Consider the following 55,293-nt stretch of genomic DNA (forward strand, 5'->3'; position numbering starts at 1 on the left):
TCGTCCGGCACGTTGAAGCGCTGCAACCATGCCTCTGTTGCCACGCGTGTATTCAGCAGGGGCGCAGTGCTATCTACTGTTCCGCCTTGCAGGATATCGGACGATTCCGCCACGATAGATCGCAGCGCGTGATTCAGCAGCACATACGCGGCAGGCGACGCGGGCGGTATGCCTTTCCCCATCGGAACGCCGGCAACCGGTTCAACACCGGCCTGAATGATCAGGCCGCCATCGCCGAGCGGCGACTTTCGGTACCAGTCCGGCGGCAGCATCAGGCTGTCAACGCCGCCCGTCCGCTGAACCAGGTCAGCGTCCAGCGCCACAAGCCAATCAACGGTCTTGATCTTGCCCATTAGGTCACGAATGGACGTGCTAGTGGGTTGTCCGACGTCGATACCGGGGCCGTATCGCCGACTCCAAAAATACTCGCTCGCCTCATTCGCCTCCGCATCCAGCGGGGGAAGGTTCACGCCGAATCCGCCGTGTCCCCAAATGGTGGGTACCGTTGCGGCAAACTCCGCAAACATCGCCTCGAATGCGCCGGGGCAGATCTGCAGGAAGCGTCGCGGAACAGTGAACGCCATGACGTCGACGCCGCGGGTTCCCATCTCGGCTTGCCAATCCTCAAGGCAGAACACGGAAAACTCGTAGAAGCCTGTTGCGAGCTTGTGGTCAGCGCTTGTTGTCACCGACACAAGCATTTCGCTGCTCTGCAATTCTGTTGCCAGGCGCGCGAAGCCGCGAGCCTTGTCGAATGCCACCGGGCTCTTGCCTTCTTCGTAAAACCAGCGCATCGGCCCGGCCTTCGGTGGTTCGAGCCCTTCGGCTTTGGCAAGCGCCAGTTCGTAGTCAGCGATGACCTTCAAGTAACGGTCGTAGCAATGCACAAGCGCCTGCCGAACGGCCGGGGTGTGGCCGCCCTTGAAGTACAGCGCGCCGCGCACAACCAGCGCAGCACCTACGATCGCCTTTTGATGCGCAGGCTCGTATAGCCCGAACGGGAGGGTGTCTTGTCGTCGTGGATCGTTGGCCCACGCTACCAGCTCGTCATGCGTCATGATCTTTAGGGAGGGAAGGCAACGCCAGGGTTTCCGGGGCCTTGCGGTGGTAACGGCAGGCCTGACGGCCCCATGCTGCTATGGCTTCCCGCATCGGTCCCAAACACGTCATCGGTTGCAGTATGGCTTTGCGTTGATCGGGTCGGTTGTGTGTCGGACTGCTTGTCTGAGCACCCGCAGGAGGCCCGATCCAGCGGCGCGTACTTGCTTCTGCTGCCAGCGATACGAATGTACGCATCTTTCTGGCCCTGCCCGAAACTGTCATCGAATTTCATCTCAACCACGTTCTTGATGTTCGATTGTACGGGCGGTTGAGAAGGATCGTTCACGATCACAACGTCGGGACGGCGAACGCCGGGGCCGCCTGCCCGCTTGTCCCTGCGGTAGCCCCCCATCTTTCCCGGCCATTTATCCCGAATCCAGTCCAGCAGGTTGTCGTGAGGTATCAGCGGATCGTCGTCCAACATGATCGGGGCGGGTGGTTCCTGCCGCATGTCATATGAGACTTCAGGCAAGTATTCCGTCGTCTTGCCGTTCATCATGCGCGAAGTTTCGTTCGCGAAATCTAAGCGCTGCGCGACGCAGGCCTGTCTCAGCACGCGGCTGCCGCCGCGAGTTGCGACGCCGATCGCGCTGCATTTGCATAAGGCTTCGCACAGTACTTTCTTGTCACCGGGCGAAAGGCCCTGCGTAGCGCCTACGACGGTCGTTCGCCCTTCGCCGCCGTCCGATCCACCGACAGCCGAGCCGCCAGAATATCCGCTGCTCATGCTTCGCTCGTACTCGCCGGCCCGGACGTTCCCTGGTGGCTGAACGATAACGACGATGACTGATGGCTGCTGAGCCAATCCGTATGACCGCTCGCGTCGGTCGTGCCTTGGATTGTCTTGCCGTCCGCCGACGTGACGGTGTAGGGGTGATTCGCGAGGGGCGTGCGCGTTTGGTCGTCGACGAGCTGGAAGCGACCGCGATAGGCGCCGTCGTCTTGTGCGGCGGTCTGGGCGAGCACGCTTTTCCCCGCGCCTACCGAGGCGCCTGCGCCGGACGTCGGCTCGACCGTTGCCATGCCTTGCGATGCGATCAGCCGCGCGCCGCAGGCAGTCCTGTCACCATCGGTCGCCACGGCGCGGCCGCCGAACGTCATGCTTCGAACCCGTACGCCTACGATGGGATAGACGCCGCCGCACTTCGGGCACGACACCATGTCGCCTTCGAGCGCGAGCGGCTTGCCGAAGACAATGTTGGTCGATGTACAGGCGAGTACGCGGCCGCCATGGTCGGTCGTGTCGCCTTCACGAATAAATGCAGAACCCATGCCGAATCCTCACAGGAAAATCTGCGGGCGAATGTAACACGTCGTTCAGGGTGGTCATCCTGACAACGTCGACAGGTATTTCGCTCGACATGGAGCATGCGTCCGGTGCGTAGGATGAACAGGCAGCGGGCGCGCTCGCCCGTGGCGAAAACCATGCGTATGGCAGCGGATTCGCGTGGATGACAGCGGATCATGGCAGTCGCTGGCATCTGGCGCCCCTTTCATCTGGCGGACGGAAGCCTTGGGTACGTGATCTCCATGATCACCGACAACGCCAACGACTATCCGGTCATGTCGCGCATGCAGAAGCCGTTCGACGAGAAGCGACCGGACGTAATGCTGCGGTCGGACGACTGGGAAGCGTGGTTGACGACGTCAAATGTCGAGGCAGCTCGCGCGATGCTGCAGCTTTATCCTGTCGATGAGATGGTGTCCGAGCCGAGGTGATTCGGCGTTACGCTAACTTAGGCGGGCAGGCCTGTCGCATAAGGCAAGGATAGGGGAGGGCTGGCCCCCAACAGCGATCGATCTGCAATCCAACTCACTAGACATCCGTGTCTCCTTTGCAGAAAGCCCCAGTGAGACTAATCCATAGATTACACTACGGATCTTCTCAGCGACATCGAGGCGCGCGATACACTCATGAAAAAAATAGCGATCTTCAACCATAAAGGCGGCGTCAGCAAATCAACGACGACTTTTAATTTGGGTTGGGCCCTTGCCGAGACTGGTAAGCGCGTCCTGCTCGTTGATTGCGATCCCCAATGTAACTTGACTGGAATGGTTCTGGCGCTCAAGGGATTGGACGATCTCGGCGATTTTTACGAGGCTCACCCGAATTCGAATCTCTATGCGGCGGCGAGAAGGGCATTTGAAGGTTCACCGGAGAAAATTGAAGCGGCGGAAATAGTAGCTACGAGTCAGTCGAATCTTTTCCTGTTGCCTGGGCATATTGACACCGGCTTATTTGAACCAGACTTGGCAATGGCGCACAAGCTTTTGGGCGCGATGTCTATTTTGCAGAATTTACCGGGCGCGCTGGGATATCTTTTGGATGAAACGGCAAAAAAAAATAAAATAGATTATGTGTTTCTGGATATGAGTCCGAGTGTTGGTGCACTTAATCAAAATCTTTTGGTTTCGTGCGATTATTTTATTGTGCCGGTGGCTCCGGATTATTTTAGCTACCTGGCAATCGATTCGCTTTCAAAGACGTTGCCCCGGTGGGCTTCGAATGCCAATGAATTGCGCGCTCGCTCCGGGGCGCTGACTTATAAATTGCCCGCTTCGAGTCCGAAGTTTTTGGGCATTGTTTCGCAAAGATTTAATGTTCGATCGGGCAAGGTAACCAATCCGTATCAAAAATGGATTGATAAAATTGTGGATCGGTGTCAGGAGTTGTTGATACCGTCGCTGCAAGAGGCGGGAATGCTTCTGCCTGAAAATGATTACGATAAAGCACTTGGCGAAGGTTGGGAAATCGCTCAAGTTCCAGACTTCCATGGTCTCTTGGGGAAGTCTCAGGAACACTCAAAAGCAGTTTTTGCTCTTACTGATGAAGAGCTTGATATGTCGGGAAAGGTGGAGAAAACGTACATTGCTTCTCGCAATAAATTCAAAGAAATATTTAAGACGTTTTCCGAAAAAGTCATTGAGTTGGCAAAATGACGGGCATCGCGCAAGATCACATTATTAAAGCGGGCCTCTATTGGCCCATACGTGCGGGCTTGGAGTCGGGAACCTTCAACTTGCGTCATCGGGGGAAATCATTTTCGTTAACTATATCTCAGCCTCAATTCATCGATATTGGTGTGCCAGGCGTCAGCGTTCCGGCATATTCGTTCACTCTTGTCGAAATTACTTGGGAGAAGCCGCATCAACTGAATGGCGCCCCGTTGCTCGAATGGGCAAAATCTGCGAAGTCTAAATTGCTGGAGGAGGCTGAGGGGCTGCAGAATCATTTTATTGATCTACTTTTTACGAGTACGATTCGACATAACCATAATCTCGATCACGTGCGACATTTTGGTATTTCTGATTGGGCGGCCAGCTACGTTAATGTCGATGGAATGGCTGTCGGAGTTGATCTGTCGCCGCAAGCTATGTCCCTAGTATCAGAGAATCGAGTCGCTATTCCCGTCGAAGATCTCGCTGCGGAGAGTGTTAGCTTTTTGCAGAAAACGTTGCAGAGATCATATCGGATTGCGAATTCAGGATATCCGACGGAAAGTCTGCTCTTGTCAGCCGCCGTAATCGATGCGACGACTCAGCAATTCTTGGAAAAATCTATGCAGAAGCGTGGGCTTGCCGAGGAGTCCGCGAAAGAATTGCTGAGAAACACGACGACAAAGCGCCTCAAGACTTATCTCGATCCGGTACTTAAGCTGGTTGCAAATCGCTCGTTGAGCGATGAGCAACCTGCTTTGTATACTCGAATGGTTCGTTTGAATGAATTGAGAAATGATGCAATCCATAATGGCCGTGAAACGTCGCGCTCGGAAGCTATTGAGGGATGCAAGACTGCCTTTGAGATATTGAAATTTTTATATTCCGTGGATTGCGAATGCACTGAAGAGCCGGTCACTCCGTTCGTTTGACGCGGCTCAGTGTGCTTGCGTACAGCGGAATCAGCCTTCAAACCTGGTATAAGCCTAGTCGAACTTGTATCGGGCGCGGTGGCGTGCCAGGAAGGCTTTGTTGCCCTTCGTAATTTTTCGCAGCGATGTATATCGGTCGAGCGCGAGGAGTTGTTGGTCGCGCTCTGACAGCTTCGGCCCAACCAGTAATCCGCCATCCTGGCCAAATGAAATCAACCCTTTGTCGAAGAGCCGGTCAATATGCGGGGCGAGCAATAATCCATTGTCAGGGTCGATCCGCTCATCGTTTGTGCTTAGGCTCCAAGCATGGATGTGCGAGGCGACGAGAAGGTCAGTGTTTGACAGGCCAGTGAGCGAACATTGATTGTTCCATCTTTTGAGCAAATCTGCTCGAAATTTCCCCTGGCCGACGCGGGCTTTAACGATCGCATCGCGCGTCGTCTTCGATACCTTTTTTCCGTTCCCGCCGCTGGCTATTAGCGTGTCTTCGAAGTGCTCGATCGTCTGCGATGCTTCGAGTAGATAGCCGCCGGCATCTTGCGGCAAGTGCGCCATGTATATCTGCTTGAGGGTTCCCGCACTTGTAAAGAGGGATGGAGTTGCGTCGTCGTCGAATCGGGAGATGAACTCATGTGCGATCTCGTCGCGGAACAGGGGAGTCTTCAGTTCTACCAAATCGACATCGACACGATTCCCACCTGCATTCCATTCGGAGAAGGAGCGGCTCGGAGGCCTCGGAGCTGAGTACGAATCCGCGGTCGCTTTGGCGATATGCGAAATGCGTTGGCTATGGCAGCAGAAGATCAAGTCCCCGGCCTTGACCTTGGCGACGTTGTCCCAGTGCTCCAGGTGCTGGACTTTTCCCGACTGCGTGACCGTATGTTCCGGCGCCCAAAGAAAATTACCGCTGAGAACTTCGCTGATGGTCAGCCCGACGTTTACCCAGTAGAACTCCATTGCCCCGTGACCCAGATTGTTGTGATCGTGAAACGTTACCTCTCTTTGTTCATGAGTGGAAGGGGGCGGATTGGATAGAGAGAGTACGACGGAGTCTGCCTGCCGTTCGGGGACAATCTCGGGGACAACTGCGGGGGGCGAGGGGGAGTTGATCGACATCGAAATTCGAAAACCATCGAAAAATCAAAGGTATACGCCCCCGGTAGCCCCCTCCACACCCCACCTAATTGGGTTCGAGTCCCATCAGCCACCCCAAAGAATTCAAGCAAAAAGCCCAGTTCGTCGAACTGGGCTTTTTGCTTTCTGGCGTCCGTATAACCATCGTGTAGCCGGTTTTCGTCAAAGCATCTTCGACGAGGGGTATATGTCGTATATCCAATGCACCGTTTGCAAAGACGGAGTCGAATCCCCCAGTCGATACGACTTCGACACTTCGTATGACACCTCGGACGAGGCGAAGTCAGGCGTCGAGATTGGGCGCGCCATCGTGCGCGGTATCAACCGATAGCGCCGCAGCCTTTTCGACTAAGGTTCGCGCACACCGTGCCGTTATCTTCCCAGGACAGTCCTCGTGCCTCGAATGCTGATCCGCTTTCCTGCCTGCTCGCGTTCCGCGTGAGCAGGCTTTTTTCGTTTACGGCGGTTCGTCGCAGCCGATTGGCGGAATAGGGCAGGGATTTGGCGCGAGCCGACAAAGCGTCACAGTCTTACATTGATGTAATGTATCGACTTCCTCGTGCCCTTATGCTTTGCAGGGCCGTTCGATCCCGGCGACCGATGACGGTGTCGGGATTTTTTTTGTCTGCGTCCCGCTGCTCTGGCGACGCGCCACTGCGGAACGCAATTTCGTCGCGGAGTTGGACAGAGGTGCGTTGATGCGATGGCGCCACCCGCTACGTCGCGCTACGACATCGGCCCCGTGGCGCGCTTCGCATATCGCAAAGAACGGTATATTTTGCGACGAGACATTCCGATCGAGAGAACAAACAGAAGGAGTCGCAAACCCATGCCGGAAACCCAGGCCACGCTTCGTGCCGCGACAACGCACGACGCGAACCTCATCGCTCGCCTGCACACCCTGAGCTGGCAAACCGCATACAGCCAAATCCTTCCGGCGGCCTATCTATCCGACGAGGTGCCGACGGAACACGCGGTCCGGTGGCGGAAATATCTCGATCGCAATGAAAAGGAGTGGGGCCTCGTGCTGATCGCCGAGTCGGATAGCGAACCCGTCGGCTTCGTCAGTGCCGAACGCCCGGTCGATCCGGCGCGCGGCGTGCTGCTCGACTGCCTGCACGTCCATCCATCGCATCACGGCAGCGGTACAGGCAAGCGCATGATCGAAGCCGTTCGCGCGTGGGCCCGAACGCTCGGCGTGGACAAGGTCCATCTGCAGGTGCTGGACGGCAATGTGCGCGCGATCGGTTTCTATGAGCACAACGGCTGGCAATTGGCAGCTATCGAAACGAACCGCATCGGCCAGACAGAGGTCACCGATCGGATCTACGAGATACCGGCCTAGAGGCTTGCCGGCATCCGAACGTACTCCGCCATTACTCGCCGCAATACCGCACGAGCAAATCGGCCTCCGTCTCATGCACCTCGACAGGCAAGGCCGTCGCGCCTGCAAAGGCAAGATAGCGTGCGCGATGCTGGCCGTTGCGGAACGACGCGACGCCGACTTTCGACAGACCGGGGATGCCGAGCAGCATTCGCGTTCTCGTCTCGCGAAACGTGATGAACGGCATGTCCGGAATCCTGTCCTGGTCCGGATCGAGGAACTCGCGAATACCCGCGGCTTTTCCAGGGGCCCAGTACTGTACCGACGGCAGCACATAGTCCGTCGTGTCGCGGTCGGCACATGCCAGCAGTTTCTTCAGGTCGATCGTCACGACCCGATGGCGCGAGTCGTCGGACGAGAATACCCGCTTGAGGTGCGTATAGGCATAGGGGGCGTGCCCGGGAAGCGGGATAATCCAGATATCTACGCCGTTCTGTTGTGCGCGGGCGAGTGCCATTATTTCCTCTGGTGGCGCAAGCGGTCGTTGTGGCCGGAGTTTAGCAGCGCGATTGCGACAGCGGGGCAGGTCGATACCCGGAATAGGAAAACGGAGCGACTCGCAGCGGAACCTGAGCCGGGAGCGAAAGCGCAGAAAGAACGGTTGGCAAAGCGGAAGCGGTCATGCGTCGGTAGTCGATATCGACGGGTCGCGAGAATATCGCGATACTGCCAGCGGAAATGACACGCTGCGCGGAATTTACGCAAGATTCACGCAGCGTCGTGCAGCGCGGCAGGCGCGGATCATCACAAGAACAGCGCGGGCAGATTGACCGGAGAAAACCATGACGTCGAAACTTGAGATCGAGTATCTCGATTACTGTTTCACAGCGACGCTCGAAATCAGGGAATCCGGCCGAACAGGCGTTGTCGACTGGCAGCTCGAATCCGATGCGCGAAGCAAGACGCTCGCGTGGATCGTGTTCGACCGCTTTCTCGCGCGGAATGATTTTGCCGATGAAGAAGATGCGTGTGCAAATATCGTCGACTGGCTGGAGCGGCTTGCCGACCCGAGGTCCGGCGCGTCTATCGAAATTGCGAAGTCGAGCGCGGTTGTTTCCGGGGTGGTGGCGACAGACACATCGACTGCCGAAATCGTCGGCGAAACCGTCATTGAAATCGTCAGCGATCTCGACTGGATCGATATGGTCGCCGACTGGTTTTCCAGTGGCCCGCTTTAATGGCGAAACGCGGTTTCGCGAAATTCGGCACAGGGAAATGAAGCCGGAATCACGTCACTCGAAAAAATAGAATAATCCTGCTTTTACAATACCTGCGACTTACCGGAAACTCAGCCCGGGTCTGAAAACGTCCGCTTGAATTAAAACAAAATCGAATTCCAAACATGAAAAGAACAACGCGGCCGACGGCGTGATGATGGTCGGGGCGGTGGTGCTGTTGCCCGTCATCGTGGTGATGCTTGCGCCGGCCGCAGGTCTCGCGCTCGGACCGTGACGCTACCCGCGCGGCACGCGAGCCTGCCGGTTGCCGCGACCTTGTCACCAGAGGGTGAGTTGCCACACAGACGGTTGCGTGACCTGCGATCACAATCTGGCCGGTTGACCGTTCTTCCCCGGCCCGGTCAACTGTTTCCCCGCTCGCTCGCGCAGGAGCGGGGCTTTTTGCCCGCCCGACGCCGGAACGCTGCGTCGGCGGAACCGGACAGGCGTTCGGCAGGCTGCGCAATCGCACCCCGGTATCCGTTCGCCTGATCCGCACGAATCGCTTTCCTCGTGCCTGAGCGAACCCTCAGGCCCATTGCCGGTTTCGGCCGGCGATGCCTTGGTCCCGGCGGCGCGCAACAGCGCTGCCGGGATGTTTTTTGCGCCGCATGCGTTGCATCACGTCGTGCGCAGCGGGTATGTCGACCCGCTCAGCCAGCCTGTTCGACGCTGGTTTCCCATCCGTCGTATTCACCTCCGAGCGAGCGCACCTCGCGATTGATCGCGATCGTATGGCGCGTGATGTCGGCCAGTGCCATGGTTCCTTCGTGCGAAAACCGTACGGCCGACTTGCCGTCTTCGGTCGGTGCGACCGATTCGACCGGATAGCCTTTCGCTTCGGCCCAGTCCGCGAACTGGTGTGCGTCGCTCGGGTCGGGGAAGTACGCCCAGTGCATCACGCGCCGGCTCACGTCGCTGGCGTCGCCTTTCTGTCGCAGCGCATCCAGCACACGCATGTCGCGCATGATCTGCCAGTCGTCGTCGGTCGGGTAAAGGGTCTGCCAGTACGCTTCCCTGTCCGGATCGTCCTGGTGGGCGTACTGAAGCGCGTAGGTTGTCTGTTCGGTCAGCGAGTCGACGATCTCCGCCGCTGCCTCTGCGTCGAACGGCACGTAGAAAAGGAAATCCCGATTTCCGTCGACGGTGATGCGGCCGACTTGCACGCCGCCTTTCGCGGTGATCGTGGCGTCCAGCAGATCCTCGATCTTCGCGAGGTCGGCGAATTCGTCGCCGGTCGGCAGGCCCTCGGGCGTCGGATGCGCAAAGGGGACGCGCACGCTGAGCAGCGACGTGCGCGGATCGCCTTCCGCGATTTCCGCAAAGCTCTGGTTGACGCTGATGAAAGCCTGATGGTCGCCCATTCTGGCAGGGAAGGTTCCCCAGGCGTCGGTCATGTGTTTCTCCCGTGCACGATTGTCTGTTGACGGTTGTAAAGCGTCCCAATGTATCATCGAAAATCGCGTTCGCTGGAGAAGCGCGCATGATGGCGGACCCTGCGGGAACGTATGCGAAATCCGGGGCTGCCCGTGCCCCGGCGCATTTGCGCGGCGGGCCGCAAAAAAATTCGAAGGAGATTCCGATGTCGATATTCGCAGTGAATGGTGTCCGAATCGATCCGCTCAGCGCGCGCGTGACACACGTGCGCTGGGCGGCCGTGAATCCGGCCGATCGGTCGTGGGCGGCGACGCCGAGCGAGGCACCGGTGGCGGAAGTGGCGCGTGCGCTCGCGTCCGGCAACGATGTCCGCGCGATCTTCTCGGAATCGGATGCAACCGCGATCGGGCCCAGGCTGAAACGCGTGCTGTATCGCGATGCGTCGGAAGGCATCGAGCTCGACATCGATGCAACGAGCGAGTCGCGCACGTTGCGGGATCTTCCGCAAATCTGACCGGAGCGGCACGTGCGGGCGGCAGCGGGTCGCCGCATGGACTGCGGCACCTGGCCGAAAGGCCGCTCGCACAACGTCGAGCGCGAGGAGTAGTATCGGAACAGCCGTGCCAGCATTGCTGGTCGCGCCGAACGGTTTGACGCGCCACGCGCTTTGCGGCGAGCCGGTACCAAAAGCGAATATCGCAAACGCGCTCGAGACCATGTCCAGACCTCTCATCGCCCCGTTGGCATCCGCACTTTGTCTGGCGCTCTCGGCCTGCCAGACCGCGTCCGAGCCGTCGCCTCTGCAGCCGTCGCCCGAGACCGCGTCGGCAGCCGTTCCGGCATCGTCGCCGGCTGCGCCGATCCGCGGCATCGGCCTGGCGCCTCATCTGGCAGAGCAGAGTCACTGGGCCGTTGGTCAATGCACGACCAACGGTACGGTCAAGGTGTGCAATTGACCGACGCTGACGGAACGGCACCCGTTCCACGCGAACGAAAGCGTGTTGCTGCGTGTCGACGTGCGCCTTCCTCGACTTCGACCATTTCCCGTCGACAAGCCGCTCGTCGCCAATCCCTGTCTTTCGGTCCATTCACGGAGCCTTGATATGGCGCCCGACCTCGGTGGGCCGATTGCCGTCGACGCGAGTCATTGAACGACGAACGCGAAACGAACGATTCCAACTGGCACGTCGATCCCGTCGCGGGAACGGTAACCGGCCCGTTGCCGGTGACGCTGGCGGTCGACAGCCGGAGCCTGAAAAGAAGGGCGGCCGTCTGCACGGTGCTGGCCGCGGCGAGCATGGGCGGTTATGCGGCCGCCCCGACACTCTGGCCCGTGGCGGCGCTGGCCGTGTTGCTGGCGCTGGCGGGCGCAGCCTTCTTCGTCGCGTCGCGGCGCAGGATGGCGCTGCATATCGACGAGACGGGCTTCAGACTGATCGGCTCCGCGCGTGAAAAGGCCGTCACGCAATGGCGCGACGTCATCGAATTCCGGATCATCAGCGTCGCCGGAAATCGTTACATCGGCTACCAGTTCTCGGCGCATTCGTCGCGCACCAAGGTGCCGGGTGGCGTGATGCTGCCGATTTCCCGGTTCGCCGATCTTCCGCTCGACGCGGTGGCCGGATTGCTGGAGGCCTGCCGCCGGCAGTTCGGCGTGCCTGACGACCGGGCCAACCGAACGGGCTGACGACGCCCGATGCGGGTGACCTGCGCGACCCGCCACTAAAGAAAACAAAAAATTGTCGGGCGCCGTGTCGATTTCCGTCGGGTTCGTCCGTCGTAGCATCGGAGGCGTGCGCATCGCGCGTCCGTCCCGTTCTCCGATACGACAACCGACTGAAGGAGCGACACCCATGTCCACGTCCGTCAAACCGATCCCGGAAGGGATGCGCACGCTGACGCCGCACCTGATCTGCGCCGGTGCAGTTGCAGCCATCGACTTCTACAAGCGCGCATTCAATGCGAGCGAACAGTTTCGTCTGGCGATGCCTGATGGCAGGCTCGCGCATGCGTGCCTCGTGATTGGCGATTCGACACTGATGCTGGTGGATGAAATGCCCGAGCACGGCGCGCTCGGGCCGAAGGCGCTGAAAGGCACGGCGGTCTGTCTGCACCTGTACGTGCCGGACACCGATGCGGCGATCGCGAAGGCTGTCGCGGCCGGCGCGACGGTCACGATACCGGCCGCCGACATGTTCTGGGGCGATCGCTACGGACAGGTCGAGGATCCGTTCGGGCATCGCTGGTCGCTCGCGACGCATCAGCGCGACCTGACGCCCGAGCAGATCGCGGAGGCGATGAGCAGCGCGCCGCCGTGCGGGAGCTGACGCAGCCGCGCAACCGTAGTTGAACGGCAGGGCGGCGGCAAGCGCATGTGCCTGGTTCGCCCGCGGTTACGCGCCGGCCGCCTTGTCGCGCTGCTTGTTCTCGTACATCCGGTGATCGGCCGATGCGAGCAGGTCGCTGTCGCGCAGCGCGCCGGTCAGCGTATCGGCGAATGCCCTGAGCGAGCGTCGCCAAGTCACAAGGCTGGCGACGGGCACTTTCGGCGCTGTCTGGATCGATACAGATGCGGTGACAAGCGTGCACCATGGGCCTGCGTTTCGTTCCGATGTGGAATCGGATGCGCGATGCCTCAAGGTGCTCGGCGCGGTGCCGTAAACAGGACGAGTCCAATCGTTCATCGCATCCCATCGCACCATGGTTCGAATTCTGTACGCGGGTTATCTCGCGTTTGCGCTGTATCTTCTTTACCCGATGGTTCAGAACACGCTGGCATTCAGCACGGATTGCGTGCGCAGCGCGCTGCCGGGCGGCGCCCAGGGCTTGTCGACGTCTTCGGCAAGCGGCGTGGACGGGCACGCGAACCGCTGTGCGCCGACCACGCAGGTCGGTGCCGCGACTGGACGGATGCCTGAAATCCATTGAGCGCGGCGGACCGTCGCGCGTGTCGTTCGATGCGAGAGACGGCGTGCTGGCCATTCGGCCGAATTGAACCTCGCGCCACGCTCGCCGATCATCTGCAACGCGGCGGATCGAATGCGAGGTGTCGAGAGCCGGGTGAAAGCGTGCGACGTGCGACGTGCGTCAGTAGCTGGAGCGGTACGGCGCGCCCTGGTCGAAGCGGCTTTGCCAGTGCGTGAGGTAGCGCGACGCGAGTTGCGGATTGTTCCACACCACGACGACGTTCTCGGAATTGCGGCTGGCCGCCGACGCGCTGTAGTTGAACGAACCCGTTTCGACGTGCTCGGCATCGATCACGAGGTACTTGTCGTGATGGATCGCATAGGCATCGATCGTGCGTGTCGGGATGCCGGCGTTGACGAGCAGGTTCAGCGCCTGCTTGCTGCTCTTTGCGCGGTTGCCTTTGTCGTCGACGACCACGGCAACATTGACGCCGCGCCGCTTTGCGGCGAGCAGTGCGCGCGTGACGGGCGGCGACGTGAACGAATAGGCGGCGACGCGGATCGAGCTGCGCGCGGCGCCGATCGCTTTCAGCACGAGCGCCTCGGCGCCGCCGTCGGGCGAGAACGCCGATTCGACAACCTGTGTCGCGGGTGCTTCGTGGGTGGGCGCCGGCAGCCATCGCGACACGAAGTCGATCGCCTGCTGGAGCAGCGATTCACTTTGCGTCTTGCCGAAGGCGGCGAACGGTGTGGCGAGCAGGGAAGCGGCGAGACAGGCGGCGGCGAGGCGATTGCGCGACAACATCTTGGACAGCGAATAATTTCGAGACAGCGGGCCGTGAGTGTAACGCAGACGTGGCGGCCCGGTCACGTGCGGATGCGAAGGGATTGCCTGCGCGATGATCGGCGGTGGCGGAGGCGATGACGCAAAGTTGCGTTGCGCGGCATCTGAGTGTGCGAGCAGGTCGATCGGTGGATCTTGCTGACGACGGTATGCGATTGCGCATGCTGATGCGGAATATCGGTGTGCCAGCAATGCACGAGCGCAGTCGGGCGTGCTCGGTGGGCCCGTGATAGAGAGGAGCGTGCAAAAAACGGCGCGTGTGCGTCAGCCGGCCATGCACGCGCCGCGCGTCATTCCTTGACCGCAGGCGCTCCGGCTTCATCGAGCGCGATCCATCCGGGCCCGGGCTCCGGCTGCACGTCGCGTGCGTCGAGCGGTTCGCCGCAGGCCGAGCACACGGTCACCGCGTGCATCAACTGGCCGCAGGTACGGTGGCGCAATTGCAGCGGCGGCCCCTGGCCGTCATCCTTCCAGCGGTCGCCCCACGCCATCAGCGCGAGGAGGGCCGGGTAGAGGTCGAGGCCCTTTTCCGTCAGCCGGTATTCGAAGCGCGGCGGGCGCTCCTGATACGCGCGCTTGACCAGCACACCTTCGTCGACGAGCCGCGCAAGCCGCTCGGCCAGGACATGACGCGTGAGGCCGAGCTGGGCCTGGAACGCGTCGAAGCGGCGGCAGCCGAGGAACGCGTTGCGGAGGATCAGCATGGTCCAGCGATCGCCGAGTACGGCGAGCGTGCGTGCAACCGAACAGTTCAGCGTGCCGATGTCATCCCATTTCATCGTCGTGTCTCTTGGGCGGTTCAGCGAAATAGCGGGTTCGATTATAGAACCCGCCTTCGGTTGCGGCGGGCGCGGCTGCATTGACAACGGCCGGCATCGTTGTCAATAATAAGTTCCAATTTAGAACTTACTCGCGCGGCGACGCGCTTTCAACCCGGAGACAACCCGATGAATCCGCTTTCCCTGTCTGGCCTCGATCTGCTGCGCGCCGCAGCGGCGGGCGATGTGCCGCTCGCATCGATTTCCGAGACGATCCCGATGCGTCCGCTGGACGTCGAGCTCGGCTATGTGAAGTTTTCGGCGCGTGCGGATGGCCGGCACCTGAATCCGCTCGGCGGCGTGCACGGCGGGTTCGCCGCGACGGTGCTCGATTCGGTCACGGGTTGCGCGGTGCATTCGATGCTCGACGCGGGCATCGGCTATGGCACGGTCGATCTGCATGTGAAGATGCTGCGGCCCGTGCCGCGCGACGTCGATCTGATCGCGGAAGGGCGCGTGATTCACCTGTCGCGTTCGCTGGGCGTGGCGGAGGGCACGCTGAAGACGCCGGACGACAAGATCGTCGCGCATGCGTCGGCGACCTGCTTCATTCAGCGGCCGCAGTAACGGAAGGCGGCAAGGCTGTCGTCCGCGCCGGCGCTTGAACAGTCATGGCGGCGCCGAAGGCCGCCCGTAAGCGTACGCAGCGCGCGTCTGAAGCGGATGCTTCAATGTGATAGCGTTCCTGCTTTCCACCGACGCGACAGGAACAGCATGGAATACCGCACACTCGGCGATTCGGGCATCGAGGTCAGCCTGGTCGGTCTCGGCACGATGACGTGGGGCGAGCAGAATTCGGAGCGCGACGCGCACGAGCAGATCGACTACGCGATCGGGCAGGGCGTGACGTTGATCGATGCCGCGGAGATGTATCCGGTGCCGCCGAAGCCCGACACGCAGGGGCGCACCGAGCAGTACATCGGCACCTGGCTCGCGCAGCATCGCGCGCAGCGCGACCGCATCGTGCTCGCAACGAAGATCGCGGGGCCGGCGCGGCAGCCGCACAATCCGCGCCATATTCGCGGCGCGGGCAACCAGTTCGACCGCAAGAACCTGACCGAGGCACTCGACGGCAGTCTCAAGCGCCTGCAGACCGACTATGTCGATCTCTACCAGTTGCACTGGCCCGATCGCAGCACGACGACGTTTGGCCGTCCCGCCTATCCGTGGGTCGACGACGCGTATACGGTGCCGATCGAGGAAACGCTCGGCGTGCTCGCGGAATTCGTGAAAGCCGGCAAGGTGCGCGCGATCGGCGTGTCGAACGAAACGCCATGGGGCGTCGCGCAGTTCCTGTGCGCGGCCGAGCAGTCCGGGCTGCCGCGCATCGCGAGCATCCAGAATCCGTACAGCCTGCTGAACCGCACGTTCGAGAACGGGCTGTCGGAATTCACGCATCGCGACGGTGTCGGCCTGCTCGCGTATTCGCCGCTCGCGTTCGGCTGGCTGTCCGGCAAGTACGAGAACGGCGCGCGTCCGGCCGGCGCGCGCATTACGCTGTTCGAGCGCTTCCAGCGCTACAGCAAGCCGCAGGCCGTCGAGGCGACGTCGCGTTACGTCTCGCTCGCGCAGCGTCACGGGCTGTCGCCCGCGCAGCTCGCGCTGGCGTTCGTCAACAGCCGGCCATTCGTGCGCAGTAACCTGGTCGGTGCGACGTCGCTCGAGCAATTGAAGGAGAACATCGGCAGCATCGACGTGAAGCTGTCCGACGAGATCCTCGCCGAGATCGACGCGCTGCACGAACTGCAGCCGAACCCGGCGCCGTAAACGGCGTGCGGCCTGCGCGGCAGCGATGCCGCGACGGGCCGCGTCGGCGGCGCATGGCTGCGCCGTCGTTGGTTTCGTTACCGCATCTTGAGCCGTGTGCGAGCAACGAACAGCGCGGCGAGGCTCAGCAGCGCGCAGCCCATCAGATAGAGTGCCGGCGACAGCCGGTTGCCGGTCGTGCTGATCAGCCAGGTGATGACGAACGGCGCGAAGCCGCCGAACAGCGTGACGCCCGTGTTGTAGCTGACCGCGAGCCCCGTTGCGCGCGTCTGCGACGGGAACAGCTCGGCCATCAGTGCCGGCAGCGCGCCGCAGTACATTGCCTTCAGCGCACCGATCCAGACCAGTGCGGCGAGCATCGTCGCGAACGACGCGTGGCGCGTGAGCCACGCGAACGTCGGCAACACGGTGACGAGCATCAGGACGGCCGCGACCGCCATCATGCGGATCCGCCCGGTGCGATCGGACAGATGGCCGACGACCGGCGTGGCGAGCGTCAGCACGAAGCCGGTCGCGAGCGTCGCCGCGAAGCCCGTCGACGCGGGCAGCCCGAGCTGCTTGATCGCATAGGTCGGCATGTACAGCACCATGTAGTTGATCGCGGTCGAGATCACCAGCGCGCCGATCGACAGCAGCAGCCGCAACTTCTGGTCCGCGAACAGCTCGCGCACGGGCGCTTCGGAGCGTGCCTGCGTCTTGAACTCGACGCCTTCGTCGACGTAGCGTCGGATGTACAGGCCGATCGGGCCGATCGCGAGACCGAACAGGAACGGCACGCGCCAGCCCCAGCTTTCGAGTTGCGCGGGTGTCAGCGTGGTCGTCAGCAGTGCGCCGAAGCCCGACGCGAGCAGCGTCGCGAGGCCCTGGCTCGCGAACTGCCAGCTCGACATGAAGCCGCGCCGCTGCGGTGCGTGCTCGACGAGGAACGCGGTCGAACTCGCGAATTCGCCGCCCGCGGAAAAGCCCTGCATCAGCCGCGACAGCATGATCCCGAGCGGCGCGAGCATGCCGATCGATGCGTAGGTCGGCATCAGCGCGATCAGCAGCGTGCCGACCATCATCATCGCGATCGACAGCAGCAGCGACGCCTTGCGGCCCGAGCGGTCCGCGTACGCGCCGAGCACGAAACCGCCGATCGGCCGGATCAGGTAGGACAGCCCGAACGTGCCGAGTGTCAGCATCAGCGACGTCGCTTCGCTCGACGCGGGGAAGAACAGCTTGGCGATCGTCACCGCGAAGAAGCCGTAGACGATCAGGTCGAACCATTCGAGCGCGTTGCCGATCGACGCCGCGAAGATGATGCGCCGGATCTTCGCGGCGCTGGGGCGGGCGGCTTCCTGCGAGGTCAGGGTGGTCGTATTCATCGTGTGTGTGCAGGTCCCGTGAAAGGGGCGAAGCGTTACAGGGCGGCGTCGGCCGCGGCGGGCGCCGCGCGGCGAACGGGTGGCGCGTCGTCGCCGAGATCCCAGAAGAGGCCGGCCATCATCTGCAGCCCCTCGCTGACGACGCTCGCGAGCAGGTGCTCGTCGGGTGCGTGCTGCGAGCATGCCGGGTACGAGTGCGGCACCCAGAGCGTCGGCAGCCCGAGCGTGTCGGCGAACACTTCGTTCGGCAGCGTGCCGCCGAGATTCGGCAGGATCGCGGGCTTCTTGCCGGTGGTTCGAGCAAGCGACGCGACGGCCCAGCGGACCCACGGATCGTCCGGCGGCACGCGCGTCGCCGGTGCGCCGCGTTCGACGTCGATCTCGATGTCGCCGAAGCCGTGCGCGTCGAGGTGCGCGCGCAGGTGCGCATGCAGCGCTTCCCAGTCGGTGCCGACGACGAAGCGCAACTGGCAGTGTGCATACGCGACGGGCGGGATCGCATTGACGGGGTGCTCGGGATTGCCGGCCTTGAACGCGAGGATCTCGAACGTGTTCCAGCCGAACACGCGCTCGGCCGCGGAGAGGCCGGGCTCGCCCCAGTCGGCGTCGAGCGCCGGATCGCCGGGGCCGCCGCCGACGGACAGGTCGGCGAGTGCGTCGCGCACGGCAGCCGGGATCGGCGGCGGGCGCAGCCCCGCGACGCGAATCGCGCCGCGCGCGTCGACGAGGCTCGCGAGCGCATGCGCGAGCACGATCGCCGGATTGCGCAACAGCCCGCCCCAGTTACCTGAGTGATGCGCGCCGTCGCGGGCGCGCAGGCTCAGCCTGAAGTTGACCGAGCCGCGCGAGCCGAGGAACACGGTCGGGCGCGCGGCGGCGATGCGCGGGCCGTCGGACGCGATCAGCACGTCGGCCGCGAGCGCATCGCGCTCCTGGCGGCACAGCGCGTCGAGACCCGGCGACCCCGTTTCCTCGCCCATCTCGATCAGCAGCTTCGCATTGAAGCCGAGCCGGCCGCCGCGCGCATCGAGCACGCTCGCCAGCGCAGCCAGGTTGATCGTGTGCTGGCCCTTGTTGTCGGCGCTGCCGCGGCCGTACCAGCGATCGCCGTCGGCCGTCAGCGTCCATGGCGACAGCGGCGCGCGCCACTGCGCGTCGTAGCCGCGCACGACGTCGCCGTGGCCGTAGATCAGCACGGTCGGCAGCGCGTCGTCTTCGTGGCGCGACGCAAGCAGGAACGGGCCGCCGCCGTCGACGGGGTTGTCGACGATCCGCGACGTGAAGCCGAGGGCTGCGGCCTCGGGCGCGATCTCGTCGGTCAGGTACGCGCGCAGCGCGGCACCGCTGTCGCTTTCCTGGCTTTCGGTGCGCAGGCCGACGCGGCGGCTCAGGGTCGTGAAGAACGCACCGGATTCGAACTGGTTCAGCGCGTGCTGGATGGCGGCGGTACGGCTCAAGTCGTGTCTCCTCTGTCGGGTTCGCTACGCGCGCGGACCGCACGTGCAGCGTGAAGTGCGATCGATTCTAGAAAGCCGTTTTTTTTGTCACAATGATCGAATTTCGAACCTTTCTTTGCCGAAAAGGCAAAGCAGCGTGGCCGGGAGCGGCGCGGAGACAGAACGATGGCGGCTTTCCTGCATGGCCTGGCGTTGCGGTATTTCGTCGAAGTGGCGCGCACCGGCTCGATCAGCGATGCGTCCACGCGGCTGCACGTGGCCGTGTCGGCGATCAGCCGCCAGATCGCGAAGCTCGAAAGCGAGCTCGGCGCGCCGCTGTTCGAGCGCCGGCCGCGCGGGATGGCGCTGTCGGAGGCCGGCGAACGGCTGCTGGCGTTCGCGCAGCGCAGCCTGCTGGAGGCCGAGCACGTGATGAAGGACATCGGCGGGCTCGACGCACTGCACGGCAGCCTGCTGAAGATCGCGTGCTCGGAAGGGTTCGCGATCGATTTCCTGCCCGGCGCGCTCGCGCGCTTCAAGGCGCGCCACCCGGGCGTGGATTTCTCCGTGTGGGTCGTGTCGCCGGCGGACGCGACGCGGCGCGTGCGCGACGGCGATGCGGACATCGCATTGACTTTCAGCCTTGCGCCGGAGAAGGGCGTGCGCGTCGAGCACACCGAGCGCGCGCCGATCTTCGCGCTGGTGCGGCACGACCATCCGCTCGCGACGCGCGACGCGGTGTCGCTCGCCGATGTCGCGCGTCACCCGCACGTGCTGCCCGAGGCGGGCACGACGGTGCGCCAGCTGATCGACATCGCGTGCGCGCTCGACGGGCTGCTGCTCGAGCCCGAACTGACGAGCAACAACACGGCGGCGATGTACGGCTACGCGCGGCGCACGGGCGCGGTGATGTTCACGGGACTGCTGTCGGTGCGCGACCGCTGCGACGCGGACGGCTTTGTCGTCGTGCCCGTGACGAACCCGCAGCTTCGCGAGCGCAGCATCCAGGTGCAGACGATGGCGGGGCGAGATCTGCCCGCGTCGGTACGGGCGTTTCGCGACCATCTGATCGACGCGATGCAGGTCGCATCGTTGCCGCCGGCCGCCGCGCGCGGCCCGAGACGCCGGCCCGTGAGATAATCGTCAATCCGCCTTCCACGCCCATACGGCTCACCGAGCCGCATCGCCCCTGTTCGACGCAAATTGAAGAACCTGATTGTCACCCTCGATCGCGTCGGCGAGTTCGACGAGATCATCGACGTGCGCACGCCGCTCGAGTTCGCCGAGGACCATATTCCCGGCGCGCTGAACGCGCCCGTGCTCAGCAACGAAGAGCGCGTGCTCGTCGGCACGATGTACCGCCAGGTGTCGCCCTACGAGGCGACGCGCGTCGGCGCGGCGATCGTCGCGCGCAACATCGCACGCCATCTCGACACGACGTTCGCCGACCGTCCGCGCAACTGGCGGCCGCTGATCTACTGTTGGCGCGGCGGCAAGCGCTCGGGCTCGATGACGGCCTGGTTCAACCTGATCGGCTGGCAGGCACGCCAGCTCGACGGCGGGTACAAGGCGTACCGCCGCTCGGTGTGCGCGACGCTCGACACGTTGCCGACACGCTTTCGCTACATCGCGCTTGTCGGCCATACCGGCTGCGGCAAGACGCGCCTGCTGAACGCGTTGCGCGACGCGGGCGCGCAGACGCTCGATCTCGAGGCGCTCGCGTGCCATCGCGGCTCGTTGCTCGGCGCGTTGCCGGGCACGCCGCAACCGTCGCAGAAGGGGTTCGATTCGGGGCTCGTCGAAACGCTTGGGCGTTTCGACCCCGAATGGCCGGTATTCGTCGAATCGGAAAGCCGCAGGATCGGGCTCGTGCAGTTGCCGATCGCGCTGCTCGACGCGTTTCATGCGGGGCCGTGGGTGCAGGTCGACGCAGCGCACGACGAGCGCATCGCATTCCTCCTCGACGATTACGCCCACCTGTTCGACGAACCGGCCGCGTTCAAGGCGCAGCTCCATCGGCTGATCGGCCTGCACAGCCGCGAAGAGGTGGCGCACTGGAACGCGCTGATCGATGCGAACGCGCGGGCCGAACTGTTCACCACGCTGATCGACAAGCATTACGATCCCGCCTATGCGCGCACCTACCGTGCGTCGTACAACAAGCCGAACCGGGCGCTGACGTTCGTTTTCCGGCCCAACGCGGCCGACGTGCGCGATCAGGCGCGCACGCTGCTGGCCCGGCTCGCGCAGGCCGGCTTGGCCGCGTCGGCCGCGCTGGCGGCAGGCGCGGGATCCGACACCGATAAAGACCAATCGAATACCACACGATGACGACCACACGCACCCAACCCAATCCGGCCCTCGGCTGGATGACCTTCCTGCTGATCGCGGTCGCGGGACTGTTCTATGTGAAATGGTTCCCGTACTACAACAAGGCGTTCGTTGCCGCCGAGCATCATTCGATCGGCCAGTCGATCCTGATGGGCACGTCGGCGGCCGCACCCGAGCCGTCGCTGAAGGCCGCGCTCGACTACGCGTGGGCGTACGGCAAGGCGATCTGGCAGGCGATGGTGCTCGGCCTGCTGCTCGGTTCGGCCGTGCAGGCGCTGCTGCCCGCGCACTGGGTCGCGCGTGTGCTCGGCCGTACGGGGTTCGGCAGCGTCGCCGCGGGCGGCCTGCTGTCGCTGCCCGGGATGATGTGCACGTGCTGCGCGGCGCCGGTCGTCGCGGGCCTGCGTGAGCGCCATGCATCGCCGGGCGGCGCGGTCGCGTTCTGGCTCGGCAACACGGTGCTGAACCCGGCGGCGCTGGTCTTCATGGGCTTCGTGCTCGGCTGGCACTGGAGCGCGCTGCGCCTCGTGCTCGGCATCGCGATGGTGTTCGGGATCGGCTATCTGCTGAACCGCATTGCGCGTCCTGAAGACCGCAGCATCGACGATGCGCAGCTCGCCGCGCTGGCGGCCGAGCAGGCCGCGGCCGGCAATCCGTTCGTCCGCTGGGTGAAGCTGCTCGCGCGCATGGCCGTGCGGCTCGTGCCCGAATACATCGTGCTCGTGCTGCTGCTCGGCGCCGCGCGCGCATGGCTGTTCCCGCATATCGGCCCGGACATCGGCAATCATCTCGGCTGGATCGTCGCGTTCGCGGTTGCGGGCATGCTGTTCGTGATCCCGACGGCCGGCGAGGTGCCGATCATCCAGGCGATGTTGTCGCTCGGCATGGGCGTCGGCCCGGCCGCCGCGCTGCTGATGACGCTGCCGCCGATCAGCGTGCCGTCGCTCGCGATGCTCGCGCGTTCGTTCAAACCTTACATGCTGGCGATCGTCGCGACCCTCGTCGTCGTGTTCGGGATCGTGAGCGGCTTGCTCGCGGTCGCGTTCGGGTTCTGACGCGCGCGAGCGGCGCGCCAATCGGGCGCGATCGTCGTATTCATCCGGCGCCGCCGCTTCACGTGTGCGGCGCCCTTTACAAGAAGCAAACAGGAAAACGCATGACCCAACCGAAGATCCATCCTCGACTCGAAAAGGCGCTGACGCGCGGCGATCTCGCGATCCGCCAGGCCAATTCCGCGCGGGCGACTGCCGTGCTGAACGCACTCGGCACGATGATCATCGAGGCCTCCGCAACGATCGGCGTCGACGCCAGCATCGACATTCCGCAGGGCGACCGCATTTACGATCCCGTCAACGGCCTGTGGCCGCAGAAGATGCTGGTGTCGTTCGACGGCCCGGTGGACGAAGCCGATTCGGAAGAGCTGCGTGCGGTCTATCTGGTCGCCGACGATCCGGGCACGCAGTTCCGCGTCGAATGGCATCGCGCGGACGGCAAGCTCGGCCGCCAGGAAGGCGGCCCGCTCGCGACCGTCGCGTTCCTGACGGACGTCGAGATCCCGTGGAGCGACGACGACGAGTGACGTCGTGGCATGAAGCCGGCGCCGGGTGCGCCGGCCGTCAGCGCATCATCCGCCGCCGGAACAGCCACGCGGACAGCAGGAATCCGCCGACCGCGTAGCCGACGAGCACTGCGATATGCAGGGCGACGTCGGTCGCTGGCCGGCCGAGCATCGCGGGCCGGATCAGCTCGACCGCATTCGCGAGCGGCAGCGCGTGCGCCGCGTGCTGCGCGATCGCCGGCAGCTGCGTGATCGGGAAGAACACGCCCGACAGCAGCAGCATCGGCGTCAGCACGAGCGTCTGATAGAACATGAAGAAATCGTAGGACGGCGCGAGCGCCGTGACGATCATCGCGATGCTTGCAAACGCGAGGCCCGCGAGCGCGATCACGGGCAGCGCCGCGAGCATCGACGGAAACCGCGCATAGCCGAGCGCGCCCGCGACGAGCATGATCGCGGCCCCCGACAGCATCGCCTTGCTGGCACCCCAGACGATCTCGCCGAGCACGATGTCGCCGAGCGCGAGCGGCGTATGCATGATTGCTTCCCAAGTGCGCTGCACGTGCATCCGCGAGAAGCCCGAATACATCGACTCGAAGCTCGCGGACATCATCACGCTCGACCCGACCGTGCCGGCCGCGAGGAACGCGATATACGACACGCCGTCGACATGGCCGAGCATCAGGCCGAGCCCGAAACCGAGCCCGAACAGATAGATCATCGGATCGGCAAGATTGCCGAACATCGACGCGAGCGCGAGCTTGCGCCAGACGAGATAGTTGCGCCGCCATACGGCGACCCAGTTGGTTGCGTTCGCGGGCATCGCGATCGCGAAGCGTGACTCGCGCGGCGGTGCGGACGGTGCGGCGGCGGAATAGTTGCGGACGTCCATGATCGATCAGTCCTGCATTTCGCGGCCCGTGAGCCGCAGGAACACATCTTCCAGATTGGCCGGGCGATGCAGATAGCGCAACCCCGGGCGACCCTTGAGTCGCGCGCTGAGCGGTTCGGGGTCGCTCACGTAGCAGAACAGCGTCTCGCCGCTGATCTCGGTGTGCTTCGCGAACGCCGACAGCTCGTCGCGCAGTGTGGCCGGATCGGGCCCGTAGATCTCGATCACGTCGCAGCCGATCTCCGATTCGATCAGCGCGTGCGGCGCGCCTTCGGCGATCTTGCGGCCTTCCTCGATCACGCACAGGCGGTCGCACAGGCGTTCGGCTTCTTCCATGAAATGCGTGGTGATCAGGATCGTCTTGCCGCGCGCGAGCAGCGAGCGCAGCCGCTCCCACATCAGGTGCCGCGCCTGCGGATCGAGGCCCGTCGTCGGCTCGTCGAGCACCAGCACGTCGGGATCGTTGACAAGCGCGCGGGCGAGCGTGAGGCGGCGCTTCATGCCGCCCGACAGCTCGCCGACCTTCGCATCTGCCTTGTTCTCGAGCTTCGCGAATTCGAGCAGCGGTTGCACGAGCGCGCGGGCAGCCTGCGCCGACATCCCGAAATAGCGGCTGAACACGAGCAGGTTCTCGCGCACGGTGAAGTCGGGGTCGAGATTGTCGAACTGCGGGACGACACCGACGCGCTGGCGCGCGTGCCGCGCACGCGATGGAACCGGTTCGCCACACAGCGAAATGGTGCCCGCATCGGGATGCGCGAGGCCGAGCAGCATCTTCAGCGTCGTGGTCTTGCCGGCGCCGTTCGGCCCGAGCAGTCCGTAGCATTCGCCGGCCTGCACGTTGAAGGACAGGCCGTTGACGACGAGCTTGTCGCCATAGCGCTTTTCGACGTTCCGTAAATCGATCGGTGCGACGGACATGGGCATGTTGTCGTTGTAAGCGGGCGCGGAAGCGTTCCGCGGCCGGATGCATGGCCGGTTTGCGAACGGATCGGGCGAATGCGTGTCACACGGGCATAACCGAAGCGCACGCCGCCGGCGCCTTGTGGCTCGCTGGAGTACGAACGGGCCATTCTAGTGCATCGGCTGCGTCTCTTCAGGGCATGCCTGCACGGTGCGATGCATGCGCGCGCCGATCGTGCACCGCATCATCGCGCACGCGCCGAGCGGGGCGAATCAGCGTTTTCCATCCCTTGCGTCCTGAATTGCGGCGCACCATGATGAATGCGTAGGCTCGTTGTCGCGATAGGGAGGTTTCATGGCTAGCTACAACAAGATTTTGCTGTGTTACGACGGCTCGCTCGAAGGGCGCAAGGCATTGCGTTGCGGCGCCAATCTCGCAATGGACCTGAAGGCGGAAACGCACTTGCTGTCGGTCGTCGACATGCGCTCGAGCATTGCACAAAGCGCGGGTTTGCTGACCGACGTCGCGTGCGGCCGATTCGAGGAAACCGCGCGTGAAATCCTGCAGGAAGGGGTGAACTGGCTGCGCGAGCGCGGCGTGCAGGCCGAAGGCCATTTCGCGTTCGGCTATCCGATCGACGAAATCGCGAATCTTGCGAGGGAGCTGAAGGTCGACCTCGTTGTCGTCGGCCACCGGTGCCGCAGCGGGCTGTCGAGATGGTGGATGGGGTCGGGCAATACGCAACTGCTCGATCGCGTGAATTGCAGCATTCTGGTTGCGTGTTCGTCGGCGGAAGAGCAGAAGGCCGAAATCGCGCGCGAGCGTGAAGCGGCCACGGCGAACGGTAAATGACGCAATAACGAATCGCCCGACGATTCGCGCCGGTCAGGCGCCGCGCCGCATCAGCGGCGCGGGCGCGATCCGCTACGCATGCAGGTTGATCGCGGACAACTTCCACGAGAACAAGCCGAAGCGGTGGAATATTGCCGCATAGCGCGTGCCGTCGGCACTGCGCTGGTAGGTCACGACGAATTCGTCGACATTCCGGTAGCCGGCACTGGTTTGCTGCTGGGGCGGATGCGTTGCCGCGCCCGGGCTTGCCGGTGCGGCAGCGGCCGGAGCCGGTGATGACGCAGCCGCGGCGGCCGCATTGCTGCCCGGAGCGGCTGCGCTCGCCGGAGCCGGATTGGCCGGCGGTGCGGCCGGCGTGTTTCCCGGTGCATTGCCTTGCGGCAGATTCGACCATTCGGGTGGACGCTCGCCCGGATTGCCGCGTGGCGGCAATCCGCTCATTAGCGCGGCCACGCCCTCCGGGGTCGCGTACGCATCGACCAGCGGGCCGATCAGCGCGGACCCGATCAGCGCACCAATCACCGCGAACGGATTGTTTTTCTTCACCGCGTCGATCCGGCGCATCAACTCTTCCGTGACCTGCTGCTTCAGGCTGATGCGCAGCGACGGAAAATCGACATATTCACTGATGGCCTGCGCATCGCGCGCATCGATCGCCGATTTCAGGCGGCCGAGCGCGACGTACGGCGACGCGTATGCATAGCCCATCGCCGCAATGACGGCGACGGCCAGCACGATGATCAGCAGGGGCTTGAGCCGCCATGCGCGGCCCGAAGATCCAGTCACGTTGCCTCCGGTGCGGGAATGTTCCGCAATCAGAGACCGCCTTGCGTGGCCGATCGTTCCTCTGCGATGCAGTGATCGATCATCCGGCACACGGCATCGATCGTGCCGACCATGATCAGGCGCGAACGGCCGTGATAGACGCGCACCGGCGCGCGGCGCGCAGGTTCCGCGTGATTCAGGCCGGCGTTCAGCGAGACCCGCGCGAAAGCGGGGAGCGCCGACGGCAGCAGGGACGCCTGCCGTTCGACTGCGACTTCTTCTTCCACAGGCGCCGCCGCGGACAGCGGTGCGCAGGGCGTGCGGCCGCGCAGATGACGCAGGCGACCGAATTGACGGAAAGGCAGCAGACGGGCAAGGCGTTCCATGATGTTCTCCTCAGCGAGACGGAATGCGAGACGGAATGTCAGAGTTCGCCCGAGCGGATCAGCCCGACGGCGATGCCTTCCAGCGCGAATTCCGCGCTGCCGGCCTTGACGAAGATGTTTTCGTAATCCGGGTTCTCCGCGATCAGCTCGAGACCGCCCGGCCGGCGCATCAGGCGCTTGACCGTGACGTCGTCGCCGAGACGCGCGACGATGATCTGGCCGTCCTTCGCTTCCGTGCGCTTCTGCACGGCGAGGAGGTCGCCGTCGAGAATGCCGGCGTCGCGCATCGACAGGCCGCGCACCTTCAGCAGGTAGTCGGGCTTGCTGGAGAACAGCGCGGGATCGCACGCGTAATGCTTCGAGATGTGTTCCTGCGCGAGGATCGGGCTACCGGCCGCGACGCGACCGACGAGCGGCAGCGACAACTGCATCAGGCCGGCGTGCGGCAGCGTGAACTGGTGCGGGGAATCGTCGAGGCCGAGCAGGCGGATGCCGCGCGACGCGCCGGCGGCCAGCTCGATCACGCCCTTGCGCGCCAATGCGCGCAGGTGCTCCTCGGCTGCATTCGGCGAGCTGAAACCCAGTTCGGCCGCGATCTCGGCGCGGGTGGGCGGGAATCCGGAGCGCTCGATCGCGCGACGGATCAAGTCGAATACTTGCTGCTGGCGGGCGGTGAGTTTGGTCATGGCTGAACTGTATGGATAGACAGTGAACTGTATTTTTATACAGTACTTCGCAAATTTCAAGTGTTACGTGAGGTTCGACGCGATCACGCCGGTTCCGGCGCGATTTCGCGACGTCCGGACGCCGGTTCATCTGCCGCAACCGTCCATCCCGTATGCGTTAGCACTTTTGAGTATTAAAAAATGAAGAACGATTATTTTTAATCATGTAACCCGTTCGCTAGACTGGCCCGACATCGCAAGACCGACAAAACTGGAGAACCAAGGATGGCGAAGCGCAATACGGGGCTGGTGGGCGGAGTGGGCCGCCTGATCGCAACACTCGCGCTGGGCGCGGCGGCGGCGCTGGGCGTCGCGACGCATGCCCAGGCCGATACGACCTTCCTGAACGTGTCGTACGACCCGACGCGCGAGCTGTATCAGGACTTCAACCAGGCGTTCGGCAAGGAATGGAAGGCGAAGACGGGCGAGACCGTCAACTTCAAGCAGTCGCACGGCGGTTCGGGCGCGCAGGCGCGCTCGGTGCTCGACGGCCTGCAGGCCGACGTCGTCACGCTGGCGCTCGCGTACGACATCGACGCGCTCGCGAACAAGGGGCTCGTCAACAAGGACTGGCAGAAGCGCCTGCCCGACAACGCGTCGCCGTACACGTCGACGATCGTGTTTCTCGTGCGCAAGGGCAATCCGAAGGGGATCAAGGACTGGGACGACCTGACCAGGCCGGGCATCTCGATCGTCACGCCGAACCCGAAGACGTCAGGCGGCGCGCGCTGGAACTACCTGGCCGCGTGGGCGTATGCGGTGCACAAGCCGGGCGGCAACGAGCAGGCGGCGAAGGCGTTCGTCACGAAGCTCTACAAGAACGCGGGCGTGCTCGATTCGGGCGCGCGTGGCGCGACGACGAGCTTCGTGCAGCGCGGGATCGGCGACGTGCTGATCGCATGGGAAAACGAGGCATTCCTGTCGGTCAAGGAATTCGGCACCGACAAGTTCGAGATCGTCGTGCCGTCGGTGAGCATCCTGGCCGAGCCGCCCGTCGCGGTGGTCGACAAGGTGGTCGACAAGAAGGGCACGCGCAAGCTGGCCGACGCTTACCTGAACTTCCTGTACAGCCCGCAGGGCCAGGAGATCGCGGCGCGCAACTACTACCGGCCGCGTTCGAAGAACGTGCCGGCGGAACTGACGAAGCAGTTCCCGAAGCTGAAGCTGTACACGGTCGACGACACGTTCGGCGGCTGGACGAATGCGCAGAAGACGCATTTCGCGGACGGCGGCGTGTTCGATTCGATCTACAAGCCGCAGTAACGCCATAACGACAGCGGCGCGCCACGACAGCGCGCCGCATCCCCGGCGGCCCGCCGGCGCGAGATTCACCGCGCCGGCGTTTGCGTCGGACCCATGAGCAGCATCGACCCAGCAAGAGCATCCGATGACGACGTACACCTTTCGCAAGCCGAGCGCGCTGCCCGGTTTCGGCGTGACGCTCGGCATCACGGTGGCCTATTTGAGCCTCGTGGTGCTGATTCCGCTCGCCGCCACGTTCCTGAAGACCGCGACGCTGTCGTGGGACCAGTTCGTTACCGCCGTCACGTCGCCGCGCGTGCTCGCGTCGTACCGGCTGACGTTCTCGGCCGCGCTCGGCGGCGCACTGATCAACGCCGTATTCGGCTTCCTCGTCGCGTGGGTGCTCGTGCGCTACACGTTTCCGTTCAAGCGGCTCGTCGATGCGATCGTCGACCTGCCGTTCGCGCTGCCGACGTCGGTCGCCGGCATCTCGCTCGCGGCCGTCTACGCGACCAACGGCTGGGTCGGCCAGTATCTCGCGCCGCTCGGCATCAAGATCGCGTTCACGCCGGCCGGCGTGCTGGTCGCGCTGACCTTCATCGGGCTGCCGTTCGTCGTGCGCACCGTGCAGCCGGTACTCGAGGATTTCGAACGCGAGCTGGAAGAAGCCGCCGCGTGCCTCGGCGCGTCGCGCTGGCTGACGTTCCGCCGCGTCGTGCTGCCGGCCGTGCTGCCGGCGCTCCTCACCGGTTTCGCGCTGTCGTTCGCGCGCGCGCTCGGCGAATACGGATCGGTGATCTTCATCGCCGGCAACGTGCCGATGAAATCCGAGATCACGTCGCTGCTCATCATCACGAAGCTCGAGCAGTACGACTACGCGGGCGCGACCGCACTCGCGGTCGTGATGCTGGTCGTGTCGTTCCTGATGCTGCTGCTGATCAACACGCTGCAATGGTATCTGCAGCGCCGCACGAGCAAGGGCGCAAGCGGCCCCGCGCCCGCGACCGTCATCGCAACCGCAGCAGGAGGCCAGCAATGACCCGGGAGGCCACCGTCGTGCTGAAAACCCCGTCGTCGGCCGCGCACGGGCGCGCCGCGAAACGGCTCGACCCCGTCAGCGAATCGCGCGTCGTGCGCTGGCTGCTCACGGGCATCGCGCTGGCGTTCCTCGCGTTCTTCCTCGTCGTGCCGCTCGCCGCGGTGTTCGTCGAGGCGCTGAGAAAGGGCGTCGGCTTCTATCTCGAATCGCTGGCCGATCCCGACGCGTGGGCGGCGATCAAGCTGACGCTGACCGTCGCCGCGATCGCCGTGCCGCTGAACCTCGTGTTCGGCGTGTGCGCGTCATGGGCGATCGCGAAGTTCGAATTCCGCGGCAAGGCGCTGCTGACGACGCTGATCGACCTGCCGTTCTCCGTGTCGCCGGTGATCTCGGGCCTCGTGTACGTGCTGCTGTTCGGCGCGCAGGGCTGGCTGGGGCCATGGCTGCAGGATCACGACGTGCAGATCATCTTCGCGGTGCCGGGCATCGTGCTCGCGACGATTTTCGTCACGTTTCCGTTCGTCGCACGCGAGCTGATTCCGCTGATGCAGGCGCAAGGCACCGACGAGGAGGAGGCCGCGCGCGTGCTCGGCGCGTCGGGCTGGCAGATCTTCCGGCGCGTGACGCTGCCGAACGTGAAGTGGGGGCTGCTGTACGGCGTGATCCTGTGCAACGCGCGTGCGATGGGCGAGTTCGGCGCGGTGTCGGTCGTATCGGGCCATATCCGCGGCGTGACCGACACGATGCCGCTGCACGTCGAGATCCTGTACAACGAATACAACTTCGCGGCCGCGTTCGCGGTGGCGTCGGTGCTGGCGCTGCTCGCGCTCGTCACGCTCGCGCTGAAGCTGCTCGCCGAACGCCATCTCGCCGCCGAATTGTCCGGTGCACGCGACACCGTTCCCGCACATGCCGGCCCCGTCGCCGCCGTTTCGTCGAAATCGTAAAGAGGCAACCAGAATGGGTATCACCGTCCGTAACCTTCAGAAGCGCTTCGGCGATTTCACGGCGCTCGACAACGTGTCGCTCGACTTCCCGCCCGGCGAACTGGTCGCGCTGCTCGGGCCGTCCGGCTGCGGCAAGACCACGCTGCTGCGCGTGATCGCGGGCCTCGAGCACGCGGATGCCGGCCAGGTCGTGCTGCAGGGGCTCGACGTCGCGTCGGTCGGCGCGCGCGACCGCCAGGTCGGTTTCGTGTTCCAGCACTACGCGTTGTTTCGCCACATGACGGTATTCGAGAACGTCGCGTTCGGGCTGCGCGTGAAGCCGCGCCGCGAGCGGCCGTCGGAAGCCGTGATCCGCGACAAGGTGCACGAGCTGCTGAAGCTGGTGCAACTCGACTGGCTCGCGCAGCGCTATCCTTCCGAGTTGTCGGGCGGCCAGCGCCAGCGCATCGCGCTCGCCCGCGCGCTCGCGGTCGAGCCGAAGGTGCTGCTGCTCGACGAACCGTTCGGCGCGCTCGACGCGAAGGTCCGCAAGGAACTGCGCGGCTGGCTGCGTCGTCTGCACGACGACCTGCACATCTCGACGATCTTCGTCACGCACGACCAGGAGGAGGCGCTGGAAGTCGCGGACCGCATCGTCGTGCTGAACCGCGGCCACGTCGAGCAGGTCGGCAGCCCGCAGGACGTCTACGATCATCCGCGGAGCGCGTTCGTGTACGAGTTCCTCGGCGCGGCAAACCGGCTGCCCGGCACGGTGGCCGGGCGCGGCTTCGTCGCCGAGGGCGCGGCCGCGCCGATCGAGGTCGACGCCGATTTCGCGGGCCCCGCGCACGCGTACGTGCGGCCGCACGACCTGCAGCTTTGGCCGGCGGGCGAAGGGCACCGCGACGGCATCGCGGTGGACGTGCGCCGCGTGATCCCGCTCGGCGGTTCGGTGCGCGTGGAGCTCGAGGCGCGCGCGGGCGGCGCGCTCGAGGCGGAACTCGATCGCGATGCATGGCGCGCGCTCGCGCTGCAGGTCGGCGACGGCGCGACGGCCGTGCCGCGCGCGGTGCGCGTGTTTCCCGCGCGTTGACGAGAAAATGCAGGGCAGAGGGCGGAAACCGCTCCGATTCGATAATCAAACAACGACAGCCTAAGAGGCATACCCATGAATTTTCAGCAATTGCGGTTCGTGCGCGAAGCGGTGCGCCAGAACATGAACCTGACGGAAGTCGCGAACGTGCTGTACACGTCGCAGTCGGGCGTGTCGAAGCAGATCAAGGATCTCGAGGATGAACTGGGCGTCGACATCTTCATCCGGCGCGGCAAGCGGCTGACGGGGCTCACGGAGCCCGGCAAGGCCGTGCACCAGCTGATCGAGCGGATGCTGCTCGACGCCGAGAACCTGCGGCGCGTCGCGCGCCAGTTCGCCGACCAGGACAGCGGCCACCTCGTCGTCGCGACCACGCACACGCAGGCGCGCTACGCGCTGCCGAAGGTGATCCGGCAGTTCACCGACGTGTTCCCGAAGGTGCATCTCGCGCTGCGCCAGGGCAGCCCGCAGCAGATCGCGCAGATGATCCTGAACGGCGAGGCCGATCTCGGCATCTCGACCGAGGCGCTCGACCGCTATCCGGACATCGTCACGTTCCCGTGCTATTCGTGGCACCACACGGTGGTCGTGCCGAAGGGGCATCCGCTCGTCGGCCGCGAAAACCTGACGCTCGAGGAAATCGCCGAGTACCCGATCATCACGTACGACGAGGACTTCACGGGCCGCTCGCACATCGACCAGGCGTTCGCGCAGGCGGGCGCCGTGCCCGACGTCGTGCTGACCGCGATCGACGCGGACGTGATCAAGACCTATGTCGAGCTCGGGATGGGGATCGGCGTCGTCGCGGCGATGGCCTACGATCCGCAGCGCGACACGGGGCTCGTCGCGCTCGATACGCAGCACCTGTTCGAGGCGAGCACGACGCGGGTCGGGCTGCGCAAGGGCGCGTTCCTGCGCGCGTACGCGTACCGGCTGATCGAGATGTTCGCACCGCACCTGAACGAAGCGGAAATCGCAGGGCAGTTGCGCGAAGCCGTCTGACGGCAGCGCGCCGCGCGCCGTCCGGGCAGTTGCCGCGGGTGGCGCGACGTGCGTGCGGGATGCCATGCACGGGGCGGCAGGGGATTTGCCGCCGTCATGGTTGGCCAACTCGTCGAACCATCGACCGCAGTCGCGGTTTCCGGTTCGATTCGCCGCCAGCGGCGATCGACACGCGTTCGCCTGTCAGCAGAAAAACAAGACGGCACATTCGAACGCTTCGTTTCGGTTTCGGCCATACCGAACGGGCCACTCTTCAGAAGATATGATTCAATGCGCGTGAATGCCGGAGGACGGGCGTTCAGGCCGTTCCACGGCCGCCACCCGACCGGTCTGCACCTGCTCCTGCGGCGCAACGCGCAATGCCAAGGCGAAGCGCGGAAAGCGGAGCCGGCAGGCAGTCCGCCTTCACAAGACAACGCGCGCGGATTGCCGGTTTCGACACATTCGACGACATATTGCGCAGCACGCACGACGAAGAGGCGAACAATGAATCTGAAATGGTTTCTCTTTTCCTTCGAAGGCCGGATCGGGCGCATGCCGTGGTGGATCTACGCGCTGGTTTCCGCTTTGGTCAGCGCATTTTTCGATGCGGGTTCTCGCGGTTCGCCGGATGACGATCTGCCGCTGCTGGTGGTGCTCGTGCTTGTTGCGATCGCGGTCGTCGCGGTGTGGTCGTCGATTGCCGTCGGCGTGAAGCGGCTGCACGATATCGACAAGTCGGGATGGTGGATGCTGCTGCTCTTCGTGCCGATCGTCGGCGCGATCGCGTTGTTCGTGATGAACGGCTTCATCGCCGGCACGCCGCATGCGAACCGCTTCGGCGAGCCGCCGTCGTCCGACGAAGACGAACCGGCGCCGCAGGACCCGGCGTGACGCGCGGCACCTTCCCCAGGTGTGGCTTTTGCGCGTCGTGAAGCACGATCGCGCGCTCCGAATAAACCCTTAAATATTGTTCAGACAGGTTGCGCGTCGAAGCGAATCGGTACAGCATAGCTTTCACTCCGCCGGCGTTTTCCGCCGGCGGCGGCGCGTAAACGACAGCACGCGCCAGGCAGTCGGCCGTCTGCCCCGCTTCCATTCCGTGATACCGATAGCAGCATCGATGGCCTTTGCCCGGGTAGTGTGGCGCAAACGTTTGCTCACATTAAAACAACAGTCGAACAACAGTCCGGCCCGTCGGGCCAGTCGCCAGGAGATGTGTATGAATGTCCGCTTTCGCCGCCGCTTCCTGACCGCCGCGCTCGCCGCCGTCGCGGTCGCCGCCGCGCCGGCCGTCCACGCGCAATCTACGGCCAAGCCGAAGGTCGCGCTCGTGATGAAGTCGCTCGCCAACGAGTTCTTCCTGACGATGGAAACCGGCGCGAAGGAATACCAGAAACACAACGCGAGCCAGTTCGACCTGATCACCAACGGCATCAAGGACGAGACCGACACCGCGAACCAGATCCGCATCGTCGAGCAGATGATCGTGTCGAAGGTCGACGCGATCATTCTCGCGCCTGCCGATTCGAAGGCGCTCGTGCCGGTCGTGAAGAAGGCCGTCGACGCGGGCATCATCGTCGTGAACATCGACAACCGGCTCGATCCCGACGTGCTGAAGGCGAAGAACCTGAACGTGCCGTTCGTCGGCCCGGACAACCGCAAGGGCGCGCGCAAGATCGGCGACACCCTCGCGAAGCGGCTGAAGGCGGGCGATCAGGTCGGCATCGTCGAAGGCGTGTCGACGACGACCAATGCGCAGCAGCGCACGGCCGGCTTCCAGGACGCAATGAAGGCGGGCGGGATGAAGGTCGTGTCGGTGCAGTCCGGCGAATGGGAGATCGACAAGGGCAATGCGGTCGCCGCCGCGATGCTCAACGAATACCCGAACCTGAAGGCACTGCTGTGCGGCAACGACAACATGGCGATCGGCGCCGTGTCGGCCGTGCGCGCGGCCGGCAAACAGGGCAAGGTGCTCGTGGTCGGCTACGACAACATCAACGCGATCAAGCCGATGCTGAAGGACGGCCGCGTGCTCGCGACCGCCGATCAGTACGCGGCGAAGCAGGCTGTGTTCGGCATCGACACGGCGCTCAAGGCGATCGCCGAGCATCGCAAGCAGGCCGACATGTCCGGCGTGGTCGAGACGCCGGTGGATCTCGTGACGAAGTGACGCGGCCCCGATGCGGCCGCCGCCCTCAAGATTCCGGTGCGGCGGCCGTTATCCGGAGTGAGCGCGATCACGGCCGCTGCATGCACATGCACTTGTGAGCGTCACCCCCGCGCGCCGCGTGCGCGCGGCCGCAACCAGGATCGCGATGGAACCGACCTTCCAACCCTCCCGTTCAGCCATTCCCGTGCTGTCCGTATCCGGCATCGGCAAGACCTATGCGGAGCCCGTGCTCGCCGACGTCACGCTGACGCTCGAGCCGGGCCAGGCGCTTGCGCTGACGGGCGAGAACGGCGCGGGCAAGAGCACGCTGTCGAAGATCATCGGCGGGCTCGTTGAGCAAACCACCGGCACGATGCAGCTCGGCGGCCGCGCGTATGCGCCGGCGAGCCGCACGCAGGCCGAGGCGCTCGGCGTGCGCATGGTGATGCAGGAGCTGAACCTGCTGCCGACGCTGACGATTGCCGAAAACCTGTTCCTGAACCGCCTGCCGCGGCGCTTCGGGATCATCGACCGCGCGCGGCTGCGCGACGACGCGCGTGCCGCGATGGCGCAGGTCGGACTCGACGCGGTCGATCCCGATACGCCGGTCGGCGCGCTCGGCATCGGCCACCAGCAGATGGTCGAGATCGCGCGCAACCTGATCGGCGACTGCCGCGTTTTGATTCTCGACGAGCCGACCGCGATGCTGACCGCGCGCGAAGTCGAGTTGCTGTTCGAGCAGATCGACCGGCTGAAAGCGCGCGGCGTCGCCATCGTCTACATCTCGCACCGGCTCGAGGAACTCGCGCGTGTCGCCGAGCGGGTCGCGGTGCTGCGCGACGGCCGGCTCGTTCATGCGGGCGACATGGCGGCGACGACGTCCGACGGGCTCGTGACGCTGATGGTCGGGCGCGAGCTCGGCGAGCACATCGATCTCGGCGAGCGCCGTATCGGCGCGCCGCGGCTCGTCGTGTCGGGCCTCACCCGCGGGACGGCCGTGCGGGACGTGTCGCTCGAGGTGCGCGCGGGCGAGATCTTCGGCATCTCGGGGCTGATCGGCGCGGGGCGCACCGAGTTGCTGCGGCTGATCTACGGCGCCGATACGCCGGATGCGGGGATGATCGCGGTCGGCCAGCCGCTCAAGCCGGCGCGGATCGGTTCGCCCGTCGATGCGGTGAAGCACGGCATCGCGCTGATCACCGAGGATCGCAAGGGCGAAGGGCTGCTGCTGTCGCTGTCGATTTCCGCGAACGTGTCGCTCGGCCAGCTCGACCGGCTCGCGCGCGGCGGCATCGTCGACACCGCGCGCGAAACGGCGCTCGCCGAGCGGCAGATCGACGCGCTGCGGATTCGCACGCACGGCGCGGCGCAGGCGGTCGGCGAACTGTCGGGCGGGAACCAGCAGAAGGTCGTGATCGGCCGCTGGCTCGCGCGCGACATGGGTGTGCTGCTGTTCGACGAGCCGACGCGCGGGATCGATGTCGGCGCGAAGTTCGAGATCTACACTTTGATGGGCGCGCTCGCGCGCGAAGGCCGCGCACTCGTCGTCGTGTCGAGCGACCTGCGCGAGCTGATGCTGATCTGCGACCGGATCGGCGTGATGTCGGCCGGCCGCATGACCGCCGTGTTCGAGCGCGGCAACTGGACCCAGGATGCGCTGCTGGCCGCGGCGTTCGCCGGCTTCGGCCGCGAGACGCCGCCAGGCGGCGCGCAGCATCCGGACGCCGGGCCGGCGCAGGGCGCCGCTCCCGGCACTTCGACGACAGGACGACAGCAATGACCCAGCCTCCCGTATCCCCGACCGACGCAGGCGCACAGCAGACCGTGACGGGGCGCCGCGCGCGCACGCTGTCCGGCACGCGGCTCGGCCTGTCGAACTATCTCGGGCTCGCCGGCGCGCTCGCCGCGATGATCGCGCTGTTTTCGACGCTGAGCTCGCATTTCCTGACCTACGACACGTTCAGCACGATCGCGAACCAGATTCCCGATCTCGTCGTGATGTCGGTCGGGATGACCTTCGTGCTGATCATCGCCGGGATCGACCTGTCGGTCGGCTCGGTGCTCGCGCTCGCCGCGTCGATGGTCAGCGTCGCCGCGCTGAAATGGCAGTGGGGGCCGCTGCCGGCCGCGTTGATCGGGATCGCGGTCGCGACCGTCACGGGCGCGCTGACCGGCGCGGTCACGGTCGGCTGGCGGATCCCGTCGTTCATTGTGTCGCTCGGCGTGCTGGAGGCCGCGCGCGGCCTCGCATACCAGCTGACGAATTCGCGCACGGCCTATATCGGCGACGCGTTCGATTTCCTGTCGAACCCGATCGCGCTGGGCATCTCGCCGGCGTTCCTGATCGCGGTCGCGGTGATGATCGCGGCCCAGTTCGTGCTCACGCGCACCGTGTTCGGACGCTATCTCGTCGGGATCGGCACGAACGAGGAAGCCGTCCGACTTGCGGGGGTTAACCCGCGGCCGTATAAAATTCTCGTATTCGCATCGATGGGTGCGCTCGCGGGGCTTGCGTCGCTGTTCCAGATTTCACGGCTCGAGGCGGCCGATCCGAACGCGGGCGTGGGCCTCGAACTGCAGGTGATCGCGGCCGTCGTGATCGGCGGCACGAGCCTGATGGGCGGGCGCGGCTCGGTGATCAGCACGTTCTTCGGCGTGTTGATCATCTCCGTGCTGGCCGCGGGGCTGGCGCAGATCGGCGCGAACGAGCCGACGAAACGGATCATCACCGGCGCAGTCATCGTGGTGGCAGTCGTGCTCGATACGTATCGCAGCCGGCGCGCGCGCGCGCGGTAGAAATCACACAGAACAGACCAGAGAGAAACGGGAAATGGCGACGATCAAGGATGTGGCGGCCATGGCAGGCGTGTCGTTTACGACCGTCTCGCACGTGGTGAACAATTCGCGGCCGGTGTCCGCGGATGTGCGCGCGAAGGTCGAGGGCGCAATTCGCGAGTTGAATTACGTGCCGTCGGCCGTGGCGCGCTCGCTGAAGGCGCGTTCGACGGCGACCATCGGCCTCGTCGTGCCGAACAGCACGAATCCGTACTTTGCGGAGCTCGCGCGCGGCATCGAGGATCAGTGCGCGGCCAATGGCTATTGCGTGTTCTTCTGCAACTCGGACGACGATCCCGTGAAGCAGCGCAACTACCTGCGCGTGCTGCAGGAAAAGCGCATCGACGGGCTGATCGTCGCGTCGGCCGGCGAGGATGCGGTGCTGGCGCAGACGCTCGCGGACACGCATGCGCCGCTCGTCGTCGTCGACCGCAACATCGAGGGGCTCGCGGCCGACCTTGTGCAGATCGACCACGAGCGCGGCGCGTACCTGGCGACCCGCCACCTGCTGGAACTCGGGCACGCGAAGATCGGCTGCATCACGGGGCCGACCGACACGGCGGTCAGCGCGATGCGCGTGCACGGCTTCATCCGCGCGATGGCCGAACGCGGGATCGACATCGTGCCGGGCGCGATCGCGGAAAGCGACTTTTCGTGCCTCGGCGGTTATCACGCGGCGTCGCGGCTGTTCGAATCGGTGCGGCCGAGCGCGATCTTCGCGGGCAACGACCTGATGGGCGTCGGCGCGCTGCGCGCGGCGGCCGAGCGGGGGATCCGCGTGCCCGACGAATGCTCGATCATCGGTTTCGACGACATCGAGTTTTCCCGCTACACGTATCCGGCGCTGTCGACGGTCGGGCAGTCGGTGCGCGCGCTCGGCGAAATGGCCGCGCAGACGCTGATCGAGCGGATCGGCGGCGGCTCGACGGCCGCGCCGAGCCGCCGCCGCGTCGTGTCGCCGCGCCTCGTGCTGCGCGAATCGACGGCGATCTACCGCGAGCCGCCTGCATCCGGCGGTCGCGCATGACGGCGGCCGCAGCGGGTGCCGGCCGCGTGACGGTGGTCGGCAGTCTCAACATGGACCTCGTCGTGCGTGCGCCGCGGCTGCCGCTGCCGGGCGAAACGCTCGCCGGTCACGCGTTCGCGCAGGCGGCGGGCGGCAAGGGCGGCAACCAGGCCGTCGCCGCCGCGCGGCTCGGCGCGCAGGTCGCGATGATCGGCTGCGTCGGCGCGGATGCGCACGGCGCGGCGCTGCGCGCGGGCCTTGAAGCCGAGGGCATCGACTGCACGGGGCTCACGACGAGCGCGTCGGCGTCGACCGGCGTTGCGTTGATCGTCGTCGACGATGCGAGCCAGAACGCGATCGTGATCGTCGCGGGCGGCAACGGCGAGGTCACGACCGAAACGGTCGCGCGCCACGAAGCCGTGCTGGCGTCGGCCGACGTGCTGATCTGCCAGCTCGAGACGCCGCCGGACACGGTGTTCGCGGCGCTGTCGGCCGGGCGGCGGCTCGGCCGCACGGTGGTGCTCAATCCGGCCCCGGCCGTCGCACCGCTGCCGGACGGCTGGCTGCCGCTCGTCGATTACCTGATCCCGAACGAGGTCGAGGCGGCCGCGCTGACCGGGCTGCCCGTGCGCGACCCGGCCGAGGCGGAAGCCGCCGCGCGTGCGCTCCAGGCCGGCGGCGCGTGCAACGTGCTGGTCACGCTCGGCGCGCGCGGCGTGCTTGCGCTGACGGCCGACGGCACTGCGCGGCACTATCCGGCGCCGGCCGTGCAGGCCGTCGACACGACCGCGGCCGGCGATACCTTCATCGGCGGTTTTTCCGCGCGGCTCGCGGCCGGCGCGGACGTCGACACGGCCATCCGCTTCGCGCAACGCGCGGCGGCGCTGTCGGTCACGCGAGCGGGCGCGCAGCCGTCGATCCCGACGCTCGCCGAACTGGCCGATTAGGGCCCGATCCCCGACCCCCGAATTCCGCATTACGGCCGGCCCGTCGCATGAGACGGCCGGCCGCACTTCCGGCAACTTGCCGGAACCTCGGCCGACCTTCCCCCGATCCTGCTTGCTGAACCTGTCAGGTTTCGCATCAATTATTCAGTTATCTGTAATAAACATACGAATAATTCGAAAAAATTCGTTAAAACCATCAAGTTGTGCGCTGCACGGTCGTAAATGCACCGGGAGAAGCAATGCTTCGAGCCAACGGGCCGGGCCCGTTCATGACGACGCTATACAGGAAGGATGATGGTGTTCAGGAACCTGACGATTCGTGCGCGCATCGGTTTGACGATGGCGTTTCTGGCGGTGCTGCTGGGTGTAACCGGCGTGCTCGGGCTGTACGGGATGACGCGTTCGAACGACTCGACGCGCGAAATTTTCACGAACCAGATGCCGAGTGCGGTCGACGTGGCGGTCGCGGAAATGTTCGCCGCGCGCGAGCGTCTCGCGCTCGACCGCGCGGCGCTGCTGGCCGGCACGCCCGACTCCTCGGCCGCCGTCGAGCGCAGCCGCTCGATGCGCACGCAGTCCGACGCGTGGTGGCAGAAGTACCTCGCGCTGCCGCGCGGGCCGGAGGAGGATCGGCTCGCGCAGGATGTCGCCGCGAAGCGGCAGGCGCTGCAACGCGGCTGTGACGCGTTCGCGAGCGTCCTCGGGGCGGACCAGCGCGATCGCATCGGCGACGGCGCAAAGCAGCTTCAGGTGCTCTACAACGACCTCGCGACGTCGAGCGAAGCGCTGCGCAACTTCCAGTTTACCGATGCGCAGGCCAGCTTCAATCGCGCGGAATCGATGTTCGACACGTTACGCGTATTGTCGATTGCCGCGCTCATGGCCGGCGTTGCCGCTGCGCTGCTGTCGTGGCTGACGCTGAGCCGCGCGATCGGCCGCCCGATTGCCGACGCGCTCTCGCATTTCGACGCGATCGCCGCGGGCGACCTGCGCCGGCCGATCGTCGTGGAGCGGCGCGACGAGATGGGCCAGCTTCTCGAAGGTCTCGGGAAGATGCAGCGCGGGCTCGTGGACACGGTGCGTACCGTGCGCGGCGGCAGCGAGTCGATCGCGACGGCGGCCCGCCAGATCGCGGCCGGCAACATCGACCTGTCGTCGCGCACCGAGGAACAGGCCGCGGCGCTGCAGGAAACCGCGTCGAGCATGGAACAGTTGACCGGCACCGTGAAACAGAACGCGGACAATGCACGTCAGGCAAGCTCGCTGGCCGCGAACGCGTCGGAGATTGCAAACAAGGGCAATACGGTGGTCGGCCAGGTGGTCGGCACGATGGGCGAGATCAACGACAGCTCGGCGAAGATCGCGGACATCATCGTGATCATCGAGGGAATCGCGTTCCAGACCAACATTCTTGCGCTGAATGCGGCTGTGGAGGCCGCGCGCGCCGGAGAGGAAGGCCGCGGCTTCGCGGTCGTCGCGGGCGAGGTGCGCAGCCTCGCGCAGCGTTCGTCGGCCGCGGCCAAGGAGATCAAGGCGCTGATCGACGCGTCGGTGGAGCGCATCCGGTCGGGTTCCACGCTGGTCGACGAAGCAGGGCGCACGATGAGCGACGTGATCGGTGCGGTGCAGCGCGTGACGGACATCATGGGCGAGATCGCGGCGGCGTCGGAGGAGCAGAGCGGCGGGATCGACCAGGTGGCGCGCGCAGTCGCGCAGATGGACGAGGTCACGCAGCAGAATGCGGCGCTCGTCGAGGAAGCCGCGGCCGCCGCGCAGTCGCTCGACGAACAGGCTGCGCGCCTGCGTGAAACGGCGTCGGTATTCCAGCTCGACGACGAAGCGGCACGCTCGGGCGCTGCGGCTCCGGTTGCGGCGCGTCACGCGTCGCGTGCACCTTCCGCGGCGGTTGCCGTGCCCGTACCGGCTGCTGCGCGCGACGATCGCGATGCACCGCCGAAACGCACGACCGCAGCGATGCCTGCACGCAAGCCCGTCGCTGCACCGGCGCCGGCTGCCGCTACCGCCGGCGCCGACGACTGGGAGACCTTCTGATTCGCGCGTGCTGCGCATCTATCCCCATTTGGTGACGAACGACGCCCGCGACATGCGGGCGTTGTCGTTTCTGCGACGGACAAAATGTGACAGTGCGCATGAACGATCGTGCATCGTCGCGTGCAGCACGCAACCCGCACCGATGGATGCGCGCACCGGCGCGCGTCATGTTCCCGCATCCGTCGTACGGGTATTTCCGTAAGGGCACTGCGAAAAAAATTTGTAACGGCGTGCGCAGCGTGTCGTCGTAAACGGCCGCTCGAACGTATAGGGATGAAGGGGGAAGTGACGACGTCGGATGTGTCCAACGCACAAGACGTTCCGTTGTTCGACGAGACGCGACGGATGCAGTTTCTGCGGCTCGGGAGATCAATTGTAAAACGACGAAATGCGTTGTCCAAGCGCTGTTGTCGAGAATGACGAACTTCATACGAAGAGTTCGTGAAAAAAAATAAGAAAGGGTTTAGGATGAATTCGAACGAGCTTGCTTCTGCGCAGTCGTACGAAGGCAGGCAAGTCTTCAGACACAGGCGAGGGAGGTAGCATGGATATTTACAGCAGCTTCGCGAACCGCTTCGAAAAAACGCGAGAGGAAGAGCTCTCGCTGGAGGAGTACCTCGCGCTCTGCAAGAACGATCCATCCGCGTATGCCACGGCCGGCGAACGCATGCTGGCTGCGATCGGGGAACCTGAACACATCGATACCCGCAACGAGCCACGCCTGTCGCGGATCTTCGCGAACAAGGTCATCAAGGTCTATCCCGCATTTCGTGAGTTCTACGGAATGGAGGAAGTGATCGAGCAGGTGGTCGCGTATTTCCGTCACGCTGCGCAAGGGCTCGAAGAGAAGAAGCAGATCCTCTATCTGCTCGGTCCGGTGGGCGGCGGCAAGTCGTCGATCGCCGAGCGTCTGAAGCAACTGATGGAGCGCGTGCCGTTCTATTCGCTGAAGGGCTCGCCCGTCAACGAATCGCCGCTCGGGCTGTTCGACTACGATGAAGATGGCCCGATCCTCGAGGAACAGTACGGCATTCCGCGCCGCTACCTGAAGAGCATCCTGAGTCCGTGGGCCGTCAAGCGCCTGCATGAATACAACGGCGACATCCGCCAGTTCCGCGTCGTGCGCCGCTATCCGTCGATCCTGCGGCAGGTCGGCATCGCGAAGACGGAGCCGGGCGACGAGAACAACCAGGACATCTCGTCGCTGGTCGGCAAGGTCGACATCCGCAAGCTCGAACAGTATGCGCAGGACGATGCCGATGCATACAGCTACTCGGGCGGCTTGTGCCTCGCGAACCAGGGTCTGCTCGAATTCGTCGAAATGTTCAAGGCGCCGATCAAGGTGCTGCACCCGCTGCTCACCGCCACGCAGGAGGGCAACTTCAAGGGCACCGAAGGCTTCGGCGCGATTCCGTTCGACGGGGTGATCCTCGCGCACTCGAACGAGTCGGAGTGGAAGGCGTTCCGCAACAACCGCAACAACGAGGCACTGCTCGACCGGATCTTCGTCGTGAAGGTGCCGTACTGCCTGCGCGTGTCGGAAGAGACCAAGATCTACGAGAAGCTGATCCGCAACTCGTCGCTTGCCGAGGCCGTATGCGCGCCGGGCACGCTGAAGATGATGTCGCAGTTCTCGGTGCTGTCGCGCCTGCACGAGCCGGAGAATTCGAGCCTGTTCTCGAAGATGCAGGTATATGACGGCGAAAACCTGAAGGACACCGATCCGAAGGCGAAGTCGTACCAGGAATACCGCGACTACGCGGGCGTGGACGAAGGGATGACGGGCGTATCGACACGCTTCGCGTTCAAGATCCTGTCGCGCGTGTTCAACTTCGATTCGAGCGAGGTCGCGGCCAACCCCGTGCACCTGATGTACGTGCTCGAACAGCAGATCGAACGCGAGCAGTTCCCGCCGGAAATCGAGCAGAAGTACCTGTCCTTCGTGAAGGACGTGCTCGCGTCGCGCTACGCGGATTTCATCGGCAAGGAGATCCAGACGGCCTACCTCGAGTCGTATTCGGAGTATGGCCAGAACATCTTCGACCGCTATGTCACGTATGCCGACTTCTGGATCCAGGACCAGGAATTCCGCGATCACGACACGGGCGAGAGCTTCGATCGCGCCGCGCTGAACGCGGAGCTGGAGAAGATCGAGAAGCCGGCCGGCATCAGCAATCCGAAGGATTATCGCAACGAGATCGTGAACTTCGTGTTGCGTGCACGGGCGGCGAATGCCGGCAAGAACCCCGTGTGGACGAGCTACGAGAAGTTGCGCGTCGTGATCGAGAAGAAGATGTTCTCGAACACCGAGGAACTGTTGCCGGTGATTTCGTTCAACGCCAAGGGTTCGGCGGAGGAGCAGCGCAAGCATGAGGACTTTGTGAACCGGATGGTCGCGAAGGGCTATACGCCGAAGCAGGTGAGGCTGCTTTGCGACTGGTACCTGCGCGTGCGCAAGTCGTCATGACGCGCGCGGTACCGCGCCCGTGCGGCGAGTCCGTACGGGCGCTTTCAGAGACGCTGCCCGCATGACGGCAGACGGCATGTGCGGCGAGCGTCCCGGCGTATCGACTTTCGAGCGGGAGACCGGGAGTGCTTCATCAAATCATCGACCGCAGGCTGGCCGGCAAGAACAAGAGCATCGCCAACCGCGAACGCTTTCTGCGTCGCGTCAAGAACTACATTCGTCGTGCCGTGTCCGACGCGGTGCGCGACCGTAGCATCAAGGATATCCAGAGCACGCAGAGCATCACGATCCCGCGCAAGGACATCGCGGAGCCGAATTTTCGGCACGCGCCGGGCGGGCGTCGTGAATACGTGCACCCCGGCAACGAGGACTACGTGCGCGGCGACAAGATTCCGCGCCCGCAGGGCGGCTCGGGCGGCGGCGGCAGTCAGGCGAGCAACGAGGGCGAAGGGCAGGACGACTTCGTATTCGAGCTGTCGCGCGACGAGTTCATGCAGTACTTCTTCGACGATCTCGAACTGCCGCGCCTCGTGAAGACGCACCTGCTGACGGTGCCGAGCTGGAAGAACGTGCGTGCGGGCTGGTCGGCGGAAGGCACGCCGAACAACATCGACGTCGTGCGTTCGCTGCGCAGCGCGCTCGGCCGGCGCATCGCGCTCGGCTCGCCGCTCGTCAACGAGCTGCGCGAACTCGAGGCGCAGCTCGAAGCGATGAAGAACGATCCGGCAGACCGCCGCGCGGAAATCGCGACGCTGGAGGCCGAGATCCATCACCTGAAAGGGCGCATCTGGCGGATTCCGTTCATCGATCCGTTCGACCTGCGCTACATCAACCGCGTGAAGCAGCCGCAGCCGTCGAGCCAGGCCGTGATGTTCTGCCTGATGGACGTGTCGGGCTCGATGGACGAGCAGCGCAAGGATCTCGCGAAGCGCTTCTTCATCCTGCTTTACCTGTTCCTCAAGCGCAACTACGAGCGCATCGAGGTCGTGTTCATCCGTCACCATACGCGTGCGGAGGAAGTCGACGAAGATACCTTCTTCCATTCGACCGAGAGCGGCGGCACGGTCGTGTCGAGCGCGCTCGAACTGATGCGCAAGGTGATGAACGAGCGCTACTCGCCGACCGAGTGGAACATCTACGGCGCGCAGGCGTCCGACGGCGACAACTGGACCGACGATTCGCCGAAGTGTCGCAAAATCCTGGAAGAGGATATCCTCACGAAGACGCGTTACTTCGCGTATATCCAGGTCGCGCCGGAAGAGCAGAACCTGTGGCTGGAATACGCGCAACTGGCACTGTCGCAACCGCATCTCGCGATGAAAAAAGCAGAATCGGCTGCCGACATTTACCCGGTGTTTCGCGAATTGTTCGAAAAGCAGGTGGAAATGTCATGACGACCCGCCATCTGCACAACGAGTCGCGCGGCTACCAGCCGCGCCCTTCCGGTGACGACACGGCCGGCCCTGCCGCATCGCAGCAACGCGCGCAGGCCGAACCGCCGTCGCCGGCCGCCGACTTGCCCGGCGCCGGGCAAAAGGAAGCGCGTATGAACGTTGCCGAACGCAAGCCGCTGCCGTGCCCGTCCGACTGGACGTTCGAACTGCTCGAGGAATACGACACGCACATCGCGCAGGTCGCCGAACAATACGAACTCGACATCTACCCGATCCAGCTCGAACTGATCAGCGCCGAGCAGATGATGGACGCGTATGCGTCGGTCGGGATGCCGGTCAACTACCGCCACTGGTCGTTCGGCAAGCACTTCCTCTCGACCGAGAAGAGCTACCGGCGCGGCCAGATGGGCCTCGCGTACGAAATCGTCATCAATTCGAACCCGTGCATCGCGTACCTGATGGAAGAGAACACGATGACGATGCAGGCGCTCGTCATCGCGCACGCGGCGTACGGGCACAACTCGTTCTTCAAGGGCAATTACCTGTTCCGGCTGTGGACCGACGCGCACGCGATCATCGACTATCTCGTGTACGCGAAGAATTACGTCGCCGAATGCGAGGAGCGCTACGGCCTCGATCGCGTCGAGGAACTGCTCGATTCGTGCCATGCGCTGATGAATTACGGCGTCGACCGCTACAAGCGGCCGCAGAAGCCGTCGCTGTCGAAGGAAGCGGCGCTGCGGCGCGAGCGCGAAGCGTACCTGCAGTCGCAGGTGAATGAGCTGTGGCGCACGCTGCCGGGCAAGAAGCCCGAGCTGATGGAAGAGCAGGAAGGCCGCTATCCGCCCGAGCCGCAGGAGAACCTGCTGTATTTCGCGGAGAAGAACGCACCGCTGCTCGAACCGTGGGAGCGGGAGGTGATCCGCATCGTGCGCAAGATCGGCCAGTATTTCTACCCGCAGCGGCAGACGCAGGTGATGAACGAAGGCTGGGCGACGTTCTGGCACTACACGCTGCTGAACACGCTGTACCACCAGGGCAAGCTGGAAGACGGCTTCATGATGGAGTTCCTGCATTCGCACAGCAACGTGGTCTACCAGCCGCCCGTCACGAAGCCGTACTACAGCGGGATCAACCCGTATGCGCTCGGTTTCTCGATGATGAGCGACATCCGGCGGATCTGCGAATCGCCGACCGAAGAAGACTACAAGTGGTTTCCGGAGATCGCGGGCACCCCGTGGCTGCCGGCAATGCACTACGCGATGCGCAATTTCAAGGACGAGAGCTTCATCGCGCAGTACCTGTCGCCGAACCTGATCCGCGAGATGCGGCTCTTCTCGGTGCTCGACGACGACATGCGCGATTCGCTCGAGGTGTCGGCGATCCACGACGAATCCGGCTACCAGTACGTGCGGCAGGCGTTGTCGCGGCAATACGACATCCATCACCGCGAGCCGAACATCCAGGTGTGGGCCGTCAACACGCGCGGCGACCGCAGCCTCACGCTGCGCCACTTCATGACCGACAACCGCCACCTGTCGAACGACAGCGACGAGGTGCTCAAGCACATGGCGCGGCTCTGGCAGTTCGACGTGTATCTGGAAAGCGTCGACGAGGCCGGCACCGTGCGCAAGCGCTACGAGTGCCGCTACGTGCCGCCGGAGGTGCACGTATGAACGTCGCTTTCAAATAGTTTGCATCGGACGCCAGCCTCCAGGCTGGCGTTTTCATATGACGAGCACGTAGTGGTAGAAAATTTTTCTACATCCGGACGAACCCGGAAAGCCTGTTACTTTACATTTCGCTAAAATCCCGTAGCGCCGTGCGCCGGAACCGGTGCCACGCGCGACCGCACGCGGCGGCCCCGAGCCGTCTCGCCCAGAAAGCACTAAAAGGAACAGACCAACCCATGGACGTCCAGACCGACCAAGCTGCGCTATCCGCGCATGACACCCGGCGGCGCGTGTTCGCCATCGTCGGCGCCTCATCGGGCAACCTCGTCGAGTGGTTCGATTTTTATATCTACTCGTTCTGCGCGCTGTACTTCGCGCCGGCGTTCTTCCCGAGCGGCAACACGACGACGCAGCTGCTGAACACGGCCGGCGTGTTCGCGGCCGGCTTCCTGATGCGTCCGATCGGCGGCTGGCTGTTCGGCCGCATCGCCGACCGTCACGGCCGCCGCGCCGCGATGATGATCTCGGTGCTGATGATGTGCGGCGGTTCGCTCGTGATCGCGGTGCTGCCGACCTACGCGCAGATCGGCGCGCTCGCGCCGGCGCTGCTGCTGGTCGCGCGCCTGTTCCAGGGCCTGTCGGTGGGCGGCGAATACGGCACGAGCGCGACCTACATGAGCGAGGTCGCGCTGAAGGGCCGGCGCGGCTTCTTCGCGTCGTTCCAGTACGTGACGCTGATCGGCGGCCAGCTGTGCGCGCTGCTGGTGCTCGTGGTCCTGCAGCAGACGCTGTCGACCGACGAGCTGAAGGCGTGGGGCTGGCGCGTGCCGTTCGTGGTCGGCGCGGCGGCCGCGCTGATCTCGCTGTACCTGCGGAAATCGCTCGACGAGACCTCGACCAGCGCGTCGCGCGACAAGAAGGACGCCGGCACGATCCGCGGCGTGTGGCAGCACAAGGGCGCATTCTTCACGGTGGTCGGCTTCACGGCCGGCGGCTCGCTGATCTTCTACACGTTTACCACGTACATGCAGAAGTACCTCGTGAACACGGCCGGCATGCACGCGAAGACAGCCAGCAACGTGATGACCGTCGCGTTGCTCGTCTACATGCTGATGCAGCCGGTGTTCGGCGCGCTGTCCGACCGGATCGGCCGCCGCACGTCGATGATCCTGTTCGGCTCGTTCGCGGTGATCGGCACGGTGCCGCTGATGCATGCGCTGAAGGACGTGACGAGCCCGGTGGCCGCGTTCGTGCTGATCACGGTCGCGCTGGCGATCGTCAGCTTCTACACGTCGATCAGCGGCCTCATCAAGGCCGAGATGTTCCCGCCCGAAGTGCGCGCGATGGGCGTCGGCCTGTCGTACGCGGTCGCGAACGCGATCTTCGGCGGCTCGGCCGAGTACGTCGCGCTGTGGTTCAAGTCGGTCGGCAGCGAGGAAACCTTCTACTGGTACGTGACCGTGCTGTGCGCGATCTCGTTGATCGTGTCGTGGCGGATGCGCGATCCGAGCAAGGAAGGGTACCTGCGTCACGAGCCGTGACCGGTTGCGCGCTCGAGCGCAAGCTCATCGTGCCGCGCGCGATAACGATATCGAAATCGATTCGTTGCTGGTGGCGGGCGCGCCGCTTAACCTGAATCCGTAGTTCGTGTGACACCTCCTTGACTGGGATTCACGCCCGCTGCCTGCAGCGGGCGTTTTTTTGTTCCGGTCGTTCGCGTGTCCGGGATATACAATCGGCAGCGCCCGTCCGAGGCGCCATCGACGATTGAAAAAATATCCATGAAAGAACAACGATCATCCATTCCGGGCCTGACGATCCTGCTGGCCGTCGTCAATCTCGCCGTCTTCCTGCTGATGTGGCGGCAGGCATCGTACGGCGCGCTGCCGAACAGCCTGTTGCTCGGCTGGGGCGCCAATTTCGCGCCGTATACGCTGACCGGGCAGCCGTGGCGCCTGCTGACCAGCGCGTTCCTGCACGGCGGCTGGCAGCATCTGGCGCTGAACCTCTACATGCTGATCGTGCTCGGCACCGTGCTCGAGCGCGCGGGCGGCTCGCTGCGGTTCGGCGTCGCGTACCTGCTGTCGGCGCTCGGTGGCTCGCTGTTGAGCGCGCTCTGGTCCGGGTATCACGAGGTCGGCGCAATGCAGGTCGCGTTCGGCATCGTGTTGCCGACGAGCGGCATCCGCCCGGTCGTCAGCGTCGGCGCGTCGGGCGCGCTGATGGGGCTGGCCGGCGCGGCCGCCGCGTTCGCATTGCACCGGCGCGTGGACAGCGGCCGCGATGCGAGCGTCGTCATCAATCTCGGCGCGGTGGCCCAGGTGATCGCCATCAACCTGGTGTCGGGGTTCTTCATTTCCGGTATCGACCAGGCGGCGCATCTGGGTGGCGTCGTCACGGGTTTCGTCGTCGGCTGGATACTGTACGGCTTTCGTCCTTCGGGCGCATCGCTGCGCGGCGCGGTCCTGCCGGTCGCGCTGGCGGTGCTGGGCAGCGGCGCGATGATGTTCGCGGCGCAGCGCGCGGGCAGCGCCGAGCTGCAGGAGCTGCGCACGGCCGTGGACCGCGAGCGCGCGCAGGACGACGCGCGGCAGCAGGCGAAGCGCGATGCGGACACGATCGCCGAGCAGATTCGCGACGACGAGCAGCATCGCGCCGCGCCCGTGTCGGCGGAGCTGGCCGCGGGTACGGTCGTCCCGGTCGGCAAGGGCACCTATGCAATGGTGATGGGCGCATCGGGCAAGCGCCTGTACATCACCGACAACGACGCGAACACGCTCGTCGTCGTCGACGTCGACAAGCGCGCGGTGGTCCGCACGATTGCCGGAGAGCCGTTCAAGACGGGGCTCGACGGTTGTCCGGGCAACATGTGCCGCGGCCGCGGCGCAAGCGGGGTAGTTGTCAGCCCGGACGAGCGCTATGCGTACGTGACGTCGATGCGCGAGGGCAGCGTCGTGCGCATTGATCTGGCGAGTGGCAAGATCGTCGACAGCGCGACGCTCGGCCGGTTTCCGCGCGCGATCGTCGCATCGGCATCGCACGACAGGCTCTACGTGCTGAACGGCGTCGACGACACGGTGTCCGTCGTCAGCATCACGTACTGGCCGCAGGTCGTCGCGACGCTGAAACTGGGCGACGGCGACGGGGCGGGCGTCGAGTTCGGGCGGCCGCTGTCGATGTGGCTGTCGCCGGACGGCAAGCAACTGAACGTCAACGCGATGCAGAAAGGCACGATCGTCGCGTTCGATACGTCGACGAACGAGCCGGTCCGCTCGTATCCGCTCGATGCGGGCTTCATCCAGGCGGAACCGGGCGCGCCGGGCGCGGGAACGTGGCTCTACGGCGCGTCGTCGGTCAAGTGGGTGGACCCGGCGAGCCTGGCGCCGCTGAAGACCTATCCGGTCTGCCAGACTTCGGCGCACGGTTTTGACGGCAGCGGCGACGGCAAGCTGATCGCCGTGACCGCATACGACGGCTCGCCGATGCGCGTGATCAAGGTGGCGACCCGCCGCACCGTCGGCGAATTTCCGGTGGCGGGCGGCGTGTCGCAGGTGATCTTCGCGCCGGACCATCGCACGCTCTACGCACTGGGCGCTGCGGGCACGCTGTCGTTCCTCAGCATGGACCGCTCGCTCGATTACCTGAAGGACACGGACGGAGGCGAGTTCCTGTGTGCGGCGTCCGCGGACGGGGAAGCGGGCGGCGACGGCGAGTGATCGCCTTGCTCGCCTCATGACCAAACCCGCAGAGCAAAGCACCATTTGTTGGTTCGGATTCGCCGCGCGCGCTGATACGTTAGCGGCTTCGCGACCACACACGCCGTCGCGATGTTCCTCGAACCGGGCCGCCGCGCGATCCGCGGCGGCCTTCATAACAAATCAGGTCGTGCTCATGAAAATCCACACACTCGCTACGTGGCTCGTCGGGGCTGCGCTCGTCACGGCAGGCACCGTCGCGCATGCGGACCGCCTCGACGATATCAAGAAAGCCGGCGTGCTGCGCGTCGCGACGTTCGACAGCAATCCGCCGTTCGGCTATGTCGATGCCAGGAACAACCACATCGTCGGCCTCGATGTCGATTATGCGAAGGCGCTTGCCGACAAGCTCGGCGTGAAGCTGCAGCTCCAGCCGACCAACCCCGCGAACCGCATTCCGTTCCTGACGTCCGGCAAGGTCGATCTCGTGCTCGCGAACTTCACGATCACCGACGAACGTGCGAAGCAGGTCGATTTCAGCATTCCGTATTTTTCGTCGGGCCAGCAGTTTCTCGCGAAGAAGGGCGTGCTGAAATCGGCCGACCAACTCAACGGGCTGCGCGTCGGCGCCGACAAGGGCACGACGAACGAGATCGCGCTGCGCGAGAAATTCCCGAAGGCGACGATCGTCGCGTATGACGACACGCCGTTCGCGTTCGCCGCGCTGCGCGCCGGCAACGTGCAGGCGATCACGCAGGACGGCCCGAAGCTGATCGGGTTGCTCGCGAACGTGCCTGACAAGCAGAACTACGAGATTCCGGCATTCACGATCTCGAACGACTACATGGGGGTCGGCGTGCCGAAGGGCGAGACGCGCCTGCTCGGCTTCGTCAACGACACGCTGAAGGGCCTCGAGGCGAACGGCCGCGCCGTGCAGATCTACGACGCATGGTTCGGGCCGACGACGAAGACGCCGCTCACGCGCATCTTCCGGATCGGCGACAAGACCTGATCCGCACCGCACCGCACGCGCGTCGCGACGTACCGGAACATCGGCAGCGCGGCGCTTTCCGTTTTCTTCCGATCGCGCGCTTCGCGCCCGCACCACAGCATGCTCGGGTTGGCTCCCAAATATCTGTCCTGGCTCTGGCAGGGCTTCCTGCTGACACTCGGCCTCGCGGCCGCGTCGGCCGTCGCCGCGACCGCCGGCGGGCTGCTGCTCGCGGTCATGCGTCATGCGAGCGGCACGGCGCCGCGCATGGCGGCAGCCGCGTACGTCGTCGCGTTCCGCAACACGCCGCTGCTCGTGCAGCTGCTGTTCTGGTATTTCGGTGTCGCGTCGTTGCTGCCCGACACATGGATCGCGTGGCTGAATGCGCGGCATGCATTGAGCGCGGGCCCGTTCACACTCGCGTGGCCGTCGTTCGAATTCGTCGCGGGCTGGGTCGGGCTGAGCGCCTATACGGCCGCGTTCGTCGCCGAGGAATGCGAAGCCGGCCTGCGTGGCGTGCGGCGCGCGCAGCATGACGCGGCAGCCGCGCTCGGCCTCACGCCGATGCAGTCGCTGCGTTACGTGGTGCTGCCGCAGGCCGTGCGCATCGCGTTGCCGCCGCTGTTCGGTCAATACATGAATCTCGTGAAGAACTCGTCGCTCGCGATGGCGATCGGCGTGGCCGAGCTGTCGTACGCATCGCGGCAGGTCGAGACCGAGACGTTCAAGACCTTCGCTGCGTTCGGTGTCGCGACCTTGCTGTACGTCGCGGCGGTAGCCGCGATCGAGGCCGGTGCATACGCGGCCACGCAATGGCGCGACCGGCTGGGAGCGGGGCGCTGACGATGGACTTTTCGCTGCTGCTCGCCAACCTGCCGTACCTGCTTGTCGGCGCATTCCCGGACGGCCCGCTCGGCGGCGCCGCGCTGTCGCTGGTGCTGGCGATCGCGTCGGCCGTTGCATCGGCCGTGCTCGGCATCGCGCTCGGCGTGGCGATGGCGCTCGCACGCGGCCCGGCGCGCGTGCTGCTGCTCGCGTTCATTGGCTTTTTCCGCGCGATTCCCGTGCTGATGCTGATCTTCTGGACATACTTCCTGATGCCCATGCTGCTGCACATGGACGTGCCGGGGCTCGCGACGGTGGTATGCGCGCTCGCGCTGATCGGCGGCGCCTATCTCGCGCATGCGGTGCATGCGGGCATCGTCGCGGCAGGCGACGGGCAATGGCAGGCCGGGCTGTCGCTCGGGCTTACGCGCTGGCAGACGGTGCGTCATGTGCTGCTGCCGCAGGCGATCCGGATCATGACGCCGTCGTTCGTCAACCAGTGGGTCGCGCTCGTGAAGGACACGTCGCTCGCGTATATCGTCGGCGTGCCGGAACTGTCGTTCGTCGCGACGCAGGTGAACAACCGGCTGATGGTGTATCCGGCGCCGATTTTCCTGTTCGTCGCGGTGATCTATCTGGTGCTGTGCACGTCGCTCGACGGCGCGGCGCGCTGGCTGCTGTCGCGCCGTCCGCGCGCGGAACGCGCCGCGCAGGCGGCGGCCGAGCGCACGGAGCCCACGCGGTGATGGTGTGCCGCTGCGATGGCAGCGGCCGCCGCGAACTGCCGGTGAGGAAGCATCGGTGAGCGAGTATCCGCACGGACAGCGCACCGGGCCGGCCGGGCCTGGCGTGCAGTACGGACAAGGGCGGTAGAGGAGCTGCCGCCCGCGCTGCCGCTCATCGAGCGGCAGCGGGCGGCTCGCGTCGTTACGACGCCGAGTAGTGCGTATTGAAGACCGCGCGCAGCGTCGATTTGTCGGTCGCGAAGTCGCCCCACAGCGGCCCGTCGTTCTGCGCGAACGCAAACGGTGCCGTATCGATCGACGCGAGGCGGAAGCGCCACTGCGCCGCTTCCTGGCGGAACGCGGTGAGCTGCATGTCGGACAGCGCCGTCTGCGCGCTGGCGAGCGTGACGAGCGGATCGACCGGATCGTTCGCGACGCGCACTTCGAAATGCAGGTGCGGGCCCGTTGCGGCGCCCGTCATCCCGACCGAGCCGATACGCTGGCCCTGCTTCACGGTTTCGCCCGTCTTGAGCCCGCGCGCGAATGCGGACAGGTGCGCGTAGTAGGTCGAGTAGCCGTCCGCGTGATCGACGATCACGTAGCGGCCGTAGCCGCCCGGATCGGTGCCGACGAACGACACGACGCCGTCGGCCGCTGCGTCGACGGGCGTGCCGCTCGGCGCGGCGAGATCGACGCCCGTATGGAACGCCATCGCCTGCGACAGCGGATGGATGCGCTCGCCGAAGAACGAGCTGATGCGCGTCCACTTGACCGGCATCGTGAACGCGGCGGCTTCGAGCGGCGAACCGTCGAGCGTGTAGTACGCACCGTGTTCGGCGCCCGGCGCGCGGAACCAGATCGCACCGAACGTGCGGCCGGCGACGCGCAACTCGAGCGCGGTGAGGCGCGGCGTGCCGTCGTTGGTATCGAATGCGACGCGGTAATAGTCGCCGCGCTGCGCACTCGCGCGCATCGCGACCTTGCCGCTGACGAGATCGCCGAACTGGATGCGCACTTCGGGCGGCACGTCGAGACGGTTCAGCGTATCGGACAGCGTGAGCTCGATGTCGCCCGCGCGCATCCCGTGCTGGTTTTCGGGCGACGCGAACTGGAACAGGCTCGTATAGCCGAGCATGTCGTTGCGGTGCGCGCTGAGCGGCGCGAACAGGCCCGGCTGCACGTTGCGGTCGTTGCGTTCATTGCGCTCGCCGATCGTGCGGGCGAGCTCGTTCGTCACGAAATGCTGCGCGGTGGGAAACGGCGTGTCGGACAGCACGCGCTGCGGCAGCGCGGCCGTGCCCGAGTCGACGGCGCCCGGCAGTTGCGACACGGCTGGCAGCGCGGCGGCGAGGCCGAGTGCGGCGAGGGCGCCGAGCACGGCGGCCGGCACGAGCGCGCGCACGACGCGCTGCGCGCGGCCGGGCGCGACAGCATCAGGGGTTACGGCAGGCTTGACCAAGGTGTCCACATCCAGGAAGGCGGTTCAAAGGGGTGTGGGCAGGGGCCGCCGGCGGCACATCCGTCGGCGACGGGGCGGGTGGCGGGCGTGCAACAAAACAGGCCCCGCCAGGGGCCTGTATCGTTCCCGTTCGACCCAACGCGCGGGGCGGCCCGCTTCGA

General features: G+C 64.9%; 54 protein-coding genes (1 of these 54 running past the window's edge). 37 read left to right on the forward strand and 17 right to left on the reverse strand.

What is annotated here, in order from left to right; translation table 11 throughout:
- The 3 genes in view from CUJ89_RS08770 to CUJ89_RS08780 are tightly spaced (at most 5 nt apart) and all read right to left on the reverse strand, a layout consistent with a single transcriptional unit that may run on beyond the window.
- On the reverse strand, positions 1-1,058 hold the 5' portion of the coding sequence (locus tag CUJ89_RS08770; RefSeq protein ID WP_114176982.1) for a DUF3396 domain-containing protein. 61 nt of this gene lie to the left of the window's left edge; 1,058 of the gene's 1,119 nt are visible here — the first part of the coding sequence; its start codon is at positions 1,056-1,058; its stop codon lies beyond the left edge, outside the window.
- 5 nt (positions 1,059-1,063) lie between these two features.
- Positions 1,064-1,828 (reverse strand): VRR-NUC domain-containing protein, encoded by a 765-nt coding sequence (locus CUJ89_RS08775; RefSeq protein ID WP_114176983.1) that lies wholly within the window; start codon positions 1,826-1,828, stop codon positions 1,064-1,066.
- The gene (locus tag CUJ89_RS08780) at positions 1,825-2,373 is read right to left on the reverse strand and encodes a PAAR domain-containing protein (RefSeq protein WP_114176984.1); all 549 of its coding nucleotides are present in this window, start codon (positions 2,371-2,373) and stop codon (positions 1,825-1,827) included. The genes CUJ89_RS08775 and CUJ89_RS08780 overlap by 4 nt, the downstream gene beginning before the upstream one ends.
- 192 nt (positions 2,374-2,565) lie before the next feature.
- On the opposite strand from CUJ89_RS08780, the gene CUJ89_RS08785 reads away from it, so the two are divergent.
- The 3 genes from CUJ89_RS08785 (at position 2,566) to CUJ89_RS37690 (ending at position 4,970) form a co-directional block, all read left to right on the forward strand.
- A complete protein-coding gene (locus CUJ89_RS08785; protein ID WP_114176985.1) occupies positions 2,566-2,820 on the forward strand; it encodes an SOS response-associated peptidase family protein in 255 nt (84 codons plus the stop codon).
- Between the two features lie 195 nt (positions 2,821-3,015).
- Positions 3,016-4,041: a ParA family protein gene (locus CUJ89_RS08790; RefSeq protein ID WP_114176986.1), complete on the forward strand. Its 1,026-nt coding sequence runs from the start codon at positions 3,016-3,018 to the stop codon at positions 4,039-4,041.
- Entirely contained in the window at positions 4,038-4,970 is a 933-nt protein-coding gene (locus CUJ89_RS37690; RefSeq protein WP_152036611.1) for a hypothetical protein, read from the forward strand. Before CUJ89_RS08790 ends, CUJ89_RS37690 begins: the two co-directional genes overlap by 4 nt.
- Before the next feature lie 54 nt (positions 4,971-5,024).
- Here the strand turns inward: CUJ89_RS37690 and CUJ89_RS08795 are convergent, their stop codons facing one another.
- A complete protein-coding gene (locus CUJ89_RS08795) occupies positions 5,025-6,086 on the reverse strand; it encodes an HNH endonuclease (RefSeq protein WP_114176987.1) in 1,062 nt (353 codons plus the stop codon).
- Positions 6,087-6,933: 847 nt separating this feature from the next.
- Between CUJ89_RS08795 and CUJ89_RS08800 the strand changes: the two genes are divergently transcribed.
- Complete coding sequence (locus tag CUJ89_RS08800) at positions 6,934-7,449, forward strand: GNAT family N-acetyltransferase (RefSeq protein ID WP_114176988.1); 516 nt, start codon at positions 6,934-6,936, stop codon at positions 7,447-7,449.
- 31 nt (positions 7,450-7,480) lie between these two features.
- On the opposite strand, the gene CUJ89_RS08805 is transcribed toward CUJ89_RS08800, so the two are convergent.
- Complete coding sequence (locus tag CUJ89_RS08805; RefSeq protein ID WP_114176989.1) at positions 7,481-7,945, reverse strand: plasmid fertility inhibition factor family protein; 465 nt, start codon at positions 7,943-7,945, stop codon at positions 7,481-7,483.
- 325 nt (positions 7,946-8,270) lie between these two features.
- On the opposite strand from CUJ89_RS08805, the gene CUJ89_RS08810 reads away from it, so the two are divergent.
- Entirely contained in the window at positions 8,271-8,666 is a 396-nt protein-coding gene (locus tag CUJ89_RS08810) for a hypothetical protein (RefSeq protein ID WP_114176990.1), read from the forward strand.
- 692 nt (positions 8,667-9,358) lie between these two features.
- Here CUJ89_RS08810 and CUJ89_RS08815 read toward each other — a convergent pair.
- Positions 9,359-10,102, reverse strand: coding sequence for a DUF695 domain-containing protein (locus CUJ89_RS08815; protein ID WP_114176991.1), 744 nt, complete (start codon positions 10,100-10,102; stop codon positions 9,359-9,361).
- A 185-nt stretch (positions 10,103-10,287) separates the two neighbouring features.
- Between CUJ89_RS08815 and CUJ89_RS08820 the strand changes: the two genes are divergently transcribed.
- From CUJ89_RS08820 to CUJ89_RS08835, 4 genes are all read left to right on the forward strand, one after another.
- Positions 10,288-10,596 (forward strand): phosphatidylserine/phosphatidylglycerophosphate/cardiolipin synthase, encoded by a 309-nt coding sequence (locus CUJ89_RS08820; protein ID WP_114178548.1) that lies wholly within the window; start codon positions 10,288-10,290, stop codon positions 10,594-10,596.
- Between the two features lie 202 nt (positions 10,597-10,798).
- A complete protein-coding gene (locus CUJ89_RS08825) occupies positions 10,799-11,038 on the forward strand; it encodes a hypothetical protein (protein WP_114178549.1) in 240 nt (79 codons plus the stop codon).
- A 191-nt stretch (positions 11,039-11,229) separates the two neighbouring features.
- A complete protein-coding gene (locus tag CUJ89_RS08830; protein ID WP_114176992.1) occupies positions 11,230-11,769 on the forward strand; it encodes an aspartyl-tRNA synthetase in 540 nt (179 codons plus the stop codon).
- A 166-nt stretch (positions 11,770-11,935) separates the two neighbouring features.
- Complete coding sequence (locus CUJ89_RS08835; protein ID WP_114176993.1) at positions 11,936-12,409, forward strand: VOC family protein; 474 nt, start codon at positions 11,936-11,938, stop codon at positions 12,407-12,409.
- Between the two features lie 66 nt (positions 12,410-12,475).
- Here CUJ89_RS08835 and CUJ89_RS38840 read toward each other — a convergent pair whose 3' ends face one another.
- On the reverse strand, positions 12,476-12,607 hold the full coding sequence (locus CUJ89_RS38840; protein WP_265341754.1) for a hypothetical protein: 132 nt from the start codon (positions 12,605-12,607) through the stop codon (positions 12,476-12,478).
- Positions 12,608-12,782: 175 nt separating this feature from the next.
- On the opposite strand from CUJ89_RS38840, the gene CUJ89_RS08840 reads away from it, so the two are divergent.
- Entirely contained in the window at positions 12,783-13,010 is a 228-nt protein-coding gene (locus CUJ89_RS08840) for a hypothetical protein (protein ID WP_114176994.1), read from the forward strand.
- Between the two features lie 159 nt (positions 13,011-13,169).
- On the opposite strand, the gene CUJ89_RS08845 is transcribed toward CUJ89_RS08840, so the two are convergent.
- Entirely contained in the window at positions 13,170-13,793 is a 624-nt protein-coding gene (locus CUJ89_RS08845; RefSeq protein ID WP_114176995.1) for a phospholipase D family protein, read from the reverse strand.
- A 329-nt stretch (positions 13,794-14,122) separates the two neighbouring features.
- Entirely contained in the window at positions 14,123-14,611 is a 489-nt protein-coding gene (locus CUJ89_RS08850) for a winged helix-turn-helix transcriptional regulator (protein WP_114176996.1), read from the reverse strand.
- A gap of 168 nt (positions 14,612-14,779) precedes the next feature.
- Here CUJ89_RS08850 and CUJ89_RS08855 point away from each other — a divergent pair, with 168 nt between their 5' ends.
- Both CUJ89_RS08855 and CUJ89_RS08860 read left to right on the forward strand, forming a co-directional pair.
- Positions 14,780-15,217 (forward strand): PaaI family thioesterase, encoded by a 438-nt coding sequence (locus tag CUJ89_RS08855; protein WP_114176997.1) that lies wholly within the window; start codon positions 14,780-14,782, stop codon positions 15,215-15,217.
- A 147-nt stretch (positions 15,218-15,364) separates the two neighbouring features.
- On the forward strand, positions 15,365-16,417 hold the full coding sequence (locus CUJ89_RS08860; protein WP_114176998.1) for an NADP(H)-dependent aldo-keto reductase: 1,053 nt from the start codon (positions 15,365-15,367) through the stop codon (positions 16,415-16,417).
- A 77-nt stretch (positions 16,418-16,494) separates the two neighbouring features.
- Here CUJ89_RS08860 and CUJ89_RS08865 read toward each other — a convergent pair whose 3' ends face one another.
- Together CUJ89_RS08865 and CUJ89_RS08870 are read right to left on the reverse strand one after the other, a co-directional pair.
- Positions 16,495-17,781: an MFS transporter gene (locus tag CUJ89_RS08865; RefSeq protein WP_114176999.1), complete on the reverse strand. Its 1,287-nt coding sequence runs from the start codon at positions 17,779-17,781 to the stop codon at positions 16,495-16,497.
- Between the two features lie 35 nt (positions 17,782-17,816).
- Positions 17,817-19,238: a M20 family metallopeptidase gene (locus CUJ89_RS08870; protein WP_114177000.1), complete on the reverse strand. Its 1,422-nt coding sequence runs from the start codon at positions 19,236-19,238 to the stop codon at positions 17,817-17,819.
- Between the two features lie 165 nt (positions 19,239-19,403).
- Here CUJ89_RS08870 and CUJ89_RS08875 point away from each other — a divergent pair, with 165 nt between their 5' ends.
- The 4 genes from CUJ89_RS08875 to CUJ89_RS08890 all read left to right on the forward strand — a co-directional run bounded on the left by CUJ89_RS08875 (position 19,404) and on the right by CUJ89_RS08890 (position 23,127).
- The gene (locus tag CUJ89_RS08875) at positions 19,404-20,357 is read left to right on the forward strand and encodes a LysR family transcriptional regulator (RefSeq protein ID WP_114177001.1); all 954 of its coding nucleotides are present in this window, start codon (positions 19,404-19,406) and stop codon (positions 20,355-20,357) included.
- Positions 20,358-20,420: 63 nt separating this feature from the next.
- Positions 20,421-21,548, forward strand: coding sequence for a tRNA 2-selenouridine(34) synthase MnmH (gene mnmH / locus CUJ89_RS08880; protein WP_114177002.1), 1,128 nt, complete (start codon positions 20,421-20,423; stop codon positions 21,546-21,548).
- Positions 21,545-22,603: a permease gene (locus CUJ89_RS08885; protein WP_114177003.1), complete on the forward strand. Its 1,059-nt coding sequence runs from the start codon at positions 21,545-21,547 to the stop codon at positions 22,601-22,603. Before mnmH ends, CUJ89_RS08885 begins: the two co-directional genes overlap by 4 nt.
- A gap of 101 nt (positions 22,604-22,704) precedes the next feature.
- Positions 22,705-23,127: a hypothetical protein gene (locus tag CUJ89_RS08890; protein WP_201752222.1), complete on the forward strand. Its 423-nt coding sequence runs from the start codon at positions 22,705-22,707 to the stop codon at positions 23,125-23,127.
- Positions 23,128-23,164: 37 nt separating this feature from the next.
- Here CUJ89_RS08890 and CUJ89_RS08895 read toward each other — a convergent pair whose 3' ends face one another.
- Positions 23,165-23,998, reverse strand: coding sequence for an ABC transporter permease (locus CUJ89_RS08895; protein WP_114177004.1), 834 nt, complete (start codon positions 23,996-23,998; stop codon positions 23,165-23,167).
- A gap of 6 nt (positions 23,999-24,004) precedes the next feature.
- Positions 24,005-24,919 (reverse strand): nodulation factor ABC transporter ATP-binding protein NodI, encoded by a 915-nt coding sequence (gene nodI / locus CUJ89_RS08900; protein ID WP_114177005.1) that lies wholly within the window; start codon positions 24,917-24,919, stop codon positions 24,005-24,007.
- A gap of 337 nt (positions 24,920-25,256) precedes the next feature.
- Between nodI and CUJ89_RS08905 the strand changes: the two genes are divergently transcribed.
- Positions 25,257-25,754 (forward strand): universal stress protein, encoded by a 498-nt coding sequence (locus CUJ89_RS08905; protein ID WP_114177006.1) that lies wholly within the window; start codon positions 25,257-25,259, stop codon positions 25,752-25,754.
- 72 nt (positions 25,755-25,826) lie between these two features.
- Here CUJ89_RS08905 and CUJ89_RS08910 read toward each other — a convergent pair whose 3' ends face one another.
- Genes CUJ89_RS08910 through lexA form a run of 3 tightly spaced genes read right to left on the reverse strand, consistent with a single transcriptional unit; the run spans position 25,827 to position 27,591 of the window.
- The gene (locus CUJ89_RS08910; protein WP_114177007.1) at positions 25,827-26,540 is read right to left on the reverse strand and encodes a DUF2939 domain-containing protein; all 714 of its coding nucleotides are present in this window, start codon (positions 26,538-26,540) and stop codon (positions 25,827-25,829) included.
- A gap of 29 nt (positions 26,541-26,569) precedes the next feature.
- Positions 26,570-26,905: a hypothetical protein gene (locus CUJ89_RS08915; RefSeq protein ID WP_114177008.1), complete on the reverse strand. Its 336-nt coding sequence runs from the start codon at positions 26,903-26,905 to the stop codon at positions 26,570-26,572.
- 38 nt (positions 26,906-26,943) lie between these two features.
- Positions 26,944-27,591 (reverse strand): transcriptional repressor LexA, encoded by a 648-nt coding sequence (gene lexA / locus CUJ89_RS08920; RefSeq protein WP_114177009.1) that lies wholly within the window; start codon positions 27,589-27,591, stop codon positions 26,944-26,946.
- A 264-nt stretch (positions 27,592-27,855) separates the two neighbouring features.
- On the opposite strand from lexA, the gene CUJ89_RS08930 reads away from it, so the two are divergent.
- From CUJ89_RS08930 to CUJ89_RS09030, 20 genes are all read left to right on the forward strand, one after another.
- On the forward strand, positions 27,856-28,893 hold the full coding sequence (locus CUJ89_RS08930; RefSeq protein WP_114177010.1) for a sulfate ABC transporter substrate-binding protein: 1,038 nt from the start codon (positions 27,856-27,858) through the stop codon (positions 28,891-28,893).
- A gap of 124 nt (positions 28,894-29,017) precedes the next feature.
- Positions 29,018-29,911 carry a sulfate ABC transporter permease subunit CysT gene (gene cysT, locus CUJ89_RS08935; RefSeq protein ID WP_114177011.1) on the forward strand — a complete coding sequence of 298 codons (894 nt, stop codon included), beginning with the start codon at positions 29,018-29,020 and terminating at the stop codon, positions 29,909-29,911.
- Complete coding sequence (gene cysW, locus CUJ89_RS08940; RefSeq protein ID WP_114177012.1) at positions 29,908-30,858, forward strand: sulfate ABC transporter permease subunit CysW; 951 nt, start codon at positions 29,908-29,910, stop codon at positions 30,856-30,858. Before cysT ends, cysW begins: the two co-directional genes overlap by 4 nt.
- A 13-nt stretch (positions 30,859-30,871) precedes the next feature.
- On the forward strand, positions 30,872-31,930 hold the full coding sequence (locus tag CUJ89_RS08945; protein ID WP_114177013.1) for a sulfate/molybdate ABC transporter ATP-binding protein: 1,059 nt from the start codon (positions 30,872-30,874) through the stop codon (positions 31,928-31,930).
- Positions 31,931-32,005: 75 nt separating this feature from the next.
- Positions 32,006-32,932, forward strand: coding sequence for a CysB family HTH-type transcriptional regulator (locus CUJ89_RS08950; RefSeq protein ID WP_114177014.1), 927 nt, complete (start codon positions 32,006-32,008; stop codon positions 32,930-32,932).
- Positions 32,933-33,028: 96 nt separating this feature from the next.
- Entirely contained in the window at positions 33,029-33,805 is a 777-nt protein-coding gene (locus CUJ89_RS08955) for a DUF805 domain-containing protein (protein ID WP_114177015.1), read from the forward strand.
- 328 nt (positions 33,806-34,133) lie between these two features.
- The gene (locus tag CUJ89_RS08960; protein WP_114177016.1) at positions 34,134-35,084 is read left to right on the forward strand and encodes a sugar ABC transporter substrate-binding protein; all 951 of its coding nucleotides are present in this window, start codon (positions 34,134-34,136) and stop codon (positions 35,082-35,084) included.
- A gap of 145 nt (positions 35,085-35,229) precedes the next feature.
- Positions 35,230-36,843 carry a sugar ABC transporter ATP-binding protein gene (locus CUJ89_RS08965; RefSeq protein WP_114177017.1) on the forward strand — a complete coding sequence of 538 codons (1,614 nt, stop codon included), beginning with the start codon at positions 35,230-35,232 and terminating at the stop codon, positions 36,841-36,843.
- Positions 36,840-37,859, forward strand: coding sequence for an ABC transporter permease (locus tag CUJ89_RS08970; protein ID WP_114177018.1), 1,020 nt, complete (start codon positions 36,840-36,842; stop codon positions 37,857-37,859). Before CUJ89_RS08965 ends, CUJ89_RS08970 begins: the two co-directional genes overlap by 4 nt.
- Before the next feature lie 34 nt (positions 37,860-37,893).
- On the forward strand, positions 37,894-38,925 hold the full coding sequence (locus CUJ89_RS08975; protein WP_114177019.1) for a LacI family DNA-binding transcriptional regulator: 1,032 nt from the start codon (positions 37,894-37,896) through the stop codon (positions 38,923-38,925).
- Positions 38,922-39,851, forward strand: a complete 930-nt coding sequence (gene rbsK, locus CUJ89_RS08980; RefSeq protein WP_114177020.1) for a ribokinase — start codon at positions 38,922-38,924, stop codon at positions 39,849-39,851. The genes CUJ89_RS08975 and rbsK overlap by 4 nt, the downstream gene beginning before the upstream one ends.
- Before the next feature lie 294 nt (positions 39,852-40,145).
- On the forward strand, positions 40,146-41,903 hold the full coding sequence (locus CUJ89_RS08985) for a methyl-accepting chemotaxis protein (protein WP_114177021.1): 1,758 nt from the start codon (positions 40,146-40,148) through the stop codon (positions 41,901-41,903).
- Positions 41,904-42,447: 544 nt separating this feature from the next.
- Positions 42,448-44,370 carry a PrkA family serine protein kinase gene (locus CUJ89_RS08995; RefSeq protein ID WP_114177022.1) on the forward strand — a complete coding sequence of 641 codons (1,923 nt, stop codon included), beginning with the start codon at positions 42,448-42,450 and terminating at the stop codon, positions 44,368-44,370.
- A gap of 125 nt (positions 44,371-44,495) precedes the next feature.
- Positions 44,496-45,764, forward strand: a complete 1,269-nt coding sequence (locus CUJ89_RS09000) for a YeaH/YhbH family protein (RefSeq protein ID WP_114177023.1) — start codon at positions 44,496-44,498, stop codon at positions 45,762-45,764.
- Positions 45,761-47,440, forward strand: a complete 1,680-nt coding sequence (locus CUJ89_RS09005; protein ID WP_114177024.1) for a SpoVR family protein — start codon at positions 45,761-45,763, stop codon at positions 47,438-47,440. Before CUJ89_RS09000 ends, CUJ89_RS09005 begins: the two co-directional genes overlap by 4 nt.
- A 233-nt stretch (positions 47,441-47,673) precedes the next feature.
- A complete protein-coding gene (locus CUJ89_RS09010; protein WP_114177025.1) occupies positions 47,674-48,978 on the forward strand; it encodes an MFS family transporter in 1,305 nt (434 codons plus the stop codon).
- Between the two features lie 240 nt (positions 48,979-49,218).
- The gene (locus tag CUJ89_RS09015; RefSeq protein ID WP_114177026.1) at positions 49,219-51,153 is read left to right on the forward strand and encodes a rhomboid family intramembrane serine protease; all 1,935 of its coding nucleotides are present in this window, start codon (positions 49,219-49,221) and stop codon (positions 51,151-51,153) included.
- 175 nt (positions 51,154-51,328) lie between these two features.
- Positions 51,329-52,144, forward strand: coding sequence for an ABC transporter substrate-binding protein (locus CUJ89_RS09020; RefSeq protein WP_114177027.1), 816 nt, complete (start codon positions 51,329-51,331; stop codon positions 52,142-52,144).
- A 99-nt stretch (positions 52,145-52,243) separates the two neighbouring features.
- On the forward strand, positions 52,244-52,966 hold the full coding sequence (locus tag CUJ89_RS09025) for an amino acid ABC transporter permease (protein WP_114177028.1): 723 nt from the start codon (positions 52,244-52,246) through the stop codon (positions 52,964-52,966).
- Between the two features lie 2 nt (positions 52,967-52,968).
- Positions 52,969-53,694 carry an amino acid ABC transporter permease gene (locus tag CUJ89_RS09030; RefSeq protein WP_114178551.1) on the forward strand — a complete coding sequence of 242 codons (726 nt, stop codon included), beginning with the start codon at positions 52,969-52,971 and terminating at the stop codon, positions 53,692-53,694.
- 181 nt (positions 53,695-53,875) lie between these two features.
- Here the strand turns inward: CUJ89_RS09030 and CUJ89_RS09035 are convergent, their stop codons facing one another.
- A complete protein-coding gene (locus CUJ89_RS09035; RefSeq protein WP_114177029.1) occupies positions 53,876-55,132 on the reverse strand; it encodes a M23 family metallopeptidase in 1,257 nt (418 codons plus the stop codon).
- Between the last annotated feature and the right edge of the window lie 161 nt (positions 55,133-55,293).

Source organism: Burkholderia pyrrocinia (assembly GCF_003330765.1).
GTDB lineage: Bacteria > Pseudomonadota > Gammaproteobacteria > Burkholderiales > Burkholderiaceae > Burkholderia > Burkholderia pyrrocinia_B.

What these genes read in the sequence shown, in the direction of transcription:
- CUJ89_RS09015 (WP_114177026.1), top strand. Translation starts at nt 49,219, where the DNA reads ATGAAAGAACAACGATCATCCATTCCGGGCCTGACGATCCTGCTGGCC.
- CUJ89_RS08965 (WP_114177017.1), top strand. Translation starts at nt 35,230, where the DNA reads ATGGAACCGACCTTCCAACCCTCCCGTTCAGCCATTCCCGTGCTGTCC.
- CUJ89_RS08815 (WP_114176991.1), bottom strand. Translation starts at nt 10,102, where the DNA reads ATGACCGACGCCTGGGGAACCTTCCCTGCCAGAATGGGCGACCATCAG.
- CUJ89_RS08985 (WP_114177021.1), top strand. Translation starts at nt 40,146, where the DNA reads ATGGTGTTCAGGAACCTGACGATTCGTGCGCGCATCGGTTTGACGATG.
- CUJ89_RS08955 (WP_114177015.1), top strand. Translation starts at nt 33,029, where the DNA reads ATGGTTGGCCAACTCGTCGAACCATCGACCGCAGTCGCGGTTTCCGGT.
- CUJ89_RS08840 (WP_114176994.1), top strand. Translation starts at nt 12,783, where the DNA reads ATGGTTCGAATTCTGTACGCGGGTTATCTCGCGTTTGCGCTGTATCTT.
- CUJ89_RS08810 (WP_114176990.1), top strand. Translation starts at nt 8,271, where the DNA reads ATGACGTCGAAACTTGAGATCGAGTATCTCGATTACTGTTTCACAGCG.
- CUJ89_RS08945 (WP_114177013.1), top strand. Translation starts at nt 30,872, where the DNA reads ATGGGTATCACCGTCCGTAACCTTCAGAAGCGCTTCGGCGATTTCACG.
- CUJ89_RS08895 (WP_114177004.1), bottom strand. Translation starts at nt 23,998, where the DNA reads ATGGACGTCCGCAACTATTCCGCCGCCGCACCGTCCGCACCGCCGCGC.
- CUJ89_RS08885 (WP_114177003.1), top strand. Translation starts at nt 21,545, where the DNA reads ATGACGACCACACGCACCCAACCCAATCCGGCCCTCGGCTGGATGACC.
- CUJ89_RS08795 (WP_114176987.1), bottom strand. Translation starts at nt 6,086, where the DNA reads ATGTCGATCAACTCCCCCTCGCCCCCCGCAGTTGTCCCCGAGATTGTC.
- CUJ89_RS08930 (WP_114177010.1), top strand. Translation starts at nt 27,856, where the DNA reads ATGGCGAAGCGCAATACGGGGCTGGTGGGCGGAGTGGGCCGCCTGATC.
- CUJ89_RS09030 (WP_114178551.1), top strand. Translation starts at nt 52,969, where the DNA reads ATGGACTTTTCGCTGCTGCTCGCCAACCTGCCGTACCTGCTTGTCGGC.
- CUJ89_RS09025 (WP_114177028.1), top strand. Translation starts at nt 52,244, where the DNA reads ATGCTCGGGTTGGCTCCCAAATATCTGTCCTGGCTCTGGCAGGGCTTC.
- cysT (WP_114177011.1), top strand. Translation starts at nt 29,018, where the DNA reads ATGACGACGTACACCTTTCGCAAGCCGAGCGCGCTGCCCGGTTTCGGC.
- CUJ89_RS08845 (WP_114176995.1), bottom strand. Translation starts at nt 13,793, where the DNA reads ATGTTGTCGCGCAATCGCCTCGCCGCCGCCTGTCTCGCCGCTTCCCTG.
- CUJ89_RS08850 (WP_114176996.1), bottom strand. Translation starts at nt 14,611, where the DNA reads ATGAAATGGGATGACATCGGCACGCTGAACTGTTCGGTTGCACGCACG.
- CUJ89_RS08865 (WP_114176999.1), bottom strand. Translation starts at nt 17,781, where the DNA reads ATGAATACGACCACCCTGACCTCGCAGGAAGCCGCCCGCCCCAGCGCC.
- CUJ89_RS08820 (WP_114178548.1), top strand. Translation starts at nt 10,288, where the DNA reads ATGTCGATATTCGCAGTGAATGGTGTCCGAATCGATCCGCTCAGCGCG.
- nodI (WP_114177005.1), bottom strand. Translation starts at nt 24,919, where the DNA reads ATGTCCGTCGCACCGATCGATTTACGGAACGTCGAAAAGCGCTATGGC.
- CUJ89_RS08995 (WP_114177022.1), top strand. Translation starts at nt 42,448, where the DNA reads ATGGATATTTACAGCAGCTTCGCGAACCGCTTCGAAAAAACGCGAGAG.
- CUJ89_RS08915 (WP_114177008.1), bottom strand. Translation starts at nt 26,905, where the DNA reads ATGGAACGCCTTGCCCGTCTGCTGCCTTTCCGTCAATTCGGTCGCCTG.
- cysW (WP_114177012.1), top strand. Translation starts at nt 29,908, where the DNA reads ATGACCCGGGAGGCCACCGTCGTGCTGAAAACCCCGTCGTCGGCCGCG.
- CUJ89_RS08785 (WP_114176985.1), top strand. Translation starts at nt 2,566, where the DNA reads ATGGCAGTCGCTGGCATCTGGCGCCCCTTTCATCTGGCGGACGGAAGC.
- CUJ89_RS08835 (WP_114176993.1), top strand. Translation starts at nt 11,936, where the DNA reads ATGTCCACGTCCGTCAAACCGATCCCGGAAGGGATGCGCACGCTGACG.
- CUJ89_RS08800 (WP_114176988.1), top strand. Translation starts at nt 6,934, where the DNA reads ATGCCGGAAACCCAGGCCACGCTTCGTGCCGCGACAACGCACGACGCG.
- CUJ89_RS09005 (WP_114177024.1), top strand. Translation starts at nt 45,761, where the DNA reads ATGACGACCCGCCATCTGCACAACGAGTCGCGCGGCTACCAGCCGCGC.
- CUJ89_RS37690 (WP_152036611.1), top strand. Translation starts at nt 4,038, where the DNA reads ATGACGGGCATCGCGCAAGATCACATTATTAAAGCGGGCCTCTATTGG.
- CUJ89_RS08825 (WP_114178549.1), top strand. Translation starts at nt 10,799, where the DNA reads ATGTCCAGACCTCTCATCGCCCCGTTGGCATCCGCACTTTGTCTGGCG.
- CUJ89_RS08890 (WP_201752222.1), top strand. Translation starts at nt 22,705, where the DNA reads ATGACCCAACCGAAGATCCATCCTCGACTCGAAAAGGCGCTGACGCGC.
- CUJ89_RS08790 (WP_114176986.1), top strand. Translation starts at nt 3,016, where the DNA reads ATGAAAAAAATAGCGATCTTCAACCATAAAGGCGGCGTCAGCAAATCA.
- CUJ89_RS08780 (WP_114176984.1), bottom strand. Translation starts at nt 2,373, where the DNA reads ATGGGTTCTGCATTTATTCGTGAAGGCGACACGACCGACCATGGCGGC.
- CUJ89_RS09010 (WP_114177025.1), top strand. Translation starts at nt 47,674, where the DNA reads ATGGACGTCCAGACCGACCAAGCTGCGCTATCCGCGCATGACACCCGG.
- CUJ89_RS08775 (WP_114176983.1), bottom strand. Translation starts at nt 1,828, where the DNA reads ATGAGCAGCGGATATTCTGGCGGCTCGGCTGTCGGTGGATCGGACGGC.
- CUJ89_RS08960 (WP_114177016.1), top strand. Translation starts at nt 34,134, where the DNA reads ATGAATGTCCGCTTTCGCCGCCGCTTCCTGACCGCCGCGCTCGCCGCC.
- CUJ89_RS08860 (WP_114176998.1), top strand. Translation starts at nt 15,365, where the DNA reads ATGGAATACCGCACACTCGGCGATTCGGGCATCGAGGTCAGCCTGGTC.
- CUJ89_RS08975 (WP_114177019.1), top strand. Translation starts at nt 37,894, where the DNA reads ATGGCGACGATCAAGGATGTGGCGGCCATGGCAGGCGTGTCGTTTACG.
- CUJ89_RS08970 (WP_114177018.1), top strand. Translation starts at nt 36,840, where the DNA reads ATGACCCAGCCTCCCGTATCCCCGACCGACGCAGGCGCACAGCAGACC.
- CUJ89_RS08905 (WP_114177006.1), top strand. Translation starts at nt 25,257, where the DNA reads ATGGCTAGCTACAACAAGATTTTGCTGTGTTACGACGGCTCGCTCGAA.
- CUJ89_RS09020 (WP_114177027.1), top strand. Translation starts at nt 51,329, where the DNA reads ATGAAAATCCACACACTCGCTACGTGGCTCGTCGGGGCTGCGCTCGTC.
- CUJ89_RS08855 (WP_114176997.1), top strand. Translation starts at nt 14,780, where the DNA reads ATGAATCCGCTTTCCCTGTCTGGCCTCGATCTGCTGCGCGCCGCAGCG.
- CUJ89_RS08875 (WP_114177001.1), top strand. Translation starts at nt 19,404, where the DNA reads ATGGCGGCTTTCCTGCATGGCCTGGCGTTGCGGTATTTCGTCGAAGTG.
- CUJ89_RS08950 (WP_114177014.1), top strand. Translation starts at nt 32,006, where the DNA reads ATGAATTTTCAGCAATTGCGGTTCGTGCGCGAAGCGGTGCGCCAGAAC.
- CUJ89_RS08805 (WP_114176989.1), bottom strand. Translation starts at nt 7,945, where the DNA reads ATGGCACTCGCCCGCGCACAACAGAACGGCGTAGATATCTGGATTATC.
- rbsK (WP_114177020.1), top strand. Translation starts at nt 38,922, where the DNA reads ATGACGGCGGCCGCAGCGGGTGCCGGCCGCGTGACGGTGGTCGGCAGT.
- lexA (WP_114177009.1), bottom strand. Translation starts at nt 27,591, where the DNA reads ATGACCAAACTCACCGCCCGCCAGCAGCAAGTATTCGACTTGATCCGT.